Origin of the sequence: Falsiroseomonas ponticola (genome assembly GCF_016805305.1) — a bacterium.
GTDB classification, from domain to species: Bacteria; Pseudomonadota; Alphaproteobacteria; order Acetobacterales; family Acetobacteraceae; genus Falsiroseomonas; species Falsiroseomonas ponticola.
In genome coordinates, this window is record NZ_JAERQN010000016.1 from 1 (window position 1) to 56,121 (window position 56,121).

Genomic DNA, 56,121 nt, shown 5'->3' on the forward strand with positions numbered 1-56,121 from the left:
AGATCAGTCGACAACGCTCTCGTCATGGGCTGCTGGCCTCCGCCCAGCCAGCAGCTTGAATCAGAAATCAGCCCAAGCCGGAATCCCCAATCCGATTCCGTCTATGACGATCACGCTCTAGGCGCCGGACGCGGCCGATGCTGGTTGCATCGGCAAGTCCGGCAACGCCGCAGGGGAGGAAAAGACCCGCGGAACCGACCCGTCCGGTGTTTTCAAACGGTCTCTCACTCCTCGAAGAACTTCTCCAGCGGGTAGTGGCGTTTCACGAAGACGGATTTGATGACGACGTAGGAGAAGTATTTCTCGATGCCGATGTTGCGGGCCAGCAGGCTCTCGATGATCTCCTGGTAGTGCTGGATGCCGCGCGTGAGGAACTTCAGCATGTAGTCGTAGCCGCCGGAGACGAGGTGGCATTCCAGGATCTCGTCCACGCCGCGGATCGCGTTCTCGAAGCGGGAGAAGTCCTGCATGCGGTGGTCGGCCAGCGTCACCTCGGTAAAGATGGAGGTGGTCTCCCCCAGCTTGCGCAACTGTATGTCGGCGCCATAGCCGGTGATGTAGCCCGCCTTCTCCAGCCGCTTCACGCGCACCAGGCAGGGGCTGGCGGAAAGGCCCACGGCATCCGCCAGTTCAACATTGGTTACCCGCGCATTCTTCTGGAGGTGGACGAGAATGCGCAGGTCGATCCGGTCGAGCTTCGGGAGCCCGTTGTCCATCGTGTTGCCAGCCCCCTGTGTTGCGGCCACGGTAGATTCCACCGTGGGTGGATGACAAGCGGCAAGGGCCCTCAGTAGCCGCGGGCGCGGTCCACCAGGCCCAGCATAGGCTCCCCGCGCGCATGCCGGTCGATATTGTCGAGCACCGCGTCAACCGCGGTTTCCGGCTGGGTCATGCTGGCGACATGCGGCGTCAGCCAGAGGCGCGGATGGGTCCAGAACGGGTGTCCGGGCGGCAGGGGCTCGGGCTCCGCCACGTCCAGGATGGCGGCGGAGAGCTGCCCGGAATCGAGCGCCGCCAGCAGATCCTGCTGCACCAGGTGGCCGCCCCGGCCGGTGTTCACCAGGCAGGCGCCGCGCGGCAGCTGCGCGAGCAGGTCGCGGTCCAGGATTCCCCGCGTTTCCGCCGTCAGCGGCAGCAGGCAGACCAGGATGTCGCAGCCCGCGAGGAAGCCCGGCAGCGCCGCCGCGCCGGCATGGGTCTCCACGCCCGGGACCGCCCGCGCCGAGCGGCTCCAGGCGGAGAGCTGGAAGCCGAAGGGGGCGAGCGCCGCGAGCACCGCGCGCGACAATTCCCCGAGGCCGAGGATGCCGACACGGCGGCGCGATGCCGGATGGACGCGGATGGGCTGCCACCGCTCCGCCCGCTGCTGTCCCAGATAGGCCGGCATGTCCCGATGCAGCGCCAGGACGGCCATGGTGACGTATTCCACCATGCCGCCGATGATCCCGGGTTCCACCATGCGAACCAGGGGCAGATGCGGCGGCAGCGCCGAGAGGTCGAACTGGTCCACCCCCGCGCCGACGGAGAACACCACCTCCAGCTTCGGGAAACGCGTTGCGAGGTCAGGCGGCGGCAGCCAGGCCGCGAGGTAGCGGACCGCCTCGGGATCGCCGGTCTCCGGCCAGACATGGAAGGCGAGGCCGGGGCGCTTGCGCGCCAGGATGCGGCCCCATTCGGCGCCGCGGACCGGGTCCGCCTTGTAGACCAGCGCCATCAGCCCAGCGCCTGGCTGGCCAGGGCGAAGGAGCGTACCGCGGCGGGCGTGGATGGCGTGCCGCGGACCATGCGCGTCACCACATCCACCTCCGGCAGCCCGGCCGCCTGGAGCCAGGGGGAGAGGCCGCTGTCATCGGTCACGTCGATGCGGAGGAATTCGCCCTGCCGCTGGCCCAGCCAATGCGCGACCAGCAGCCGCGCCGCTTCCTCATCCGGCGCCACCACGGGGCCGATGACCTTGCCGCGGCCGAAGCGGCGCAGCATGGCGTAGCCGCAGGCCAGGCCGCCGCGGTCCAGCACGATGGCTTCCGCATCGCCCAGCAGCGCGGCCAGCATCGGCGCGCGCGCCATGCCGCAGGCGGCGGTGTCCAGCGCCGCGAGTACGGAGAGGTCCGCGCGCCCGGCGGGACGCAGGCGCTCGCCCGGGCGGGGCGCCTGGAAGCCGACGCTGAAGGCGGCGCCCTGGTGCTGGCGGATGGCGCCGGTGCGGGCGAAGCCCAGGCTGCGGTACAGCGGCTCCCCTTCCGGCGTCGCGTGCAGCTGGATGCTGCGCGGGCCGAGCTGCGCGATGCAGGCTTCCATCAGCCGCCGCCCCAGCCCCCGCCCCTGATGCGCCGGCGCCACGATGACCATGCCGAGCGTTCCCCATTCCCGGCCGAAGGACCAGGTGATGGCGGTGCCGACCAGCTGGCGCGCGGATTCCAGCGCGATGCCCTGGCCGATGCCGAGCGCGAAGTGCCAGTCCTCCGTCCGGTGCGGCCAGCGCACGGCGGCGGAAAGCGCTTGCGCGGCCTCCAGATCCGCTGGCAGCAGCGCGCGCATGATCGGCTGTGTATCGGCCTGCGCCTTCATCCTGACCCTCCATCCGCCACGGCAGGGTGGACCGGGGCGCGAAGCATGGGCTTCCGAAGTTCGGGCGCTTTCAGGCATTTTCCACTTCGCGATTCCCGCCACGCAGCGGCTGCCGCGCCCGCGCCGCGAAACAGCAGGATCTGCGCCGGGCCGCCCCGTGCAACACCTTCCCTGCGCCGTGACGGCGCCTAGCATGCAGGGCCACTCGATGCGGGAGCGCAGGCCATGACGAATCTCCGGCCGAAATACGTGACCTTCGACTGCTACGGCACCCTCACCTGGTTCCAGGTGGGAGAGGTGACGAAACGGCTGATGGCGGACCGCGTGCCGGAAGGGCTGATGCCGGCATTCCTGCGCGACTTCACCTGGTATCGCTTCGACCAGGTGCTGGGCGCCTGGGCGCCCTATGTCGATGTGCTGAAGGCGTCGCTGGAACGCACCTGCCGCAAGCATGGCATCAAGTTCCGGGAGGAGGATGGCCAGGCGCTGTACGAGGCGGTGCCGACATGGGGCCCGCATGCCGATGTGCCGGAGCCGCTGAAGCGCGTGGCGGCGAAGGTGCCGCTGGTGATCCTGTCCAACGCCTCCGACGACCAGATCATGTCGAACGTCGCGCTGCTGCAGGCGCCCTTCCACAAGGTCTTCACCGCGCAGCAGGCGCAGGCCTACAAGCCACGCATGCAGGCCTTCGAATACATGTTCGACATGCTGGGCTGCGGGCCGCAGGATGTGCTGCATGTCTCCGCCAGCTATCGCTACGACATCATCCCGGCCTATGGGCTGGGGGTGGCGAACACGCTCTTCGTCAATCGCGGCTATGAGCCGGAGATCCCCTATTACGGCGCCCACCAGGCGACGACGATCGAGGGCCTGGCCCAGCTGATCGGCGTGTGAGGGCGCGATGAAGCTTGCCTCCTACTGGCTGGATACCGCGAAGCCCTTCGCCGGCGCCGTGCCGGGGCCGGTGGAAGGGCGTGCCGACGTCGTCGTGGTGGGGGCGGGATTCACGGGGCTTTCCGCCGCGCTCGCGCTGGCGCGGCGCGGGGCTTCCGTCACCGTGCTGGAAGCCGGCAAGGTCGCGGCCGGTGCCTCCGGCCGCAATGGCGGGCATGTCAACAACGGCACGGCGCATGACTATGCGGGCCTGGCCGCAACGCTGGGGCCGGACCACGCCCGCGCGCTGTACCATGCCTTCGATGCGGCGGTGGACACGGTGGAGCGGATCGTGCGGGAGGAGCAGATCCAGTGCGACTTCCGCCGCGCCGGCAAGATCAAGCTGGCCGCCAAGCCCGCGCATTACGAGAAGCTGGCCCGCAGCTTCGAGATCCTGAACCGCGACTGCGATCCCGATACCGAACTGGTGCCGCGGGAGCGCATCCGCGACGAGATCGGATCCGATGCCTTCTTCGGCGGGCTGCTCTATCGCAAGAGCGCCATGATGCATATGGGCCGCTTCGGGGCGGGGCTGGCCGATGCGGCATCCCGCGCCGGCGCGCGCATCGTGGAGAATGCGCCCGTCACCGCGCTGACGCGCCTGCATGGCCATGCGCATCGCGTGGTGACGCCGAAGGGCACGATCGAGGCCGCGCAGGTGCTGGTGGCGACGGGGCCCAGCCGCGAGGGTCCCTTCGCCTGGTTCCGCCGCCGCCTTGTGCCGGTCGGTAGCTTCATCGTGGTGACGGAACCGCTTTCGCCGGCGGAGATCGACAGCATCATGCCGACGCGGCGCACGGCGACCACCAGCAAGTATATCGGCAACTACTTCCGCATCAGCCCCGACAGCCGGCTGATCTGGGGCGGCCGCGCGCGCTTCGCCATGTCCAACCCCACCGAGGATGCGAAGAGCGGCGACGTGCTGCGGGCGCAACTCGACGCCACCTTCCCGCAGATGCGCGGCGTCCGCCTGGATTATTGCTGGGGCGGGCTGGTGGACATGACGGAGGATCGCCTGCCCCGCGCGGGGGAGCATGAGGGGCTGTTCTACGCCATGGGCCTGTCGGGCCATGGCGCGCAGATGTCGGTGCATCTCGGCCAGCAGATGGCGCGCGTGATGGCGGGCGAGGCCGGTGCGAACCCGCTGGCGCGGCTGGACTGGAAGGCGATCCGCTTCAACTACGGCACGCCCTGGTTCCTGCCGCTCGTCGGCGCCTATTACGGGCTCAAGGACCGGCTGGAATAGCGGCCTGCATCAGCGCCGCCTCGTCGCGGTGGCAGAGGATCTCGGCCCCCTTGCCGAGGGCGCGGCGCGGCGGGGGCGTGACGTCGCAGAGGCCGGGCATCGCCAGGCCGCAGCGCGGGAAGAAGGCGCAGGCCGGCCGGGCGCCGATGGTCACGTCCGGCCCGCGCACGCTGCCGCGACGTTCCAGCCAGCCCTGGCGCAACTCCGGCACGGAGGAGATCAGCAGGTTGGTGTAGGGATGCCACGGCGCTTCCTGGATGGCGCGGCGGCTGCCGGCTTCCACCCTTTCGCCGGCATAGAGCACCATCACCTCGTCGCAGACGCTGCGGACCGTGTGCAGGTCGTGGCTGATGAACATGGTGGAGAGGCCGAGGTCGCGCCGCAGCCCATCCATCAGGTCGAGGATCGCGGCGCCGACGACGGTATCGAGCGCCGAGGTCACCTCGTCGCACAGGATGAGGTCGGGCTCCGCCGCCAGCGCGCGGGCCAGGTTCACGCGCTGCTTCTGGCCGCCTGACAATTCGCCGGGTTGCCGGCCGGCGACGGAAGCGGGCAGTTGCACCAGGTCCAGCAGCCGCTTCACCCGCGCATCGGCCGCCGCGCCCTTCACGCCGTGGAAGAAGGCGATCGGCCGGCCGAGAATGGCGGCGACGGAACTGCGCGGGTTCAGCGCGGTATCCGCGCTCTGGAACACCAGTTGGATGCGGCGCAGCTGCGCCGGCGTGCGGCGGGCCAGGGCCGGCGGCAGCGTTGTGCCATCCAGCACCACCGCGCCCCGCGCGGCGGGCAGCAGCCCGGCGATGACGCGCGCCAGGGTGGATTTGCCGCTGCCGCTTTCCCCGATGACGCCGAGGGAGGAGCCGCGGCGGATGGTGAAGTCGATGTCGCGCAGCACGGGCAGGGCGGGGACGCCGGCGGCATCCGCGCGGCCATAGCCGGCGGTCAGGCCCCGCACCTCCAGCAGGGGTGGCGCATCGGGCGCGGCGGCGGCGCCGCGGGGCGTGGGCGCGGCCGCGGCCGCGGCCAACAGGCTTTGCGTATAGGGATGCTTGGGCGCGGACAGGATCTCGCCCGTCGGCCCGATCTCCTGCATCTCCCCGTTGCGCAGCACCAGGATGCGGTCGGCCATCTGCGCGACCACGGCGAGGTCATGGGAGACATAGACGGCGCTGGTGCCGCTGCCCTTCACCACCTGCTTGAAGGCGCGCAGCACCTCGATCTGCGTCGTGACGTCGAGCGCGGTGGTGGGTTCATCCAGCACCACCAGCTCCGGCTCCGCGATCAGGGCCATGGCCGCCATCAGCCGCTGGAGCTGGCCGCCCGAGACCTGGTGCGGGTAGCGCGCGCCGATGCGGGTGGGATCGGGCAGGGCGAGCGCGCGGAACAGCGCGACGGCGCGCGCCTCGGCCGCCGCCGTGCTGCCGATGCCGTGCAGCATCGCCATCTCCGTCACCTGCGCCATGATGGTGAGCGACGGGTTGAAGGAGGCGGCGGCGGATTGCGCGACGTAGGAGACGCGGCGGCCGCGGAAGTCGCGCAGCGCCGACTTCGACAGGCCGAGGACATCCGTGCCGCCGAGCCGGATGCTGCCGCCGGCGATGTGGCAGCCGGGCTTGGCGTAGCCCAGAAGCGACAGGGCGATGGTTGTCTTGCCCGATCCGCTTTCCCCGATCAGGGCCAGGACCTCGCCCTTCGCCAGGGTGAAGGAGGCATCGCGGACGATCGGCACTTCCTGCCCCGCCGCGTTACGGGCGCGGACCTCGAGGTTGCGGACCTCCAGCAGGGGCGGGGTCAATGCCCGTCCCCTTCGCGCCGGCCGCCGCCGAGCACGTCGATCGCCAGGTTCACGCCGATGGTGAGGGAGGCGATGGCGAAGGCGGGCATCAGCACCGCGGGCGCGGCTTCATGCAGCCCGGCCATGTTCTCCCGCACCAGCGATCCCCAATCGGCGTTGGGCGGCTGCACGCCGAGGCCGAGGAAGCTCATCCCCGCCAGCAGCAGCACGATGTAGACGAAGCGCAGGCCGAAATCGGCCAGCACGGGACCGATGATGTTGGGCAGGATCTCCGCGCGCACGAGGTAGAGCGTGCCCTCGCCGCGTGCCCGCGCCACCGTCACGAAATCCTGCGCATTGACCGTGACGGCCAGCGACCGCGCGATGCGGTAGGCGCCGGGCGTGTAGATGATCCCGGCCATCAGGATCAGCACGGGCACGGAGGAGCCGAAGGCGGCGACGACGACGAGGGCGAACATCTTGCTCGGGATGGAGATCAGCGTATCCAGCGCCCGGCTGATGGCGCCATCCACCAGCCCGCCCCAGACGGCGGCGCACATGCCGAGCATGAGGCCGCTGCCGCTGGCGATCATCGCCGCGACCAGCGCGACGCCCACCGTGTAGCGCGTGCCATGCAGCACGCGGCTCAGCATGTCGCGGCCGAGATAGTCGGTGCCGAGCGGGAATTCCGCGCTGACGGGCAGGAAGACCTCCATGTCCACGATCTTGCCGGCGGGATGCGGCGCCACGGCCGCGCCGAAGACTGCCATGGCGACCCAGAAGGCGAGGATCAGCAGGCCGAGGATCCCGGCGAGGGAGAGGCGCCGCATCATTGGTGTCGCAGCCGAGGGTTGGACAGGATGGCGACGATGTCGGCCGTGGTGACAAGCACCAGGTAGGCGGCGCAGAACAGCATGGCGCAGGCCTGCACCACCGGCAGGTCGCGCTGCGCGACGCCATCCACCATCAGCTTGGCGACACCGGGGTAGTTGAAGATCGTCTCCACGATGATGACGCCGCCCAGCAGGTAGGAGAGGCTGAGCGCCACGGCGTTGGCGATGGGGCCGATGGCGTTCGGCAGGGCATGGCGCAGCACGACGCGCAGCGGGCTGACGCCCTTGAGGACCGCCATCTCCACATAGGGTGCGCGGAGCTGGTCGATGATGGCGGCGCGCGTCATGCGCACCATCTGCGCGACGATGACGCAGCACAGCGCGAAGACCGGCAGCGCGAAGACGCGGAAGAACTGCGCGACGGAGGTGATGTCCGCCGTGGTGGACAGCGCCGAGAGCCAGCGGAGCTGCACCGCGAAGACGATGACGGCTGCCGTGGCCACCAGGAACTCCGGCACGGAGACGACGGAGAGCGTCAACATCGACACCGCGCGGTCATAGGCGCTGCCACGATACATCGCGGCCGTGATGCCGATGGTGAGCGCGAGGGGCACGGAGACCGCCGCCGTCGCCGCCGCCAGCATCAGGGAATTGGGCAGGCGCGATCCGATCAGCTGCGCGACCGGCATGTTGCTGGCCAGCGAACGGCCGAAATCGCCGGTCGCCAGGCCCTGCAGCCAGGCGAGGTAGCGAAGATGGCCCGGCAGGTCGAGGCCGAGCCGCGCGCGCAGCCCGGCCACCGTCTCCCGCGTCGCGTACTGCCCCAGCAGTTCCTCCGCCGCGTCGCCCGGCAGCAGGCTCGTGATGGCGAAGATCGCCAGCGAGACCAGCAGCAGGGAGACGATGCCGAGGCCGAGCCGGGCGGCGACCAGCCTCAGCATGGGCACCGCCCCGCCATCTCAGCCCTCCAGCCAGACATGCTTGGCGAAGTCGAAGCCCATCAAGTTGCCGACCGGGATCGGCGACAGGCCCCGCAGCCGGCTGACATGGCCGTCCAGCATGGATTGGAAGACCGGGATGCCGATGCCCGACTCGTTGTGGATCATCACCTGCATGTCGGCATACATCTGGCGCCGCCGCGCCTCATCCGTCTCCGCCCGCGCGGCGGAGAGCAGCTGGTCGAATTGCGGGTTCTTCCAGCTGCTCTCGTTCCAGGCCGCGTCGGACTTGAAGAAGAGCGTCAGCAGGATGTCGGCGGAAGGCCGCGGGTTGATGGCGCCGAAGCCGAGCGGATGCTTGAACCAGTGGTTGGACCAGTAGCCATCCGCGGGCACGCGCCGCACCTCCAGGTTCATGCCGATGCGGGAGCCCGTCTGCTGCATGACCTGCGCCATGTCCACGGAATTCGGCGCGGCCGGCGAACAGACCAGCGGCAGCGAGGTGGAGCCGACGCCGGATCGCTGGAAGTGGAAGCGGGCGCGATCCAGGTCGAAGGGCCGCTGCGGCAGGCCGGCGAAGTGGAAGCGGTTGGTGGGGTCGATCGGCTGGTCGTTGCCGACCACGCCGTAGTTGCGCAGGATCGCGGTGCGCATCTGCTCCCGGTCGAACATGTGCTTCATGGCCAGCACGAAGTCCGGGTTGCTGGCGGGCGACATGTCGAGCCGCATGACGAGGTTGGTGTAGTAGCCCGACTTCGTCTCGAACACCCCATGCCCGGCGGCCTGGGTGATGCGGCGGACGGAGCGCGGATCGACGCCCGCGATCAGCTGCACGTCGCCCGACAGCAGCGCATTGACGCGCGCCTGCTCATCCGGGATGCCGATGAACTCGACCTCGTCCAGGTGCCCCTTGCCGGCCTGCCAGTAGTTCGGGTTGCGCTGCGCGATGGACCGCACGCCGGGCTGGAATTCGCGGCAGGTGAAGGCGCCAGTGCCGATGGCGGTGGAGAAATCCGTCGTGCCGGCCTTGATGATGTGGAAGTGGAAGGTCGCCAGCACCACGGGCAGGTCGGCATTCGGGCTGTCCAGCGTGATGCGGACCTCATCCGGCGCGGTCGCCACGATCTCCGTCATCGGCATGGCGAGCGAGCGGGCCCGCGAGGCCGTGGCGGGATCCTTGTGCCGGTTGAGGGAGAAGACGACGTCCTCCGCCGTCAGCGGCTTGCCGTCATGGAAGGTGACGCCGCGGCGCAGCTTGAAGGTCCAGACCTTCGCCCCTTCCTGCTGCCAGCTTTCCGCAAGCGCGGGCCGCGGCGTCAGGCTGCCGTCGAAGGTGGTGAGCCCGTCATAGAACATGTTGCAGCGGGCATAGTCGGTGGAGAGCGACTGCTTCGCCGGGTCCAGCGTATCGGCGGTGGAGGTGGAAGTGCCGGAGACGCGGATGCGCCCGCCGCGCCGCGGGGTCTGCGCCACGGCTTCCTTCGCCGCGCCGAAGATGCCGCCCGCGGTGGCCGCCGCCATGCCGCCGGCGCCGAGCATGCCGAGCAGGTCGCGCCGCGTGGCGCCCCGGCGCACGGCATCCAGCACGCGGGCCTGGTCGGCCTGTCCGAGAAGTTCCAGTTCGTTGCTTGCCATCCCTGCCTCCTTGGCCGGCCTTCGCCGGCGTTGTCGTCGATCTAGGTCTGTCGCGGTGTCGTCCTTGCCAGCGCGCGGTCGAGCAGGCCGAGGCCTTCGTCGAGCTGCGCGTCGGTTGTCACCAGCGGTGCGAGGAAGCGGATCACGTTGCGGTGGACCCCGCATTTGATGACCAGCAGCCCTTCGTCCCGCGCCGCATCGATGATGGCCTGGGCCATGGTGGCATCCGGCTTGCGGGATGCGCGGTCAGCCACGATCTCGATCGCCTGCATGAAGCCGAGGCCGCGGACATCGCCGATCACGGGGTAGCGCTGGGCCAGCGATTCCAGCCCCGCCTTCAGCCGTTCACCCAGCGCCGCGGACCGTTCCAGCAGCCCATCCTGCTCGAAGGCATCCAGCACGCCGAGCGCGGCCGCGCAGGCCAGCGCGTTGCCGCCATAGGTGCCGCCGAGGCCGCCTGGCGCGGGCGCATCCATGATGGCCGCGCGCCCGACGACGCCGGAGAGCGGCAGCCCGCCCGCCAGGCTCTTCGCCACCGTCACCAGGTCCGGCTTCAGCCCGGCCTGTTCATAGGCGAAGAGCGTGCCGGTGCGGCCGAAGCCCGACTGGATCTCATCCATGATGAGGAGGATGCCGTGGCGATGCGCGATTTCCTGCAGCGCCTGCAGGAAGGAAGACGAGGCCGCGAGGAAGCCGCCATCGCCCTGAACGGGCTCGATCAGGATCGCCGCCACGCGTTCGGGCGCCACATCGGTGGCGAAGACTTCGTCCAGGGCGGCCAACGCCGTCGCGTCATCGACGCCGCGATAGGGATTGGGGAAGGGCGTGTGGAACACTTCGGGTGCGAAGGGGCCGAAATTCTGGCGGTAGGGCGCGCTCATTCCCGTCAGCGTCGTGCCCAGCAGCGTGCGGCCGTGGAAGCCGCCGCGGAAGGCGATGATGGCGGGGCGATTGGTGTGGGCGCGGGCGATCTTCACCGCATTCTCCACCGCCTCCGCGCCCGAGGTGAAGAAGGCGGCCTTGTAGTCGTCACCCCCGCCGACCAGCGCGCAGAGCCGCCGGGCGAGATCGACATAGGGCGCATAGGCCGCGACCTGGAAGGCGGCATGGGTGATGCGGCCCAGCTGCGCCTGCACCGCGGCCACGACGCGGGGATGGTTGTGGCCGAGGTTCAGCACCCCGATGCCGCCGACGAAATCCAGGTAGCGGCGGCCATCGACATCCCAGACCTCGCTGCCCTCGGCGCGGTCCAGCACCAGCGGATGCGCTGTCAGCACGCCACGCGGCACGTGGCGCGTGCGATCCTCGATCACGGCGGCGGTCCTCTCGCGCGTCTCGGACATCGGGTCTTTCGTCCTGCCTGATATCGGAAGCCTAGGGTCGGGACGGCGGCGCGATACGCTTCAATTCGGGGCCGGACAGTGGAAGTGGCATGTCGCGCCACCCCCCTGCCGCAGAAGATTCTGCGGTGTTCAGTCCGCCGTGGCGCCGGAGGCCCGCACCAGCGGCCCCCACAGCGCCGTCTCCTCCCGGACATAGGCGGCGAAGCGATCGGGGCCGTAGCCCGGCATGGTGGGGGTGCCGAGTTCCGCCAGCCGCCCGGCGACCACGGGATCGGCCAGCGCATGCTGCACGGCGGCCGCCATCCTCTCCTGCACCGGGCGCGGGGTGGCGGCCGGGCCGAACAGGCCGAACCAGGAATAGGCGGGGTAGTGCGGCACGCCGGCTTCCCGCAGCGTCGGCACATCCGGCATGACGGGGGAGCGTTCGTCGGAGGTGACGAAAAGGCAGCGCACCGTGCCCGCCTGGTGGTGCGGCAGCAGCAGGCCGGTGATGTCGTGCATGAAGTGGATCTGGCCCGCGACCAGCGCCGTGATCGTCTCCGCCCCGCTGCGATAGGGCACATGCACGGCCCGCGCGCCGATGCGGGTGACGAAATTGGCGCTGGCCAGGTGGCCGGTGGCGCCGATGCCGTTGCTGCCATACTGGTAGCGATCGGGTGCGGCGCGCAGTGCCTCGATCAGCGCGGCGGGGGTGCGGGGTTCGAAATCCTTCGTCGTCACGGCCAGCACCAGCGGCACGAAGACCGTGGCCGCGATCGGCGCCAGGTCACGGATCGGGTCATAGGGCAGGCGGCGGTACAGCGCGGCCGCGATGCCGATGGAGGAGAGGGTCGCATGCACGAAGAGCGACCCGTCCGCGGGCCCCTTCGCCACCACATCCGTGCCGATGGTGCTGCCCGCGCCCGGCCGGTTCTCGATCACCAGGGGCTGGCCCAGGTATTCCGTCATCCGCGGCACCAGCATCCGCAGCGTGACGTCGGTGCCGCTGCCGGGGCCGAAGGGCACGATGATGCGGATGGGCGCGCCGGTCTGCGCCAGGGCGGGGCTGGCGAGCGCCAGGCTGGCCAGCAGATGGCGGCGGCGGAGCGGGGGCAGCGTCATGCGGGCGGTCCTTGGGCGAAGCGGCTGATGTGGAAGGGCTCGATGGGGATGCCGGCGCTGCCGGTCGCGATCAGCTCCGCCATGGTGGCGCCGACGCCGGGGCCGAGCTGGAAGCCATGGCCGCAGAAGCCGAAGGCGTAGAACAGGCCGGGGACCTTGCCGCTCGGCCCCATCACCGGGATGTCGTCCGCCATGTAGCCCTCCACCCCGCTCCAGGTCCGGATGATGGACAGCGCGCGGATCGGCGGCAGCAGCCGCGCGAGGTGCGGCAGCTGCGCCAGCGTGTTCAGCGGGTCCAGCCGCGCGCGCCTGGTGTCGAGCGAGGCTTCGCTTCGCGCGCCGCCGCCGAAGACGATGTTCCCGCGCTTCACCTGGCGGAGATAGACGCCTTCCTCCTTCACCGTGGTCGCGATGCCCATGACCGGGGCGATGCGGTAGGGCATGGGCTCCGTCACGCCCATCTGCGGCGCGGCCGGGGTGATCGGCACGGGCTCCCCGAAGGCGGCCGCCATCCGCCCGCCCCAGGCGCCGGCGGAGATCTGCAGCAGCGGCGCGCGGAAGGTGCCGATCGCCGTCTCCACGACGAAGTCCCCGGCGGATTTCGCGATGCCGAGCACCGCCGCGCCCTCATGCACCACCGCCCCCGCGCGCCGCGCCGCGCGGGCGAAGGCGGGGGCGGCCAGGCGCGGATTGGCGTGGCCATCCAGCGGCGAATGCGATGCCATCCGCGCCGCCGGGGAGAGGTAGGGAAAGCGGTCGCGCAGCGCGTTGCCGGTGATGAGGTCGAGATCGAGCCCCCATTCCCGCGCCGCCGCCGCATGCGCCACCAGCCTTGCCTCATCCTCCTCCCGGAAGGCGATGCGGAGATGGCCGGAGGGGAGGAATTCCGCATCCTCCCCGATGATGCCGGGCAGGTCGCCCCAGATGGCGCGCGACCGGTTGGCCAGCGGTAGTTGCGGCAGGAAGCGGCCCTGGCGGCGGACATTGCCGAAATTCGTGCCGCTGGCATGGCTGCCGACCAGGTCCCGTTCCAGCAGGATCACGGACAGGCCGCGCTGACGCAGGAAGAAGGCGGTGGCCGTGCCCATCAGCCCGCCACCCACGATGATGACGTCGGCCTGGTTCATGGCGCGGCCTCCGTCGCCAGGGGCAGCGGCTTGACCGGGGCGGCGCCGCGCAGCCGGCCGGCCTGCGCCACCGGGATCCCGCAGGCGGCGGCCAGCACCTCCGCCGCCGCGGGGCCGCACATGCGCCCCTGGCAGCGGCCCATGCCGGTGCGGCTGAAGGCCTTGGCGCGGTTCACCTCCGGCGCGCCGTATGCGCCGCCGGCCTGGCGCAGCGCGCCCGCGGTGATGGCCTCGCAGCGGCAGACCAGGGTTTCGTCGGGCAGGCCCGGGGCGAGATGCGCGGGATAGGGAAAGGCGCGCTCCAGGCCGCGGCGGAAGCGCGTCATCCCCGCCAGGCGCCGGCGCAGCGTGACCATCTCCAGTTCATCCACCGCCAGGCCGGCATCGCGCAGCGCGGCGCAGGCGGCGAGCCGCCCGGCCAGTTCCGCCGCATCGGCGCCGCGGATCTGCGCCCCGTCGCCTGCCAGGTACACGCCCGGCACGCTGGACCGCCCATCCCCATCCGTCACCGGCAGCCAGAGCCGGGCGCCGCGATCGAAGGCGAAGGCGCAACCGGCGAGGTCCGCCAGCTGCGTCTCCGGCCGCAGCCCGTAGCCCATGCCGATGCCGTCGCAGGCGGTGCGGTGCTCCATCCCCGCCCCGTCCCGCCAGCGCAGCGCCGCGACGCGACTCTCGCCTTCCACGCCCAGCGGCGTGATGCCGGTGGCGATGCGGACGCCGGCCCGTTGCAGCGCGACCGTATAGGCCAGCCCGCGCGCCAGCAGGCCGGGGCGGGCGGCCAGCCAGGGCGCCGCCAGCACGCGCTTCGCGAAGGCGCTGGTATCCAGCACCGCCCGCACCGCCACGCCCGCCTTCAGGTATTGCCAGGCCACGAGGTAGAGGAGGGGCCCGGTGCCGAGGAACACCGGTTCCCTTCCGATCACGCAGCCCTGCGCCTTCAGCGCGATCTGCGCGCCGCCGAGGCTCGTCACCCCCGGCAGGGTCCAGCCGGGCAGGGGCATGATGCGGTCGGTGGCGCCGGTGGCCAGGATGAGGTGCCGGAACGGCAGGGCTTCGTGCTGGCCGGCGCGGTTCACCAGCAGCGTGCCGTCCCGGATCGCCCAGACCAGCGTCCCCGGCCGCCAATCCACCCGGGCGTGCAAGGCCTGCGCGGCTTCGTGCAGCGCGCGGGCCTTGGGGGCTTCCGCGCCGTACAGCGCCTCCGGCGGGCGGCGGAAGCCTTCGGGCTGGCGGCGGTAGATCTGGCCGCCATCGCGGGCGGATTCCTCCACCACGGTCGGGCGGATGCCGGCGGCCACCAGCCGCTCCGCGGCGCGGATGCCGGCGGGCCCGGCGCCGACGATGACCACGCCGCCCCCCGTCACGGCCATGGCGCGGCACCGGTCAGGATGCGCATCCCCGCCTCCGCCGGGGTGGAGCAGGCGCGCAGTCTGGCACCGGCTTCCGTCCAGACCCAGCAATCCTGGCAGGCGCCCATCAGGCAGAAGCCGGCGCGGGGGCCATCGCCGAACTCGCTGTCCCGCAGCCGGGCGCCCGCCACCAGCAGCGCGGTCAGCAGCGTATCGCCGGCCAGCGCCGTGACTTCCCGCCCATCGACGGAAAGGCGGATCGGGGGGCGGTCGGCCTCCGCCACGCGGTGCAGCAATCCTGTCATGCCACCACGCTCGGCGCGGCCGCGCCCCGCTGTCCAATCGGCAATCGGCCCTGTTGCATAAGGCCGCCCTATGGGTGGACCATCACCCCATGAACGCCCGCCAGATCGAGGTCTTCCGCACCATCATGCGCCTCGGCACGCTGACCGGCGCGGCGCAGGCGCTCAACGTCTCCCAGCCCGCGCTCAGCCAGCTGCTGCTGCATGCCGAGGATCGCCTGGGCTACAAGCTGTTCCGCCGGCTGCGCGGGCGCCTGGTGCCGACGCCGGAGGCGCTGCAGCTCTACCCCGAGGCCGAGCGCCTGCACCGGGACATCGAGGGCTTCCGCCGCTTCGCGGAGGGGCTGCGCGACGGGGAGGCCGGCTCCGTCCGCCTCGTCGCCTCCGCCCCGCCGGCGCTGTCCTTCCTGCCGCGCGCGCTGCGCGACTTCCGCTCCGCGGTGCCGGGCGTGCGCGTCTCCGCCTCCGTCGTGCCGGTGAAGGTGGCGATGGAGATGATCGCCCGCGACGAAGCCGACCTCGGCGTGGCGATGAGCGACGTGCCGGCGCCGCTGGTGCAGGCGGAGACGGTGGGGCGGGCGGAGATGGTCTGCGTCCTGCCGGCCGGCCACCGCCTGGCGCGCCGCCGCACCATCGGCCCCGCCGAGCTGGCGGAGGAACCGCTGATCTCCTACCGCCCGGACAGCCTGCCGGGCCAGGTGCTGGCGCAGGCATTCGGCCGGGTGGGGCTGGCCTGGCGCACGGCGGTGGAGATCGACGTCTCCATCATCGCGCTGTCCTTCGTCCAGCAGGGGATGGGGGTGGCGGTGGTGGACGGGCTGATACCCTGGAGCAGCCATCCCGGCCTGGTGATGCGCCCGTTCCGCCCCGCCGCGAGCCTGCCTATCGCGGTGCTGACCGGCACGCGCCGCCCGCTGTCCCAGCAGCAGGAATTGCTGCGGCGCGGGCTGCGCGCGGCGGTGGCGGCGCATGCGGCGGATGCCGCATCCCGCGGGCTGATCACCCCCGCATAAGCCGCCCTTATCGGTCTTGGCCGAATTGCTCTTGGACACGCGGCGCCCGCGCGGGCGTGCTGGCGCGGTTCAGGAACGGGGGTTGCGGCGCATGGGCTGGCGCATCGGTGTCGATATCGGCGGCACCTTCATCGATTTCTGCGCGCTGGATGACGCGACCGGCGCCATGCACACGCTGAAGGTGCTGACCACGCCGGACGAGCCGGGGCGGGAGGTGCTGGAAGGCGTCGGCCTGCTGCAGTCCCGCCACGGGTTGGACCCCGCCGCCGTGACGGCCTTCGTGCATGGCACCACCGTCGGCATCAACACCGTCATCCAGCGCAAGGGCGCGCCGCTTGCCCTGGTGACCAATGCGGGGTTCGAGGATGTGGTGGAACTCGCCCGGCTGCGGATGCCGGAGATGTACAGCCTGTTCTGCGCGCGGCCGGACCCGCTGATCCCGCGCGACCGCATCTTCGGCGTCCCCGGCCGCATGCTGGCCGATGGGTCGGTGGCGGAGGCGCTGGACGAGGCCGCGCTGCGCGATGCCGCGGCGAAGGCGCGCGCGGCGGGGGCCTCGGGCCTCATCCTCTCATTCCTCCACAGCTACCGGGACCCGGCGCAGGAACGGGCGGCCAAGGCGATCATCCAGGCCGCGGAGCCCGGGCTCTTCGTGTTCTGCGGGGCGGAGATATGGCCGGTGATCCGCGAATACGAACGCACCACCACCGCCATCCTGAACGGCTATGTCCACCCCCGCGTGGACCGCTACCTCGCCTCGCTGGAAGCGGCGCTGGCGGCGCGCGGCGTGGCGGCGACGCCGATGATCACCAAGTCCAATGGCGGCATCATGCGCGCCGCGCTCGGCCGCAGCGCCTGCGTCTCCATGCTGCTGTCGGGCACCGCATCGGGCGTGATGGGCGCGGCCTTCCTGGCGCGGGCGGCCGGCGTGGGGCGCGCGCTCACGCTCGATATCGGCGGCACCAGCGCCGATGTGGCGCTGATCCTGGACGGGCAGCCGCAATTCGGCACGGGGGAGATGATCGGCGAGTTCCCGCTGCATGTGCCCTCCGTCTCCGTCTCCTCGATCGGGGAGGGGGGCGGGTCCATCGCCAGCGTCGATGGCTTCGGCATGCTGACGGTGGGGCCGGAAAGCGCGGGATCGACGCCCGGGCCCGCCTGCTACGGCCGCGGCGGCGACCGCGCCACCATCACCGATGCGCTGGCGGTCTGCGGGCTGCTCGGCCATGTGCCGCTGGCCTACAGCTCCGTCACCATGGATCGCGGCCGCGCCGCGGCGGTTGTCGGCCACCTCGCCACCAGGCTCGGCCGCACGGCGGAGGAGACGGCGGAGGCCATCGTCGATGTCGCCGTCTCCTCCATGTTCGCGGAGGTCAACAAGCTGGTCGCCCGCTACGGGGTGGATCTGCGGGACTTCACCCTGCTGCCCTTCGGCGGCGCCGGGCCCATGCTGGGCTGCCTGCTGGCGCGGGAGCTCGGCATCGCGCGCGTGATGATCCCGCGCCGGCCCGGCGTGGTCAGCGCGCTCGGCGGGCTGATCGCGGATGCCAAGACCGATGTGGTGCGCACCCTGTTCCTGGAGCTGGAGGCCGCCAACCTGCCCGCGCTGCGGGCGGCGCTGGCCGCGCTGCGGGCGGAGGGCGAGCGCTGGCTGCGGGATGACCAGCGCTACGAAGGGCCGGTCGCGCTGCGCCTGACGGCCGACATGCGCTATCGCGGCCAATCCTTCGAGATCGAGGCCCCGCTGGAGCCCGCCTGGATCGAGGCCGGCGATATCGCCGCGCTGCGCGGGGCCTTCGACCGCCAGCACCACGCCATCTACGACTTCCACGATGCGGAGGCCGCGATCCAGGTGGTGAATCTCCGCCTGGTCGTCATCGGCGCCACCGCGCCGCCGCTGATGCCGGAGGAACCGCCGGTCGAGGGCCCACCCGCGCCCGAGCGCCTGGTGCGCGCCTGGCTGGATGGCGCCTGGCGGGAGGTGCCGCTGTTCCTGCGCGCCACGCTCCGCCACGGCCACGCCTTCCACGGCCCGGCGATCGTCGCGCAGGAAGACAGCACCGCCATCATCCCCGCGGGCTTCGCGGCGCATGTCGATGCCCTCGGCAACCTCCACCTCTCGGCAGAGGCGTAAGGCGATGGACAAGGTCACGCTCCAGGTCTTCTCCAACCACGCGCGCGCGGCGGCGGAGAACATGGCCTACACGCTCTACCGCACCGCCCATTCGACCTTCGTGAAGGAGACGGAGGATTTCACCGTCCAGATCCTGGAACCCGGCGGGCAGGTCGCCGCCGTGCCGATGGATTTCGGCGCCACCTGGTATCCCGGCATCGACTACGGCGCGGCGATCGGCATGATCGATGGCTACGAGCCCGGCGATATCGGCTTCACCAACGACCCCTATAGCGGCTTCCTGGCGACCCATGTCCCCGACCTGCACATGTGGAAGCCGATCTTCGAGGATGGGGAGATCCTCGCCTGGGCCTGCGGCCATATCCACAACACCGACATGGGCGGCGCCGTGCCCGCCAGCCTGTCCCGCACGCTCACGGAAGTGCACCAGGAAGGCATCCGCTTCCCGCCGATGAAGATGGTGGCGCGGGGGGAGCTGAACGAGCAGGCGCTGCGCATCATGCTGCTGAACGTGCGCAAGCCCGAACAGAACCTCGGCGACCTCAAGGCCTTCCGCGGCGCGCTGGACACGGGCGAGCGCAAGCTGCGCGCGATGATCCGGAAATTCGGGCCGGAGGGCTTCCGCCGCAACATCGCGGGGCTGCTGGACTATGCCGAGCACCAGGCGAGGGAGGCGCTGCGCTCCATCCCCGATGGCGAATACCGCTTCGCCGATTACTGCGACGAGGATGGACCGGATGGCAACCCGGTGCGCCTGGCGCTGCGCCTGGTGATCAAGGGGGATGAGGCGGTGCTGGACTTCACCGGCACGGATCCGCAGCTGACTTCGGCATTGAATGTGCCGACAGGCAGCCATCCACGGCATACCCTGCTGCTGGTGGGGGTCTACTATGTCCTCTACACGCTGAACCCGAACCTGATGCTGAATGCCGGCCTGACGCGCCCCTTCACCTGCATCGTGCCCGAGGGCACGGCCCTGAACCCGGTCTTCCCCGCCGCGGTCGGCATGCGCAGCCTGACCTGCGCGCGGCTGCGCAGCCTGATCTTCGGCGCCTTCTCCCTCGCCATGCCGGAACGCATGCCGGCGGCGCCGGCGGGCAGTTCCTCGATCCTCAACGTCATGACGACGGACAACCGCACGCGGCGCAGCGTGCTGGCCGCCATCAACCCCATCGTCGGCGGCGGCGGCGGCATGCCGACCCGCGATGGCACGAACGGGTCGGGCGCCGACAGCGCCTACCTCAAGAACACACCCGTCGAGATCACGGAGACGGAGGTGCCGATCCGCATCCTCCGCTACGGGCTGATGCGGGACAGCGGGGGCGCGGGGCGCTGGCGGGGCGGGCTGGCGACGGCGCTGGATTTCACGGTCTTCGCGCCCAATTCGCGCGTCACCGCCCGCAACCGGGACCGCTGCCGGTTCCGGCCCTGGGGCACGCTGGGCGGCAAGGCGGGCGCGCCGTCCGACTTCGTGCTGAACCCGGGCACGCCCCGGCAGAAGGTGCTGGGCAACATCGACCTCGTCACCATGGATCCGGGGGATGTCCTGCATATCCACTCCCCCGGCGGCGGCGGGCGTGGCGACCCGCTGGCGCGGGAGCCCGCGCGGGTCGCGCAGGATGTGCGGCGCGGCTATGTCTCCGCGGAGGCGGCGGCGCGCGACTATGGCGTGGTGCTGCGGGACGGGGAGGTGGACGAGGCGGCGACGGCGGCGCTGCGCGCCCGCCTGCCGGCGCCATCGGGCGCCCATTTCGACCTGGGGCCGGAGCGGCTGGCGCATGAAGGCATCTGGACAGAGGAGGCCTATGGGCAAATGACGGCGATCATGCAGGACCTACCGACCCATTGGCGCTTCTTCGTGAAGGCCCGGCTGTTCGACCTGCTGCGGGAGCCCGCCGCGGATGGCGCCGCGGCGGTGCGCGCCGCCTTCGAGGCGCTGCGCCAGCGCTACCCCGGGCTTGCCGCCTGATGGTCGGCACCCGGTACCTCGACCCGGTCGAGAGCGATGCGACGCTGCCGGAGGCGGTGGACCTGGTCGTGATCGGCGCGGGCATGATCGGCGTCGCGGCGGCCTATGCGGCGGCCAAGGCGGGGCATTCGGTCGCGCTGCTGGAGAAGGGCGTCGTCGCCGGGGAGCAATCCAGCCGCAACTGGGGCTGGTGCCGCGTGCTGAACCGCGATGAGCGGGAGATCCCCCTCATGCAGCACAGCATGGCGCTGTGGGACAGCCTGCCGGCGGAGATCGGCGCCGATATGGGCTTCCGGCGGGCGGGCCTGACCTACGTCACCAAGGACCCCGCTCAGCTGGCGGGGTGGGAGGCCTGGCTGGAGAAGGCGCGGCCCTACCAGCCGACGGCGCGGATGATCGATGCGGCGGAGGCCAGGCGCCGCACGCCGGGGAATGAGCAGGATTGGATCGGCGGCGTCGTCTCCCCGCATGATGGCCGGGCGGAGCCCGCGAAGGCGGCGCCGACGCTGGCCCGCGCGGCGCGGGGGCTTGGCGTCTCGCTGCACCAGAACTGCGCGGTGCGCGGGCTGGACACGACGGGCGGGCGCATCAGCGGCGTCTTCACCGAGAAGGGGCGCATCCGCTGCCAGTCCGTGGTGCTGGCCGGCGGGGCCTGGGCGTCCATGTTCCTGCGCCGGCACGGCATCGACATGCCGCAATCCTCCGTCCACAGCACCGTCTTCGCCACCACGCCGGCGAAGGTCCAGGTCAGCCCCGGCCCGCTGCTGACGCCCGACTTCATCCTGACGCCGCTGCCCGATGGCGGCTACCTCGTCGCCGCCAAGGCGCGCGGAAGGCTGGAGCTGACGCCCGCCGGCATCCGCTACGCCCGCCAGTTCCTGCCGGCGCTGCGCGCCAACTGGAAGCTGGTGGAGCTGCGCTTCGGGCGATCCTTCTTCGAAGGGCCGGATGCCTGGCATGGCCGCTGGTCCTTCGACGCGCCGACGGTGTTCGAGCGCATGCGCGTGCTCGACCCCGCGCCCAAGATGTCGATCATCGAGCCCTCTCTGCGGGAGATCGTGGCGGCCTATCCGGAACTCGCGGGCATCCAGGCCGCGCGGATCTGGGCGGGCTGGATCGATTCGACGCCGGATGCGGTGCCGGTGATCAGCCCGGTGGAGGCGCTGCCGGGGCTGGTGGTCGCAGCCGGCTTCAGCGGCCATGGCTTCGGCATCGGGCCCGGGGCGGGGCGGCTGGCCGCCGACCTGGCGACGGGCGCGCCCTGCATCGTGGACCCCGCGCCCTTCACGCTGAAGCGCTTCGCGCCGGGCGCGCCGCGCGCGCAGGGCAGGGCGGGGATCTGACGGTCAGGGCGCGCCGATGCGCCCATTCGGCGAAGAGCGGGTCGGCCGCATCGGACATCGGAGGGACGGCGACGTCCCGCCGGGCGGGGTGTTGTCGTGGCCGGCGCGCCCCGCCTAGGCTGCGCGCCGGCAGGGCATGTCGGGCGCGCTGAATCGCCGCCGCATTTCTCATGACCCGTCGAACCCCGGCAGGGGGCGTTTGAGCGGGAGGGCAGGCATGCAGCTGGCGGACAAGGTCGTCCTGGTGACGGGCGCTTCGAAGGGCATCGGCGCGGAGATCGCGCGGAGACTCGGTGCGGAAGGGGCGACGGTCATCGCGCATTGCCATCGCGATGTTGCGGGTGCGCGCGCCGCGCTGGCGGGCCTGCCGCCCGGGCGCGCGCATGTGATCGCGGCCGACCAGGCCGATCCGCGCAACATGGATCGCCTCTGGCAGGACGCCCTGGCGGTGGCGCCGCGCATCGACTGCGTCGTGCTGAACGCCGCCATCTTCATGGGCTCGGGCGGCATCGAGGACGACATCGAGGCCTGGGAGCATGCCTGGGACACGCAATGGCGCGTCAATGTCGCCTCGCCGACACGCCTGATGAAGCATGCCGTCAACCACTTCGTGGAGCAGGGTGGCGGCGTGGTGATCACCATGTCGTCCTGGGTCGCGCAGCGCGGTTCCGGCAGCCAGTCGAGCATCGCCTATGCGGCCAGCAAGGCGGCGGTGAAGGCCGCGGCGCAGACCGTCGCGCGCCACTACGCCAGGGCGGGCGTGCTGTCCTACATCGTCGCGCCCGGCGTGGTGGGCACGCAGATGAGCATCGACGCGGCGGCACTCAGCGGCGGGGTGGAGAAGGTCACCGCCGGCCTCGCCATGGGGGAATGGGTGCCGCCGGCGGAGCTGGCGGAACTCGTGGCCTTCCTGGCCACGGGCCGGCTGCGCCACATGAATGGCGCGACCCTGGACGTCAACGGCGCGAGCTATATCCGGTAGCCGACATCGCCCGCGGCGACTGCGGCGCGGCCCCGAGAACGGGAAGGGCGCGGGCGCGCCAGGGCGGCCCGCGCCACGGCATCAGGCCTGGCTTTTCGCCGCGTTGATCCGATCGACCCAGCTGCGGCCATTCGGCGCCTCGGCCAGGATGGCGTCGTAGCTGCGCAGCGCGATCGCCTTGAAGGGGGCGAGGTCGGGCTCGGTCACCGCCACGCCGCGGGCGCGCACGGCGGCCAGGCCTTCGACATTCAAGCGGTCATGCGCGGCGAGGCCGAACTGGATCGCCTCCTTTGCCGCCGTGCGCAGGATGGCCTGCACATCGGCCGGCAGGGCGCGGAAGCGTGCCTGGCTCACGGCGAAGACCGTGGTGGACTGGTGGATCTTGGTCAGCGCGTAGTGCTGGATGACTTCCACGAAGCGGTCCGCCACGACGGCGTCGGAGGAAATCTCCAGCGCATCAACGACGCCGTTCTGGAGGGCCAGGAACACCTCGCCATAGGCCATCGGCGTGGCCTGGGTGCCGAGGACGCGGTACGCCTCCACGAAGCCCGGCGTCTGCAGCACGCGGATCTTCAGCCCCTGCAGATCCGCCGGCGTGCGGATCGGGCGGCGGGAGGCGATGTTGCGTTCGAAGATCGCGCCGAAGCCGAGACCCGTCATGCCGAGCGGCTCGAGCAGCGCGAGCATGTCCTCCCCGACCCGCCCCTGCAGGACGCGGTTCGCCTGCGGATGATCGTCGAAGGCGTAGGGCAGCGACAGCACGCGGAAATCGCGCACGACGGTTTCCAGCGAGGAGCCGCCGACGAAGGCGCCATCGATCACGCCGGTACGGAGCGACTGGATCAGGCGCCCCTCATTGCCGGCGGCGCCGCCGCCCTGGATGTTGACCGTGACGCGGCCGTTGGTGCGCTGCGCCGCCAGTTCCTTGAAGCGATCGAAGATCACCTGGTAGGCGCTGGTGGCGCTCAGCACATGGCCGAGGTTCATGGTGATGCCCTGGGCGCGCGCCACGCCCGGCGCGGCCAGTGCGATGGATGCGGTGGCGATGCCAAGGCCGCGGCGGGTCATGGTCGTCATGTCGTTGGTCTCCTCTCCCGGGGTTGTCCTACCGCACCAGCGCGAGGCTGAGCGCGGGCACGTAGGTGATGATCGCGAGGTTCAGCAGCAGCACGACGAGGAAGATGACCAGCGGGCGCATCAACTGCTCCATGCTGATCCGCGCGATTCCGCAAGCGACGAACAGGTTCACGCCAACCGGCGGCGTGACCATGCCGACCGCGAGGTTGACGATGACGATGAGGCCGAAATGCACGGGATCGATCCCGAAGGCGATCGCGACGGGCGCCAGGATGGGGGCGAGGATGATGATGGCCGCGAAGGTCTCCATGAACATGCCGACCACCAGCAGGAACAGGTTGACGACCAGCAGGAAGACGAGCGGGTTGGAGGAGACGTCGGAGAGCGCGGCCGCGATCTTCTGCGGCGCCTGCAGCAGCTGCAGCGCGTAGCCGAACATGGCGGCGAAGCCCACGATGATCATGACGACGGAGGCCGTCAGCGCCGAATCGGCGAAGATCCTCGGGATGTCGCTGACCTTGATCTCCCGGTACACGAAGAGGCCGAGGATGAGCGCATAGGCGACGGCGACGACGGCGGCTTCCGTCGGCGTGAAGATGCCGCCGTAGATGCCGCCCAGGATGATCACCGGCATCAGCAGCGAGAGGAAGGCGCGGCGGAAGGCCGCGGCCAGGTTGCCGGCGTATTCCGCCAGGCTGAGCCGCGCCCTTGCGCCATGCCCGGCCACCATCGCCACCAGGCTGGCCGTCAGCATCAGCGACAGGCCGATCATCACGCCGGGCAGGATGCCCGCCAGGAAGAGGTCGGTGATTGAGACGCCCGTCAGTACCGCGTAGATCACCATCGGCACGGATGGCGGGATGATGACGCCGAGTTCGCCGGAGGAGGCGACGACGGCCGCGGAGTAGGGGCGGGGATAGCGCTGGCGCTCCATCTCCGGGATCAGCACGCCGCCGATCGCGGCAGCGGTGGCGGCCGAGCTGCCGCTGATGGTGGCGAACAGCATCGAGGTGAGCACGACCGCGGCCGCGAGGCCGCCCGGCAGCACGCCGACGACCGCCACGGCGAAGCCCACCATGCGCTTCGCGATGCCGCCCACCTGCATCACGCGGCCCGCCAGCACGTAGAGCGGCAGCGCCATCAGCGCGAAGCTGTCCAGGCTTTCGAACACCACCTGCGGGATCGCGATCAGCGGGATGCCCGTGCCGATCAGGGTCGGCAGCGGCGCGATGCCGAGGGCGAGGGAGATCGGCAGGCCGCCTGCGAACAGGACCGCCAGCAGCAGAAGTGCGGCACCCATCGGCTATTCCACCCCTTCGACGGTGTCGCCGACCAGGCGGATGTCGCGGCGCCGCAGCAGCGTATCCGCCATCAGCACCGCGGTGTTGAGGATCATCAGGGATGCGCCCGCCGGCATCGCCGCATAGACCCAGGCCTTGGGCACCTGCATCACCGGGCTCGATTCCACCGCGCCCAGCTCCATGAAGGCGAGGCCGACCGAGACCAGCAGGCCGAAGAAGCCGATGCAGGCGAGCTGGCCGAGATACACCACCGCCTGTCCCGGCAGCGACGGCAGGGCGCGCACCACGAATTCCAGCGAGATCAGTTGCCGCCTTCGGCAGCCGATGCCGGCGCCGAGGAACACGACCCAGATGAGGACGTAGCGCGCGACCTCCTCGGTCCAGGCCGCCGAGATGTTGATGCCCATCGCCGTGAGCACGAAGCGGACCAGAACCTGGGTGAGCACGGCCACGCTCATGACGGCCAGGAGGAGGCCGATCAGGTAGGTCAGCGCAAGGTTCAGCCAATCCACCGCCACGACGATCGATCGCACGCTACCGCATCCCCCGCCACCCTTGTCGCGAGACTAGGCATGGCATCCCGGAGTTCGCAACAGGCATGAATGTTCGCGATACGAACGTGCGCGCTGGCGGTCCGCAGGCCTGGCGCCTAGGCTTCGGGATGGAGAGCGCCGGGCGAGAGGGAGAAGGCAGCATGGATGGCACAAGGCTTCCGTTCCGCGGGCATCCGGGGCGATGAGCGGCCTGCTCGCCGGCCGCGTCGCGGTGGTGACGGGCGGCGCGCGCGGCCTTGGTGCCGCCATCGCGTCGCGCTTTCGCACCGAGGGCGCCGGCCTCGTCACGCTGGATCTCGAGGATGCCGACGAGGCCTGCGACATCGCCGACGAGGCGCAGGTGCGCGCCGCCTTCGCCCGGATCGCGGAGCGGCACGGGCGCGTGGACATCCTGGTGGCGAATGCGGGCCTGGTGCCGCGGTGGCGCGAGCTGGGCGCCTTGGACATGGCGGAGTGGGACAGGGTCTTCGCCGTCAATGTCCGCGGCGTCGCGCTGTCGCTCAAGCATGCCGTGCCGCTCATGCCGCGGGGTGGCGCGGTGGTGGCGATGGGATCGATCATGTCGGAGAAGGGCGCGCCTGGGCAGGCGCTGTACACGGCGACGAAGCACGCGGTGCTGGGCATCGTTCGCGCGGCCGCGCAGGAACTCGGGCCGCGCGGCATCCGCGTGAATGCGCTGGGCCCCGGCCCCATCGCGACGGCGGCGCTGCGCGGGCGCGTCGCTTCGCGGGCCGAGGCCGGCATTGGCCCGGCGCCGGAGGTGGCCTTCGCCGCGCTGGATGCCGAAACGCCGCTGGGCAGGATCGCGACGGAGGCGGAGGTGGCGCAGGCTGCGCTGTTCCTGGCCAGTGACCTGTCCTCCGGCATCTCCGGGCGGCTGCTGCGCGTCGATGGCGGGCTCGCCTGATCAGGGGATGCCGGTCACCGCCCCTGGGCCTGCGCGCGGCGGCGCAGGTAGAAGGCGTAGGGCTGGGGCAGCACCGCCTCCGGATCCGCGACGCCGAGGGTGATGGCCGCGTGGTAGGCCCAGGCGGGATCGGCGATGAGCTCGCGCGCCAGGGCGACGCAATCGGCGCGCCCTTCCGCGACGATGCGATCCGCCAGCACGGCATCGGTGATCATGCCGACCGCCATGGTGGGCAGGTCCGCCTCCCGGCGCACCGCCTCCGCCAGCGGCACCTGGAAGCCATGCGGCACCTTCTGGGCCAGCAGCGAGACCGGCGCGGCGATGCCGCCCGCCGAGCAATCGACCAGGTCCACGCCGCGTGCCTTCAGCGCGCGCGCCAGGACGATGCTGTCCTCCAGCGTCAGGCCGCCCTCCACCGTGTCCGTCAGGGAGGCGCGCCACAGCAGGGGCATCTCCGGCGGGATGGCCGCGCGCACCGCTTCCGCCACCATCAGCGGCAGCCGCATCCGTCGGGCGAGGTCGCCGCCATAGGCATCATCCCGCCGGTTGGTGAGCGGCGAGAGGAAGGCGTGCAGCAGGTAGCCATGCGCGCCATGCAGTTCGACCAGGTCGAACCCCGCCCGCACCGCGCGACGGCTGGCGGCGACGAAGGCCGCCACGACATCCTCGATCTCCGCTTCGGTCGCCTGCCGCGGCGGGCGCCAGCCTGGCCGCATCGGCACGGCGGAAGGGCCGATGCACGCCCAGGCGGCCTCCGGCCCCTCCTCGGGCAGGGGGCCGGCACCCTCCCATGGCCGCGCCGTCGCGCCCTTGCCGCCGGCATGGTTCAACTGGATGCCGGTGACGACGCCGTGGTCGCGGTACAGCTGCGTGATGGCCGACCAGGGCGCGACCTGCGAATCCTCCCACAGCCCGGTGCAGCCATGGGTGATGCGCCCGTCGCGCGTGACGGCGGTGGCTTCCATGATCGACGCGCCGGGGCCGGACAGGGCGAAGCGCGCATGGTGCGCCATGTGCCAGGCGCCGGGCCGGCCTTCCTCGGCCAGGTACTGGCACATGGGCGAGACCACGATGCGGTTGCGCAGCGTGACGCCACGCAGCCGCAGGGGCTGGAACAGCGCCGGGCCCGGCGGCGGCGTGCCGCTCACGCCGCCTTGCCGGCCGAGTATTCGTCCATCATGCGGTCGAGCTTCTGCATGAGGGCGTGCAGCACCTTCACCTTCTCCCGCCCTTCCTCGCCGAGCGAGCGGAAGGTGGTGATCGGCGGGCGGACATCGCCCACGGGGTAGCCCGCCGCGGCGGCCAGCGCCTTCGAATAGCACTGGTGGCCATAGAGCGGATGGCCTTCCTTGATGATGTTCGTCATCTGGTCGAGGACATGCTGGATCGCGGTGGCTTCGCGCACGCGGCCGGCTTCCAGCAGCGGGAACAGCGCCGTGGAGGCGCGCGGCGCGTAGTTGCCGTAGGGGTCCACATAGCCGACGGCGCCGAGCTTGTAGGATTCCACCACGCGTTCACCGGCGAAGACGTTCATCACGCCGTCCGTCGCCTCGATGATGTCGAAGACGCGGCCGACATCCATGCTGGCTTCCTTGATGTAGCGGATGTTCGGCAGATGCTTCGTCAGCTTCGCCACCAGGTGCGGCTTGATGTCCACATGCGTGGTGTAGGGGTTGTTGTAGAGCATGATGGGCAGGGAGACGGCATCGCAGATCGCCGCGTAGTAGGCGAAGATCTCGTCCTCCGTGACGGTGTAGTAGTAGGGCGGCACGATCATCAGCCCGTCCGCGCCCAGCCGTTCCGCCATCTTCGCATAGCGCACGGCGGTCGGCGTATGGGCATTGGCCGTGCCCACCATGACCGTCATCTTGCCGCGGCAATGCGCCACGGTCTCCGCCACATACTGCTCGCGCTCCGCATCCGAGACCGTGAGGAATTCACCGGTGGTGCCGAGGATGATGACGCCCGGAACGCCGCAGGCGTGCTGCCAGTCCAGGAAGCGCTTCAGCGCCGGGATGTCCAGCGCGCTGCCATCCTCCGTGAAGGGGGTCACGGTCACGGTGTGGCAGCCGCGGAATTGGGTGGCCATTGCTGCGTTCTCCTCGGTTTGGTGGCTTGGTGGCCGGCCATGCGGGGCCGGGATTGGCGGGCGGGCGGCACGCGACCGATGGGTGATGGGCGCGGCGTTTCGTTGCGCGTGGCGGCGCCGGCGCTTGAGCACCGGGGCGCCGGGATGCGAAGAGGGATGCGGCGGGACCGGATCGGCGGCACGGCGTCCCCGCCCGTCGGCGCTTTCCGCCGGCGCAAGGGGAAACGGGCACGGCATGCGGACGGACTACGCGGTGATCGGCGGCGGCCTGGCGGGCATGGCGGTGGCCTACCACCTGGCGCGCGACGGTGGCGCCGATGTGGTGGTGCTGGAGCAGGGCGAGGTCAATGCCGCCGCGTCCGGCAACAATTCCGGCAGCTTCCACGCGCAGATTCCCGTGGAGCCCTTCCTGAACCAGGGGGAGGACTGGGCGCGTCGCTTCGCGCCGACATTGCGCCTGATGATGGCGGGCATCGCGCGCTGGCACGAGCTGCCGGGCGAACTCGATGCGCCCGGGATGGAGGTCACCGCCAAGGGCGGCATCATGGTGGCGCGGCATCCGGCCGAGCTCGACATGCTGCGCCGGAAGTCGGCGATCGAGCGGAGCGAGGGGCTGGATACGCGCCTGCTGGACCGCGATGAGCTGCGGAGCCTTGCCCCCTACCTCGCGGAGGATGCCATCGGCGGCGCCTTCTGCCCGATCGAGGGCAAGGCGAACCCGCTGACCGCGACCTTCGCCTTCGCCCGCGCCGCCGTCGCGCAGGGGGTGCGCATCCGCAGCCACATGGCGGCGACGGGCATGCAGCGCGATGGCGACGGATGGCTGGTCGCCACCGCCGGGGGCACGCTGCGTGCGCGGCGCGTCGTGAATTGTGCCGGCGCCTCGGCCGGGGAGGTCGCGGCCTGGGTTGGCGTGGACCTGCCGATCGAGGCTCATCCGATCCAGGTCACGGTGACGGAACGCGTGGCGCCGCTGATCCCGCACCTCGTCTATTCGGCGGCGGATCGCCTTTCGCTGAAGCAGACGCGGCAGGGCAGCATCATCATCGGCGGCGGCTGGCCGGCCCGCCTGCACCCCGCGAGCGGACGCCCCGTGGTGAGCATGGAGTCGCTGGTGCCGAACCTGCGCCTGGCCATGGCCGCCGTGCCGGCCGTGGCGCGGCTTCGCGTGGTGCGCAGCTGGGCCGCGATCGTGAACGGCACGCAGGATTGGCGCCCCATCCTGGGCGAGATCCCGGGCGCCGCGGGCGTGTTCCTCTGCTTCTTCCCCTGGATGGGCTTCACGGCAGGCCCGCATGTCGCGCGGCTCGTCGCGAAAGTCGCCCTTGGCCGCAGCCCGGAGGCGGCCCGCGAGATCGCGGCCTTCGCGCCGGGCGCCGCCTGACGGCGCCACATCGCCGCGCGCCTGGTTTGTCGCGGCCCAGGCGGGCACGGCATCCATCGCGGCGGGCGGGGGCGGGCGGAAGGGATGGTCCCGGTCCATGCGGGGCGTCAGCCAGGCGGGCGCGGCCCGCCTGTCCCACCCCCTCGCCGCTCCGGAAACGTCAGCCTTCACCGCACATCATTTCCCGTCGGGACCGCTCATGGAGGACCAGGCCGTTCCTCGAGGGTGCTGGGACGGAGTGAAGAGGATTGCATCCCTGTTAGCAAGTCCGCATCCGCATCGCGGACAGAAGGGCCATGTTGTTCGTATGGCGAACGGACGCCATGCAGGGGGCGCGCGCCGCTATGCCGTGATCTGCCGCCAGCGGATGCAGGCGACGGCGTGGCCTGGCGAGGCCTCCTCCAGGGACGGATCGGTGGTCGAACAGGCCTCCGCCGCTACGGGGCAGCGGGGGCGGAAGCGGCAGCCGGAGGGCAGCGCGACGGCGGAGGGCGGATCACCGGCCACCGCGGCCTCCGCCAGCGTTCCATCCGGGTCCAGCCGCGGCGCGGCGCGCAGCAGGGCCGCGGTATAGGGGTGGCGGGGGGTGGCGAAGAGCGTGTCGGCGGGCGCCGTCTCCACCACGCGGCCGAGATACATCACGGCGATCCGGTCGCACATCAGGCGGACCACCGACAGGTCGTGCGAGATGAAGATGTAGGTCAGGCCGAAGCGAGCCCTCAGATCCTGGAACAGCCGGAGCACCGTCGCCTGCACCGAGAGATCGAGGCCGGAGGTCGGTTCGTCGAAGATCACGATCTCCGGCCGCAGCACCAGCACGCGCGCCAGGCCGATGCGGCGCAACTGCCCGCCGGAGAGTTCGTGCGGATAGCGTGACAGCACGGAGGGATCGAGGCCCACCGCCGCGACCATCTCCTCGATCCGCGCATCGCGCTCACGCGCCTCCGCGACGCCGCCGATGCGCAGGGCCTCCCGCAGCGTGGCACCGATGCTCCACCAGGGATCAAGCGCGGCGCCAGGGTCCTGGTGGACATAGCCGATGGCGGCGCGCGCCTGGCGCGCGGCGCGGGGCGGCAGGCCGGAGACGAGGCGGCCGGCCAGCGTGATCTCGCCCGCCGTCTCCCGCTGCTGGCCGAGCAGCGTGCGGCCGAGCGTCGTCTTGCCGCATCCGGATTCGCCGACGAGGCCGAGGATCTCGCCCCGTTGCAGGTCGAGATCGACGCCATCGACGGCGCGTACCGGCGCCAGCGGCGCGGCAAGGGCACGGCGCCGGCCACCGAGCAGCACCCGCAGGCCGCGGGCGGTGAGCAGGGTGGTCACGCGTCCCACCGGATGCAGCCGACGCCGCGGCCATCCGCCTGCGGCGAAAGCCCGGGCGGGCGCGCGGCGCAGCGGTCCTCCGCCGCCTCGCAGCGCGGCCTGAAGCGGCACCCCGGCGGCGGCGACAGGGGGGAGGGGACAGCGCCGGGAATGCCCGCCAGGCGCTCCATCCGGTCCGGATGGCAGGCGATCAGCGCCCGCGTATAGGGGTGGCAGGGATCGCCGAGGACGAGGCGCTTGGCGCCGGCCTCCACCATCTGTCCGGCATACATCACCGCGACATCCGTGCAGAGCGCGCTGACCACGCCGAAATCATGCGTGACGAACAGGACGGAGAGGTCCATCTCCTGCGCCAGCGACCGGATCAGCAGCAGGATCTGCTGCTGCGTCGTCACGTCGAGGGCGGTGGTCGGCTCGTCCGCCACGACCAGCTCCGGCCGGCACAGCAGGGCGGCGGCGATCAGCACGCGCTGGCGCTGGCCCCCGCTGAACTGATGGGGATAGCGATCCAGCGCGGCCTCGGCATCCGGCAACTGCACGCGACGGAACAGCGCCAGGATGCGGGCGCGTGCCGTGGCGGTGCCGCGATCCTCTCCCTCCGGCGCGTGCCAGCGCCAGATCTCCGCCAGCTGGGTGCCGACGCGGAACATCGGGTTGAGGGCCAGCGCGGGGTCCTGCGGGATGAAGCCGATGCGGCGACCGCGGAAGCGCGCGGCCAAGTCGCGTTCCGGCAATGGAAGCAGGTCCGTGCCGTCGAAGATCACCTGCCCGTGCGTGGGGCGGGCATGGCGCGGCATGACGCCCAGCACCGTCTTCACCAGGGTCGATTTCCCGCAGCCACTCTCCCCGACCAGCCCCAGCACCGCGCCGCGGCGGAGCCGGAGCGACACGCGGTCGAGGATCCGTGCCTCGCCCTCCGGCGTGCGGATCGACAGGCTGAGGTCGCGGATATCGAGCAGCGTCGTCATCGGGACCGGCGAAGGCGCGGATCGGCGACATCGCGGATCGCATCGCCCACCAGGTTGAAGCCGAGCACGGCAAGCAGGATGGCGAGGCCGGGAAAGAGCGATTGCCACCAGCCCTCCGGCAGATCCTTGCGGCTTTCCGCCACCATCAGCCCCCATTCCGGCGTCGGCGGCGCCGCCCCCATGCCGAGGAAGCCGAGCGTCGCCGCCACCAGGATGGTGACCCCCATGCCGATGGTGGCGCGGACGATGATGGCGGGCGCGACATTCGGCAGCACATGCAGGAACAGGATGCGCGGCGTGCCGGCGCCCTGCGCCTGCAACGCATCGATGAATACGCCGGACTTCACGCGCCGCGTCTCGCCATAGACGATGCGGCAGAAGAAGGGCCAGTAGGTCAGCGTGAGCGCCAGCATGGCGGAGCCGATGGAAGGCCGCATCACCGCCGCGAAGGCAAGCGCGAGGACAAGCTGCGGCACGGCCTGGAACACATCGGTGACGCGCATCACCGCCTCCGCCAGCCAGCCGCCGCGATAGCCCGCGAGCAGGCCGAGCGGCACGCCGATGAGCATGGCGCCCGCCACGACGGACAGCGCGATCAGCAGCGCGACGCGCGCCCCCATGATGGTGCGGGAGAAGACGTCGCGGCCCAGGCCATCCGTGCCGAACCAGAACTCGGCGGAGGGCGGTTCCAGCCGCTGCCAGGGCTTGGCGTCGAAGGCATCGTCGGGGAAGGGGACCATGTGCTCGCCGAACAGGGCGCAGGCCAGCAGCGCGGCCAGGATGGTGGCGCCGAGCAGGGCGGCGGGGTCTGCCAGCAGGCGGCGCAGGGCGAGGGGCATCAACCCTGTTCCGCCACGCGCGGGTCGATCAGCGCCTGGGCGATATCCACGGCGATGTTCACCAGGGCGTAGATCACGCCGATGGTAAGGGTGGTGGCCAGCACCGGCTGGTAGTCGGAGATCAGGATGGCGTTGAACAGGTAGTCGCCCAGCCCCGGCCAGCCGAAGATCGCTTCCACCACGATGGAGCCCGACAGGAAGACGCCGAACAGCAGGCCGACCTGCGTGACGGTGGCGGAGAGCGAGTTGCGCAGCACGTAGCGCCACAGGATGACGCGCCCGGGATAGCCGACCGAGCGTTCCCAGGCCACGAAATCCTTCTGCAGCGTCTCGATGACGGAGGAGCGCGTGAAGCGCGCGATGGTCGCGGTGGCCGGCAGCGCGAGCGTCGTCGCCGGCAGGACGAGGTGCCACAGCGCATGGCCGACCATGCGAAGATCGCCGGCCAGCAGGTAGTCGATGGTGAAGATGCCGGTGACGACGGGCGGCGGGCGCAACCCCGTCGCGATGCGGCCGCGCAGCGGCAGAAGGTCCAGCCACATGCTGAAGACGAGTTGCAGCATGAGCGCCATCCAGAAGGAGGCGACGGCAAGGCCCGCGATGGTCATGATGCGGATCGCCTGGTCCACCAGGCCGTTGCGGTTCACCGCCGCGATGGTGCCGAGCGGCACGCCGAGCGCGATGGAGACGAGCATGGTGGCGAAGGCCAGCTCGATGGTGGCGGGAACGCGCTCCATCAGGTCCAGCACCACGGGCCGTTGGGTATAGAGGCTGGCGCCGAAATCGCCCTGCGCCACCTGCTTCACGTAGAACCAGAACTGGACGGCGATGGAGCGGTCGAGCCCGAGGCGCGTGCGCAGCTCCGCGATCTGCGCGCCCGTTGCCTGTTCGCCGGCGAGCATCGCCGCCGGATCGGCCGGGACCAGCCGCGTGAGGACGAAGACGAGCAGCAGAAGGCCGAAGAGCACCGGCACCATCAGCAGCAGGCGCCGCAGGATGAGCCGTGCCATCAGGCGTCGATCCACATCTCCCGCAGATCCACCCCATCCCCCACCGCCCCCGGGCGGAATCCCTTGATGCGCGTGCGGACGGCACGATAGGCCTTGCTGTTGTAGATCCAGACATCCGCCGCCGCATCGACGAGGCGCCGCGACGCGTCCTCATACAGGCGCTGCCGCTCCGCGCGGTCCAGCGTGCTGCGCGCGGCCTGGATCAGGCGCTCCGTCTCCTCGTCCCGGTACCAGGTGGAGCCGCGCTGGCTGCCCAGCGCGTCCTTGGAATAGAAGGTGCCGATCCAGTTGTCGGGATCGATGTAGTAGGTCGATCCCCAATGCGACCACAGTTCCGGCGACGTCTCCTCATTCTGCGTGAGCTGGATGACATTCGCCCAGACGGCCTTCGTGATCCGCAGCGTCACGCCGATGCGGCGGAGTTCCGATTGCAGGAGCTGGGCGGCCTGCTCCGTCTCATCGAAGCCGACCAAAGCGGTGAAGGTGATCTCCTTCGCCACATTGGCGCCAGCGCGGCGCGCGGCATCGAGGTGGCGGCGCGCCAGGTCGAGGTCATGGCGATAGCCCTGCAGGTCCCGCGGATGGCCCCAGAGGCTGACGGGCAGGGGCCCGGGGCTGCGTTCCGCCGTGCCGCGCAGCACCCGGTTGATGAAGAGGTCGTAGGGGAAGGCGTAGGAGAGCGCCTTGCGGTAATCGAGGTTGTTGAAGGGTTCCTTGCCGTTATGGACGCGCAGCTGGAAGGTGCGGAACTGCGGTTCCTCCACCAGGCGCAGGCCGTTGCCGCGGCGCACGCGGTCGTGCTGGTCCGGGCGGATGTAGGAATGGGTGGTGTCGATGTCGCCACGCTCCACCGCCAGCAGGCGGGTCGCGTCATCGGCGACGGGGCGGCAGAGCACGCTGCGGATCGGCTTCGGCTGCGGCCAGCCGCGCCAGTAGTCGGCGACCGCTTCCATGTCGAGCGTCTGCAAGGCCCGGAAGCTGCCGGGCACGATCCGGTAGGCGCCGCTGCCGGCATCGTTGCCCGCGATCCAGGCCTCGCCCCAGTCGTTGTTGACGGTGTTGGCCTGCATCAGCCGCTTGTTGAGGATCGCCACCATCGGCAGGCAGGACATGAAGGGCGCATAGGCGCGATCCAGCACCATGCGGACGGTGTTGGTGCCGGTGGCGCTGATGTTCTCCGGCTTCAGGAAACTCGTGAAGGCCGGCGCGACGCCGCGGCGCAAGGTCAGCATGCGCTGGAAGGAATAGACGATATCCTCCGCCGTCATCGGCGTGCCGTCATGGAACTTCACGTCGCCGCGCAGGGTGAAGTCGAAGGTGCGGCCATCGGCGCTGGCCCGCGTCTCCGTCGCCAGCAGCGGGCGAGGCTCCGGCGGCTCACCCGCATAGTCGTAGAGGCTGTCATAGAGGTTGCAGCGCGTGAAGGCGGAGGGCACGTCGAAGACCGTATGCGGATCCAGCGTGCGGGACAGGTTGCCGCCCCAGATCAGCGCCGGATTGCCCTGCGCCTGCGCGACATCCATGGGCGCCAGGCTGGACGCGGCCGCCGCGCCGATGGCGAAGAATTCGCGCCTCAACATCTCCGCTTCTCCCCGCTCGATTGCCCGACCATCGTCGTCCCGGCATGCTTTGCCGTGATTAGGCCGGGGCCTCGCCGGGGCTGTCAACGCGCATTGCGGGAGATCGAAGACGTGCCGGAACAGGATAGCTTCGCCGTGCTCGCGGGCTTCGACACGCCGACAATCTGCAACGCGCTGGACCTGCTGCGGCCGGGCCGACAGGGCGTGTCCTTCACCACGGGCCGCCTGGTTTGGGCGCGGGATGACGAGCCGGCGATGATCGGCATCGCCGTGACCGCGACGGTGCGCGCCGATGAGCCGCCCGTCTGGGATGCGGCGGAGGGTGCGGCGCGGCGGCTCGGCTACTGGCGCCATCTCGCGGCCTCGCCCCGGCCGGCGCTGCTGGTGGCCCAGGACGTCTCGGTTCGACGCGGCTTCGGCGGCATCTGGGGCGATGTGAATGCCGGCATCCACCAGGGGCTCGGCCTACGCGGCGTGGTCACCGATGGCGCGGTGCGGGACCTGCCGCTGCTGCCGCCGGGCTTCGGGCTGCTCGCGGGCATCGTGACGCCAAGCCATGGCCACGGCCATGTGGCGGGATGGGGGGAGCCGGTCGACATCCTGGGTATGCGCGTGGCGCCGGGCGATATCGTCCATGCCGATCGCCACGGCGCCGTCGCCTTCCCGCCCGCGCTGCTGCCCGACCTGCCCGCCGCCGCGCGGCGCGTCCAGGCGAAGGAGGCGCTGCTGCTCGCCGCGGCGCGGGATGGCGCGACGCCCGAGAGCCTCGCCGCCGCCTTCGCCGCCGCAGCCAGGATCTAGCTGGGCGCCGCCGCCTTGTTGCGGTTGAAGTAGTTGGCGTTCAGGAACTCGGTCAGGTAGTCGCCATAGGTCGTCGGCGCGTAGCGGGGCGGATTGTCCGGGCCCGAGCAACCGGGCAGGCATTCCAGCACGCGGTCGAGATGCGGGTCGAAGAAGAAGGCCATCGAATAGCGCTCTACGCCCGAGGTATTCAGCACGCGATGCGGCGTGGAGAGGAAGCGGTCATTGGTCCAGCGGCGCATGATGTCGCCGGAATTGACCAGGAAGCGGCCCGGCAGCACCGGCGCATTCAGCCAGACGCCGTCGGTGCGCCGGATCTGCAGGCCGCCCACGCCGTTCTGCACCAGCAGCGTCAGGAATCCGCCATCGGTATGCGCGCCGGTGCCGAACTGCTCGGGCTCCGCCTCGTCCCGCGGCGGATAGTGCAACATCCGCAGCGAGAACTGCGCGGGGTTGAAGAAGGGCACGAAATGGTCTCCCGGCAGGCCGAGCGCGCGCGCCACGACCGGCAGCAGCTTCATGCCGAGCTTTTCGGCTTCCACCGTGTAGGCCACGACATCCTCGCGGAATCCGGGCAGGTCGCGCGGCCACTGGTTGAGGCCGCGGAAGGGCTTGCCCGCGATCACATCGGGGTCATCCGGCGTGCGGTCCCGCTTGCAGAAGAAGGATGCGTTGTAGTTCGGCTTGCGGGCGGTCTCGACCTTGGAATGGCGCTGCATGCTGGCATTCACCGGCATGTAGCCGACATTGTTCATGTCGAGCGGGATCTCCTTCTTCCGCTCCAGCGGCAGTTCATGGAAGCGGCGGGATGCCGCGAAGGCGCGGTCCACCACGCGCTGATCCACGCCGTGGTTCTTGATGTAGAAGAATCCGATATTCTCGCAGACATGCCGCATGTCGGCGGCCAGCTTCTCGAGCGCACCCTTCTCTCCGGCGAGGTAGGGCCCGAGGTCGAGGCCGGGGATCATGTCCTCATCGGCATCGATGGCACCGGGCGTGGCGATGGCGTGCGACATCGGCTTCCTCCTGCTTCTCTGGCAGGCAGCCTAGACCTTCGACGGGCGACGGCAAGGGGCGAGGCGCGGTGATGGCGCAGCCGTACCTTGCTTTGTGCGTGCGGTTGCGTGGCGCGTGGCCGTATCACGGTGATCGACGGCAGGCTTGCGATCCTGGCATCGGCGCCGCGGCGCCTATGGCGGGGCGCTGTCCTCGGCCAGCGTCGAATGGCGCACGACGAGCCTGGCCGGGATGCGCAGGTTCTGCGGACCGTCGGAGGGGCGGGAGCCTGGCATGGCGCGTTGCACGGCTTCTTCGACGATCTGCTCCACGGGCTGCTGCACCGTGGTCAGGCGATATCGCGGCCAGGCGGCCATGGCCACGTCATCGAACCCCGCCACCTTGATGTCGCCGGGGATGCGGAGGCCGTGCCGGTCACGCAGGGCGTCCATGCCGCCCGTGGCGAGGATGTCGTTGGCGAAGAACACCGCTTCTGGCTTCCTCGACAGGCACAGCGCTTCCGCCGCCCGCCAGCCGGCGGTGTAGCTGTATTCGCCGGCGCTCGTCGCATCCGTGAGCGTCATCCCAAGCTCGGCGATGCGGGTGATGAAGGCATCTCGACGCTCGCGCGCGATGACGGTGTGTTCCAGCCCGCCGACATAGGCGACGCGGCGCACACCGATCTCGTGGAAGTGGTCGGCGATCTCCCGTGTGCCGGCGACGCTGTCGCAGCTGACCGATTGCAGGTCCGTCTCCGCGGCGACGCGGTTGACGAGCAGCATGCGGCGCCCCTCCGCGGCCCAAAGCAGGTCGCGCGCCGTCAGCACCGTGGCCGAGATGACGATGAGCGAGGAGATGTTGTGCAGGCGCAGCGCCGCCAGCTGCTGCTTCACATCCGCGCCCGGCGTGACGTTGAACAGCAGCGCCTGCAATCCGGCTTCCTGCAGGCGCCGCGTCAGCCGGTCCAGCAGTGTCGAGTAGAAGGGGTTGGCGAAGTCCGAGATGACGATGCCGACGACGTCACGCCGCTCTCCGGTGAGGTTTCGTGCGATCGGGTGGGGCGTGTAGCCGAGGCGCTTGGCCGCGGAGAGCACGCGGGCGCGCAGGTCCGGCGCAATGGAGGCGGAAGGGTTGAAGGCGCGGGAGACGGCCGACTGGCTCACGCCGATCAACCGGGCAAGGTCGCGGGAGGTCAGGGGGCGTTCATGCATGGGTGATCTGAACCATGATTGCATCAATGATGCAAGCCGCCGCTTCAGCCGAATTGAGGTTGATTGGCTAGTGTTGCTGGGTCAGAAAGAAGTAATATCAGTCGTTTATGGGATATAGCCGCATGGTCGTCCACCGGCCTTCACGGCTGTGCGGGGCGTGCGAGGCTGATGCGATACCCCGCTTGCAAGCGATTTCATCGTCGTCTAGCGTCGCTGGAAATCATCAGCGACCGGGGCAACCGGGCCGCATGGTGGAGGAAGTGGGAGCCAAGGAAATGCCGGACCATGCTCTGCATGGCCTGCGTGTGGTCGATGCGTCTGAATCGATTGCCGGCCAGTACTGTTCTCGTCTCTTCGCCGATTTCGGCGCCGACGTCGTGCTCGTGGAGCCGCCGGGCGGATCCGCCATCCGCCAGCGTCCGCCCTTCTCCACCCACGACCAGGGCTCGCTGACCTTCCTGCATCTCAATTCAGGCAAGCGATCCGTCGTGGCCGCGGCGCAGCCGCCGGCGGATCTCCTCGCCTCGGCCGATGTGGTGATCCTGCCGCCTGGCGGCCGGCCCGCGCTGCCTCCCTTGGCCGCGGCCACCGTCACGGTCGATGTGACGCCCTTCGGGCGGGAGGGGCCGCGTGCGGGCTGGAAGGGGCCGGAGATCGTCATCCAGGCGCTGTCCGGCATGATGTTCAACAACGGCACGGAGGGGCGGGAGCCGCTGTTCGGGTGTGGGGACCGCTCCTCCTACGCCGCGGGCCTTGCGGGCTATATCGGGGCGCTGGCGGCGCTGCGGGCGCGGGATGCGGGCGGCGCGGGGCAGCATGTGGACATCGCGGCGGCCGAGACGGCGGCGGCGATGTGCTTCCCCCACGCCTTCCAGCACATCTACAGCGGCACGCTTCGCACGCGGGCCGACCGCACCAACCCGTGCGGCCAGATCCTGTGCCGCGATGGCTGGGTCTGCATCTGGATCTACAATCACCGCTGGGTGCGCTTCTGCGAGACGGTCGGTCTCCAGCACCTGATCCGCGATGAACGCTTCGCCGATCCGGTCACGCGGCGGCAGAACTGGGTGGATCTGTTCGGCATCATCCAGGCGCATCTCGGCGATGAGGCAGCGGAAGCGCTGGTGGACCGGCTCCAGCGCGCCGATGTCATCGCCGCGAAGTCGTACCGGCTGACCGAATTGCCGTCGCAGCGGCATCTGGCGGAGCGCGGCTATTGGGAGCGGTTGCCGGATGGGCGCCGCATCCTCGGGCCGACCTTCAGGCTGTCTCGCACGCCCCGGCGCGTCCGCGGCGGACCGCCCGCGATCGGGCAGGCGCCGGCCATGGCGTCCGCCGGGAAAGACAGGGCGGTGCGGCCCGGCGCATCCGCCGCCGGTGGCCCGCTCGCGGGGTTGCGGGTGATGGAGCTGACGACCGCCTGGGCAGGGCCGATGGCGGGCCGCGTGCTGGGCTTCCTGGGTGCCGAGTGCATCCACATCGAATCGCCGAACCGCGTGAATTCCTGGCGGCTCAACAAGGAACGTCCGAACCCCGAGAACTTCCCGGCCGGCGATCCCGGGGCGCGGCCCTATGACCGGTCCTTCCTGTTCAACTCGCAGAACGTCAACAAGCTGTCCTGCATCCTGGACCTGAAGACGGAGGAAGGACGCGCCATCGCGCGTCGCCTGGCCGCGGCCTGCGACGTCGTCATCTGCAACTTCCGGCCCGGCACGCTGGCGAAGCTGGGGCTGGATTATGAGAGCCTGCGGGCGCTGCGGCCCGACATCATCGTGGCGGAACTGCCGGCCTTCGGCCTCACCGGCCCTCTCTCCAATCACGCGGCGCTTGGCCCGACCATGGAGATGGCGGCCGGCATGTCGAGCCTGGTCGGCTATCGCGATGGGCAGCCGGAGACGACCGGCCCGTCCTATCTCGACCCCATCGGCGGCTTCAACACCGCCGCCGCCATCCTGACCGCGCTGCACCATCGTCAGCGCACGGGTGAGGGCCAGCATGTCGAGGTGCCGCAGGTCGAGGCCGCGATGCATCTGATCGGGGGCGAGATCCTGGCAGCCGCGGAAACCGGGCAGGACCCGGTGCGCGATGGCAACCGCGTGGCGCATGCGGCGCCGCACGACGCCTTCCCCTGCGCCGGCGATGAATCGTGGGTGGTGATCGCCGTCCGCGATGACGCGGAATGGGCGGCGCTGTGCGGGGTGATGGGGCAGCCTGACCTGGCGGCCGATCCGCGCTTCGCCTCGCTGTCCGGGCGCAAGCGGCATGAGGATGAGGTGAGCGCGCTTGTGGCGGCCTGGACCGCGGGCCAGGACCGCCACGCGGTGGCGGAGCGCCTGCAGGCCGCCGGCGTGCCGGCGGCCGCGGTGCAGAAGCCGCGCGACGTGGCGCAGGACCGCCACCTGTCGCAGCGCGGCTTCTTCCATCGCCTGGCGCATCCCGATGCCGGGGAGCATCCGCATCCCGGCCTGCCCTTCCGCCTGAGCGTCACGCCCGGCAGCCAGCGCCGCGCCGCGCCCGCCTTCGGCCAGCATACGGAGGAGGTGCTGGGCCGCATCGCCGGCCTCAGCGCGCAGGAAATTCGCGAGGCCTGGGCGGCGAAGGCGACGGCCTCCGCACCCTTGCCGGGGGGCTGAGGGCAGCGCATGGCAATCGCCGTCACCGACCGCATCGCGCTGACCATCAGGCTGGACGCCAATCCGCGCTACCGCGGCAGCGTGCATGATGACGATGTGGCGCGCCGCCTGGGCTACCGCGCCGCGCTCGTTCCCGGAGCCTTCCTCTACGGGCATTTCAGCCGCATCGCCGTCGATCGATGGGGCATGGCCTGGATCGAGCGGGGGAGCATGGCGGCCAGCTTCCGGCGCCCCGTCTACAATGGCGACGCCGTCACCATCGCCGTCACGCCGGGCGATGGCGATGCGATCCACCTTTCCATGACCGGGCATGATGGCCAGGTCGCCGCCGAGGGCTGGATCGCGCCGCCCGCCGTGGCCGAGGCGCCGTCGCTGGGGGAGTGGCCCCTGCGGCCCCTGCCGCGGCCGGAGGACCGCCCCGCCGTGGCGCTGGGCGAGGCGATCACCGGTCGGCGCGGCGGCACGGCAGGGACGGTGGCGACGATGGCGGAGATCCTGGAATCCCGCGCCGCCTTCGACGAGACGCATCCGATCTACGAAGCGACGGGCGTCGCGCATCCCGGATTCCCGATGCGGCGCGCGATGTTCGAGGTGAATGGCAGCTATCGCTGGCCTGGCCCCATCGTTCTGACGGCGTGCGAGGCGCGGCATTTCGCGGCCGTGCGGCCCGGGCAGCGCCTGCAGGTTTCGAGCGTCATTGCCGAGACCTTTGTGCGGCGCGGCAAGCATTACGTGGTGACGGAGGAACTGATGCTGGCCGATGCGCGCCCGGTGGCGCGCTTCAGGCGGACGCAGCTCTACGGGCGGGACGAGGCATGATGGGCGAGATCGCCTCTTGCCAGGCGGACCGGACCTGTCGTCAGATCGAGGGAACGCCGCGACGCGGCTTCCGTGCGTGCACGGCAAGAAGTTTCGTGCATCGCACGGCAGAAGAACGAATTCGGGAAGGAAGCGCGGGGATCGGGCAACCGTAGCGACAGGCGGCAGGGCTCATGATCGGCCCTGCCGTGGTGCGCGGCTTCGCCCGACACTCCGCCAGGAAGGTGATTCCATGGCGCAAGCACGAACGACGATCAGAAGCGTCGAGCCGTTCCAGGTAGCGTGGTCCCCGGATGATCCGCCGGGCAGCCGCAGCGCCTTCGTCCGCATCACGACGGAGGACGGGATCGTCGGCTATGGGGAGGCCTCGCCCATGCAGGGCGGGCTCCACTCCCTCGGCATCATCGAACGCGATTTGGCGCCGGGCCTGATCGGCGCCGATGCCTTCGACCAGGCCGTGCTGCATGACCGGCTGTTCCACAAGAACATCAAGCTCGGTCCGGAAGGCGCGCTGACGGGCGCGCTGGCGGCGGTGGACATCGCGCTGTGGGACATCAAGGGCAAGGCCCTCGGCCTGCCCATCGCCAAGATGCTGGGCGGTGCCTGGCGCCGCGAGGTGCCCTTCTACGCCTCGGTCGGCGGCAATGCGCGCCGCACGGTGGATGAGGTGGTGAAGGTGGTGGAGGGTCGCTTCCTGCGGGAGAAGCCCTCCGCCATCAAGGTGCGGCGCGATGGCGACCGGTCGAAGCTCGACCTCGACATTCCCGGCGACATCGCCAAGGCGAAGGCCGTGCGCCGGCTGGTCGGCGATGACTTCCCGCTCGCCTGGGACGCCAACAACGGATACTCCGTCGGCGGCGCGATCAGGGTGGGCCGGGCGCTCGAGGAACTGGGCTATGTCTGGTTCGAGGAGCCCGTGCAGCACTACGATGTGCGCAACATGGGAGAGGTCGCGCAGCGCCTCGACATCACCGTCTCCGCCGCGGAACAGACCTATACGCTGCAGGCGCTGGTGGACATCATCAATGCGGGCGTGCGCATGGTTCAGCCCGACATCGTCAAGATGGGCGGCATCACCGGCCTGATGCAGTGCGCCTCCATCTGCTACGCGCATGGGGTGGAACTGGTGCCGCACCAGACGCAGCCCACCATCGGCCATGTCGCCAATCTGCATGTGCTCGGCGCCATCATGCATCTGACGAAGCCCGCTGAATACGCGGACGGATCGGGCCGCATGGACGCGGCCTTCCCCGACCTGCCGAAGCCGCGGGGCGGGCACTTCGCGATCCCGGATGGCCCCGGGCTCGGCATCCAGGTCAATGACGACGAACTCAGGCGGCGCACCGCCTGACAACGCTCGCGGAACAGGGAGGAAAGAACCATGAATCGTCGTGAAGTGCTCAAGCTCGGCAGCGCCGCCTTCGCGGCGAGCACCGCCGGCATCACGCCATCCCACGCGCAGGAAGCGGATGTGCTGCGCATCGGCATCGCGGCGGCGCGGCCGCGGCACAGCGACCCGAACCAGACCACGCAGGGCTCGGACAACTGGGCGACCGAGCAGATGTACGAACAGCTCGTGCGGCCGGAGGATGGCCGCTTCGCCGTGACGCCGGAGGAGAACATCCCGACCCTGGCGACGAGTTGGACGCAGTCCGAGGACGCGCTGACCTGGCGCTTCCGGCTGCGGGAGGGCGTGCAGTTCCACAAGGGCTATGGGGAGATGACGTCGGAGGATGTCGTCTTCTCCTATCAGCGCGCGATCACCGGCGGCACGAACACGACGATCCTGGCGAATGTCGCCGATGTGCAGCCGGATGGCCGCTACGGCGTCGTCATCCGGCTGAAGAGCCCGGATGCGAGCTTCCTCGGCTCCACCGTCTTCCTGAACAACACCTCCATCGTGTCGAAGAAGGCCGCGACGGAGATGGGCGACCGCTTCGCCACCGATGCGGTCGGCACCGGGCCCTACGAGCTGGTCCGCTTCGACACCAACGGCGCCATCATCATGAAGCGGCATGAGGGCTACTGGGGCACGAAGGCGCGGATCGGCAATGTCGAGTGCCTGTACATCGCCGATACGACGGCGCGGACGCTGGCGCTGCTGGCCGGCCGCATCGACATGATGGAGGCGGTGCGCGCGCCGGGCTGGGTGCAATCCATGCTCCAGCGTGACCGCACGCTGAAGATGGACATGACGGCGCCGGGTTCCTTCAACACGCTGCACGTGAACCTGACGCGGCAGCCCTTCGGCAACCTCAAGGTCCGCCAGGCGCTGATGCATGCGATCAACCGGCCCGCCGTTTCGCAGGCGCTGGCGCCGATGGGCGGCGTCATGGCCTGCCTGCAGCCGCCGGGCTTCCCCGCTGGCTTCACCACCGAACAGCTGCCGCCGGAACTGCGCTATCCCCATGATCCGCGCCGCGCCCGTGCGCTGCTGGCGGAAGCCGGCTTCCCGAATGGGATCAGCTTCTCCGCCAATTGCAGCCGGCGGGAGGACTATTCCTCCACCATGCTCATCGTGCAGGAACAGCTGCGCGCCGCCGGCTTCAACATGGACCTGAAGATCGGCGACCACACCGCGTATCATGCCGACAATCGCTCCGACAAGAACACGCTGGCGATGCATTCCTCGAGCTATCCGCCGATCCCGACGCAGCTCTACCAGCAGCAGCTGGCGGCAGCGTCGCAGGTGAAGGCGGATGGGTCGGGTGGCGGCAACTACAGCCACTACGGCGTCGCGATGCCGGGCATCGACGGGCTGCTCGACCGTGCGCTGAACACATCGAGCTTCAGGGACTACGAGAACATCTGCAAGCAGATCGAACTGCAGGTCCTGCGCGACCTGCCGCTGATCGGCCTGTCCAGCCTCTCCTTCACCGTGGCGCGCCGGGGCAATATCGACCTCGGCTACGAGGTGAAGGGCGGCTATGCCCGCTGGCGCTTCCACCGCGCCACCAAGCGGGCCTGAGCGGCGGGGGCGCGCAGCATGGGCCGTTTCCTCCTTCGACGCCTGTTCGATGCGGTGCCGACGGTCCTGCTGGTGCTGACCCTCGTCTTCGCCGCGATGCGCATCCTGCCTGGCGATCCGGCCCTGGCGGCGCTGGGCGACAATGCGCTGCCCGAACAGCTCGCGGCCTTCCGCGAGCAGTTCGGGCTGAACCAGCCGCTGTGGCGGCAGTATCTCGACTTCCTCGGCGGTGTGTTGACCTTCGATCTCGGCCGGTCGCTGCTGCACAGCCAGCCGGTGCTGCAGATGCTGGGCCACGCACTGCCCTACACCATCGAGCTGACGATCGTCGCCACCTTCCTCGGCGTCGCGATCGGCGTGCCGCTCGGCGTGCTGGCCGCCACGCGGCGCAACCAGCTGCCGGATTCGGGCGTGCGGCTGTTTTCCCTCGTCGGCTATGCGGTGCCTGATTTCTACCTCGGCGCGCTGCTGCTCATCACCTTCTCGCTCAACCTCGGGCTGTTCCCGATCAGCGGCGGCGGCGAGGGGTTCTGGGACCGCATGTACCATGTGCTGCTGCCCGCCATCACCCTGGCCTTCCTGAAGGCGGCCTTCATCGGCAAGCTGACGCGCACTTCCCTGCTGGAGGTCTTCGGCAAGGACTATGTCCGCACCGCCCGCGCCAAGGGCGCGCGTGAAGGCCGCGTGATCTACCGCCATGCGCTGCGCAACGCCCTGCTGCCGCTCACCACGGGTCTCGGCATCAGCCTGCTCGCCACCCTGTCGGGGTCGGTCGCGGTGGAGCTGGTGTTCAACCGCCCCGGCATCGGCACGCTGCTGATCGGTGCCATCAGCGAACGCGACTATGCCGTGATCCAGGGCGGCATCATCGTCTTCGCGCTACTCGTCGTCTTCGTGAACCTGCTGATCGACCTGCTCTACATCGCCGTCGATCCCAGGCTGAGGGTGCAGGCATGAGCGCCGTGACGGAACGCCTCGACCTGCTGGCGCCGGAGCCATCGCGCCTGGCCATCGTGCGGATGGTCATCCTCAACCGGCCGAGCACCATCGCCGCGGTCTGCCTGATCCTGGTCTTCGTCGTGATCGCGACAGCCGCGCCCCTGATCGCGCCCTATGATCCGCTGGCGCAGAGCTACATCAAGATCAACCAATCGCCGTCCTGGGAGCATTGGCTGGGTACCGACCAGTTCGGCCGCGACGTGCTGTCCCGGATGATCTACGGGTCCCGCAATTCGCTGATCATCGGCGTGCTGGCGCCGCTGGTGGCGGCGATCATCGGCACGACGCTGGGCGTGGTGGCGGGCTTCTTCGGCGGCATCATCGACCGCGTCATCTCCCGCGTGGTGGACCTTCTGATCTCCTTCCCGGAACTGCTGCTGGCCATCATCATCGCGGCCGCGCTCGGCGGCGGGTTCTGGAACATCGTCATCGTGCTGGCGGCGGCCTTCGTGCCGAATTTCGCTCGGGTGGCGCGGGCGCAGACCATGGCGGTGCGGGCGGAGCCCTATGTGGAAGCGGCCGTCGCTTCCGGCGTCACGCAGATCCGCATCATCCTGCGCCACATCATCCCGAACATCGCCGCCCCCATCGTGGTGCTGATGACGCTCTGGACTGCCTCCGCCATCCGGCTCGAGGCGTCGCTCAGCTTCCTTGGCCTCGGCACCCAGGCGCCCCAGCCGAGCTGGGGGAACATCATCCGCGACGGGCTCAACAACCTGTTCGGCTCGCCCTGGCCGGTGATTGGCGCGGGCCTTGCCATCACCAGCGTCGTGCTCGCCTTCAACCTGCTGGGCGACACGATCCGCGACGTGCTGGATCCGGAGACCTCCCCATGACCGCGCCGGCGGAGGGCCGCCCGCTGCTGCAGGTGGAGGGGCTGAGCGTGGAGTTCGGCAGCCCCGCCGCGCGGTTGCGCGTGGTGGATGAGGTGAGCTTCGACATCCATGCAGGGGAGACCGTCGGCCTCGTCGGCGAGTCCGGCTCGGGCAAGTCCATTACCGCGCTGTCCATCCTGCGCCTGGTGCCGGAACCACCCAGCCACCTCGCCGGTGGACGCGTGCTGCTGGATGGGGTGGACCTCACGACCCTGCCGCGTGACCGGCTGCCCGAGATCCGCGGCCGCGACATCGCGATGATCTTCCAGGAGCCGATGAGCAGCCTGAACCCGGTACAGCGCATCGGCGACCAGGTGGCGGAGGCGATCCTGCTGCACCAGCGCATGGATGCCGGGGCGCGCCGCGCGCGCGTGCTGGACCTGCTGCGCCTGGTCGGCATCCCCGATCCCGCCCGGCGCATCGACGCCTATCCGCACCAGTTCTCCGGCGGCATGCGCCAGCGCGTGATGATCGCCATGGCGCTTGCCTGCAACCCGCGCCTGCTGATCGCGGATGAGCCGACCACGGCGCTCGATGTCACCATCCAGGCGCAAGTGCTGGCGCTGCTGCGCGACCTCAAGACGGAGTTCGGCACGGCGATCCTGTTGATCACGCATGACCTCGGCGTCGTCGCGGAATCCTGCCAGCGCGTGGTGGTGATGTATGCCGGGCGCGTCGTCGAAAGCGGGCCGGTGCGGGCGATCTTCCGCAACCCGTCCCACCCCTATACGCGCGCCCTGCTGCAATCCATCCCGCGCCTGGATGAGGAGCGGCGGCGGCTGCACCAGATCCCCGGCAACGTGCCGCCGCCTGGCCCGCTGCGCGCTGGCTGCGCCTTCCACACACGCTGCGCGGAGCGTCTCTCGCGCTGCGCCACCGACCGGCCGCCTATGGTACAGTTGGGCGATGGCCACCAGGCCGCCTGCTGGCTGGCGGGGCCGATGGCGCAGGCGCGGGTGGCCCAGGCGGTGACGCCATGACGGGCCCGCTGCTCTCTGTCCGAGACCTTCGCAAGGTCTTCAGCGCGCAGGCCGGTTTCGGGCGACCGGTGACGAATGTCCGCGCCGTCGATGGCGTCTCCTTCGATGTCGAGCCCGGTGAGACGCTGGCGCTGGTGGGTGAATCCGGCTGCGGCAAGTCCACGCTCGGGCGGCTGATCCTGCAGCTCATCCCGGCCAGTGGCGGCCAGGTGATGTTCGAGGGGGTGGATCTCGTCCATCTCGGCACGCGTCCGCTGCGGGAGATGCGGCGCCGCATGCAGATGGTCTTCCAGGACCCCTTCGGATCGCTCAGCCCGCGGCGCAGCGTGGCCGACATCGTGGCCGAGCCCATCGATTCCTTCGGCCTGGCGCCGTCGCGCAAGGCGAGGCGCGAGATGGTGGCGGATCTGCTGCATCAGGTCGGGCTGCCCTCGGCGGTGATGGACCGTTATCCCCGCCAGTTCTCCGGCGGCCAGCGCCAGCGGATCGGCATCGCGCGCGCCATCGCGGCCGGGCCCTCCTTCATCGTGGCCGATGAACCGGTCTCGGCACTCGATGTCTCCGTGCAGGCGCAGGTCATCAACCTCATGCAGGACCTGCAGGAGAGCCGCGGGCTCACCTACCTCTTCATCGCGCATGACCTCGCGGTGGTACGGCACATCGCGACGCGCGTCGCGGTGATGTATCTCGGCCGCATCGTCGAGATCGGACCCAAGGCGCGAGTCTATGCCGCGCCGCACCATCCCTACACCCAGGCGCTGCTCTCGGCGGCGCCGAACCCGGACCCGGATGTTCCGAAGCGCCAGATCATCCTGACGGGCGACGTGCCGAGCCCGAGCAACGCACCGAGCGGCTGCGCCTTCCACACGCGCTGCCCGATCGCGCAACCGCGGTGCCTGACCGAAGCGCCCGAACTCCGCCCCGTCGGCGGGGGGCACCAGGCGGCCTGCCACTTCGCGGCGGACCACCCGATCCCGGCGGTGCCGTAGCGCCGCCGCGCGTCACTCCCGCGCGGCCCAGTTCATGCCGCGGCGCAGGATGGTGCGCATCGAAGGCACCTCCAGCTCCGCCGCGACATGGCCGAGGGAGGAGTAGAAGACGCGGCCCTTGCCGTGGCGGCGCTTCCAGACCACGGGCATGACATGGCCTGCGATCCAGTCCGCGTGCTCGCCGCTGAAGGTCGTCGTTGCCAGCACCTCGTTGTTCGGATCGACATGCATGTAGTACTGCTCCGACCGGTAGGGGAAATCGCTGATCCCCTGCATGATCGGATCATCGGGCTTCGTGATCTGCACGCTGTAGTCGATGATGTTGCCGGGATGCGCGACCCATTGGCCGCCGACCATGAACTGGTAGCGCACCTCGTTGCGGAAGCTGTCCGCCATCTGGCCGTGGAAGCCCGCGAGCCCCGTGCCGGCGCGAACCGCGTTGGACAGGCCCTCCACCTCCTCCTTCTCGATGGTGGACATGGTCACCATCGGCACGATGAGGTTGAACTCGCCGAGGGCGGGGTCGGTATAGGCTTCCCTGGTGTTTTCCAGCACCACGTCGAAGCCGTCCTCCTTCAGCATCGCGGCCACGATATCCGCGCATTCCTTGGGCTGGTGGCCGGGCCAGCCACCCCAGACGATTAGGGCCTGCTTCGTCATCGCTGCTTCCTCCGGTTCAGTCGAGATCGCCGAGCACGCTGCGCGCGGGCAGGGGGGCGGGCCGCTCACAGCGGCTGTCGATCGGGATGGTGCGGCCTTCGTCGCTGGAACGGCCGAAGGCCTCCATGATCTCCAGCACATGGTAGGCGACATCGCCGTTGCAGCGATGCGGGCGGCCGGTGCGGATGGCGCGCGCCATGTCCGCCAGGCCGAGGATGCGGAAATTGCCATCGGCGAAGCCGTGGGAGAGCGGCATGTCCGCCCAGGCCTCCCGCCGCTTCGCGAGCGAGACGGTGCCACCGAAGCGGTTGGGATCCGGCACGACGATCGTACCCTCCGTCCCGTAGATCTCCATGTTGCCATGGCGGTGCTGCCAGACATCAAAGCTGGTGGTCACCGCGATGACAGCGCCGTTTACGAAATGCAGCAGCCCGGTGACGTGGGTCGGCGTCTCCACCTTGATCACCTCGCCGGTCTTCGGCCCGCTGCCGACGATGCGCTCCGCGAAGCCGCTGGTGGTGGCGCCGGTGACGCGCGCGACGGGGCCCAGCAGGTTGATGAGGTTGGTCAGGTAGTAGGGCCCCATGTCGAACATCGGGCCGCCGCCCGGCGCGTAGTAGAAGGCGGGATCGGGATGCCAATGCTCATGCCCGTGGTTGAGCATGAAGGCGGTGCCCGAGAGCGGCGTGCCGATGGCGCCGTCATCGATCAGCTTGCGCGCGGTCTGGTGCGCGCCGCCGAGGAAGGTGTCCGGCGCGCTGCCGACGCGCAGCCCCGCCGCCGCGGCCGCCTGCAGCAGGGTGCGGCCCTCCGCCGTCGAGGTCGCGAGCGGCTTCTCGGTGTGCACATGCTTGCCCGCGCGGATGGCGGCGAGGCCGACGGGCACATGCGCCTGCGGCGTGGTGAGGTTCAGCACCACCTCGATCGCGGGATCCGCCAGCAGCGCCTCCACCGTCGTGGCGCGTAGGTTGAATTCCGTCGCGCGGCGCTCCGCCTGCTCGGCGTTCATGTCGGCGCAGCAGGTGATGCGCAGTTCGGGAAACTGCGCGGCGGCCCGCAGATAGGCAGCGCTGATATTGCCGCAGCCGATCAGGCCGACGGTGACCGGTTCCATGATTCTCTTCCTCCGTGCCCCGTCATGTCGTGGCGTTCCAGGGGGCTTCGTAGATGCGGCGGAGCATGATGGTGGCGGCGCCGCGCGCCCACATCTCGTCGCCCCAGCTGTGGAACAGGATCTCCGTCCCTTCCTTCAGCGTCGGCAGCATGTTCTCCGCCACCGCTTCCAGCAGCGGATCACGCAGCAGCGCGCCGGCGCGCAGGCCCTCTCCGGTCAGGATGACGCGCGGCGGGTTCAGCAGGTTCACCAGGTTGCTGACGGCGATGCCGATCGCCTGGCCGGCACCGCGGAACAACTCGGCCGCGGCCTCCTCGCCCGCCAGCGCGCGCTGGACCAGGCCCTCGATCCGGTCGGGCGCGTCGTCGCCCTGCGGCAGCAGGCCGGCCTCCTCCGCCATGCGCAGCAGGCCCCAGTCGGAGGCATAGGCATCCAGGCAGCCGCGCAGGCCGCAGCGGCAGGGCAGGCCGCCCGGGACGAGCCTGGTGTGGCCCAGCGCCGGCCCGATGCCATGGGCGCCGCGATAGAGCTTGCCATCGACGATCAGCCCGAGGCCGATCGTGTTCTCCACGGTCACGACGGCGAAGGCCGTGTGATCGCGACCCAGGCCGAACCAGTGTTCCGCGACGGCGACCAGGTTCGCGTCATTCTCCAGGAGCACGGGCACGCCGAGGCGCCGTGATACGGCAGCGGCGAAGGGTGCCGGTGTGCCGCCCAGCACGGGACTCCAGTGGGAGACACCGTCGATGCCGTCGATCACGCCGGGCAGACCCACGCCAACGCCGCTGATACGGTCCATCGCCAGCCCGGCATCGGCCACGCAGCGCCGCACGCCATCCTCCACCAGATCGGCCACCACCTCCGGCGATTGCCGCGCGACGCGGATGGGCAGCACAAGGCTGCTCAGGCTGCCGCCGCGGGCATCGGTGACGGCGATGCCGATGCGGAAGGCCGTGAGCTTGACGCCGACGACGGTGTAGGCGGCGAGATTGAGGCCGAGCAGCACGCGCGGCCGCCCGCGCACGGCATCCCCGCCGGGGGCGACATGGTGGATGTCGATCAGCCCTTCCTCCATCAGCTGCGCCGTGATGGCGGAGACGGAGGCGGGGCTGAGTTCGGTGCGGGCGGCGATCTCCACCCGCGCGATCGGGCCCTCGCGCCGGATGGTGTCGATCACGTGGTAGCGGTTGATCGCCCGCATGAGCTCCGGATCGGCCGTTTTCATGCGGACGTCGTGTTCTCCCAAGGCGGGGAGGATCGGGTGGGGCTGCCGCACAGGTCAAGGTGTTTAATCAGGCAGACAAAAAAAATGAGCGTCGAGATCGTCAGATTGCAGATCATGGTTGACGTGGCCGCTGGCCAATCGTCATCTTTCTACGGAGCCCGAAATAACCAAGCGCCCGAACGGCGCGATGGAGGAAACGATGCGTATGTGGCTGCGCTCGGCCGTCCTATGCACGGCGCTGATGGTCTCCTCGCTTCCCGCCCTCGCCCAGACCACCATCCGATGGTTCATCTCGGAAAGCACGCCCGAGACCACCGTCTGGCAGCGCGACGTGGCGCGACGCTACCAGGAAGCCAACCCGAATGTCCGCTTCAATATCGAGGTGATGTCGGGCGAGCCCTACAAGGCGAAGCTCACGACGTCCCTGCAATCCAACGACCGGCCGCATTTGATCTACACCTGGGGCGGCGGCGTGATGTTCGCGCAGGTCGAGGCCGGCCTGCTGCAGGACATCACGGACCGCATCCGCGGCCCCTGGGCGGACAGCTTGAACCAGGGCGCGGTGGAGGCGCTGAGCTATCGCGGCCGCGTCTATGGCGCGCCGTCGCACCAGACGATGGTGGCGCTGTTCTACAACCGCCGCCTGCTCGCCCAGGCGGGTGTGGAGCCCGAGAGCCTGCGGACCTGGGACGGGATGCTGGAGGCGGTGCGCAAGCTCCGCGCCGCGGGCATCCAGCCCTTCAGCGCCGGCGGGTCTGACAAATGGCCGCTGAACATGATCTGGGCCAGCCTGTCGCTGCGCGTCGGCGGCCGCCAGGCCTTCGAGGCCGCGCTAGCTCGCACCGGCCAGGGCTTCAACGGCCCCGACTTCCTGCGCGCCAGCGAGCTCTTCAAGCAACTGATCGACCTGCAACCCTTCCAGCGCGGCTTCCTCGGCGATACCGCGCCGCAGGCGGCCGGGCAGTTCGGCGATGGCCGCGTGGCGCTTCAGGTCATGGGCAACTGGTTCGTCAACACGCAGCGCACGCAGAGTGCGAACCAGCAGGGCGTGCCGGATGCCGATTTCGGCTGGCTGCCCTTCCCGGAAGTGCCCGGCGGCCGTGCCGCCAGCAACGACGTGGTCGGCGGCGTGAACGGCTTCCTGGTGACGCGCGGCGCGCCGCCGGAGGCGGTGGACTTCCTCCGCTTCTACACCAGCCCCGCCATCCAGCGTGAAGCGGCGGAACGCGGCTTCTTCATCCCGGCTTCCCGCGGCGCTGGCGAGGCGCTTCAGAACCGCACGCTGCGGGAGATCGCGGGCTACCTCTCCCGCGCCGCCTATGTGCAGAACTTCTACGACCAGATGCTTGGCCCGTCGGTCGGCCGCGTGGCCAACGACACCTCCGCCGACCTGGCCGTGGGTCGCATCACGCCGCGCCAGGTCGGCCGGCTGATCCAGGACGCCTGGGAACTGGAGCGGTAAGGAGGAGGCGGGACCGTGAGCGGCGCGAGCACCCTGCCGGCCGACGTCGCACTCGGCACCGCCGAGCGCCGGCGGGGAAGGCGGCGGGCGGCGCTGTCCCGCACCGCGACGGCGGGCGGCTTCCTGCTGCCCGCCACGCTTCTGTTCACCCTTTTCGTCGTGCTGCCGGTGGTGGAGGCGGCCTGGTACAGCTTCTACCGCTGGAACGGCTACGGCACGCCGACGAACTGGGTGGGCTGGCGGAACTACGAATTGCTGTTCAGCAACGCCGTCTTCGCCTCCGCCGCCACCAACACGATGATGGTGGTCGCGGTCTCCCTGTTGCTGCAACTGCCGCTGGCGCTGTGGCTGGCGATGCTGGTGGCGCGCGGCGGGCGCGGCAGCACGATCTTCCGCACCATCTTCTTCCTGCCCTATGTGCTGGGGGAGGTCGCGGCCGGCCTGATCTGGCGCTTCATCTTCGATGGCAATGTCGGGCTGATCGCCGCCGCCGCGCGCGCCCTGGGCTTCGAGCCGCCCTTCCTCCTCGCCGATCCCGACATGGCGATCTACACGATCCTTGCCGTCGTGGTCTGGAAGTACTTCGGCTTCCACATGATGATCTATGTCGCGGGGCTGCAGGACATCCCGCGGGAGTTGAAGGAAGCCGCGGCGATCGACGGTGCCTCGCGCTGGCAGTCCTTCCGCTACGTCATCCTGCCGATGCTGTGGCCGGCGATCCGCATCTCCATCTTCTTTTCCGTCGTCGGATCGCTGCAGCTCTTCGACGTGGTGATGCCGCTGACGGGCGGCGGGCCCTCCAACGCCACGCATACCGTGGTCAGCTTCCAATACACCTTCGGCATCACACGCATGAACATCGGCTTCGGCAGCGCGGTCGGCGTGGTGCTCTTCCTGGTCTGCGTCGGCTTCACGCTGCTCTACCGGCGCTTCGTGCTGCGGGAGCGTGATTGATGCGCGACGAATCGCCGCTGCTCCGCTACCTCTCTTTGCTGCTGGTCGCGGGCTTCGTGCTCGTGCCCCTCCTCACCGTCGCCATCGGCGGTTTCAAGACCATGGGCGAGCTGCGGGTGAACCCCTTCGGCCTGCCGGAATCCTGGTTCCCCGACAACTACCTCTCCTCCCTCTTCAGCCAGCGGCTTTGGCTCTCCCTCGGCAATTCGGTGCTGCTGGCGCTGGGGACGGTGGTGCTGACGCTCATCGTCTCCACCATGGCGGCCTTCGCCTTTGCGCAGATCCATTTCCTTGGAAAGAAGCTGCTCTTCTCCTATTTCCTGATGGGGCTGCTCTTCCCCGCCGCGACGGCCATCCTGCCGCTCTTTATCCGCGTGCGGAATCTCGGCCTGCTCGACACCTATTGGGGCGTCATCCTGCCGCAAACCGCCTTCGGACTCGGCATGGCCATCCTGCTGCTCTGGGGATTCTTCCGGCAATTGCCAGAGGCGCTGTGGGATGCCGCCACCATCGATGGCTGCGGCTATGCGCGCTTCCTCTGGCATGTGGTGCTGCCGCTATCGCGACCGATCCTGGCGACGGTCGCGGTCTTCTCCCTCGTGCATAGCTGGAACAGCTACCTGCTGCCGCTGACGCTGCTGAACTCGTCCCGCTCCTATCCCTGGACGCTCACCATCATGGATTTCGCCGGCGAATACTCCACCGACTGGCCGATGATCCTGGCCTTCATCACCTTGACGCTCGTCCCCGCCGTGGTCTTCTTCCTTGTCGCGCAGAAGCAGATCGTCGCCGGGCTCACGAGCGGTGCCGTGAAGGGCTGATGCCCGACCAAAAGACCGGAGGAAACAACGATATGCGGACCATCAAGGGCCCTGCCATCTTCCTCGCCCAGTTCGCGGGTGACGCCGACCCCTACAACAGCCTGGCCGGCATGGCGCGCTGGGCCGCCGGCCATGGCTACAAGGGCGTGCAGATCCCCTCCTGGGACGGGCGCCTCTTCGACCTCGCCAAGGCCGCGGAGAGCCGCGGCTATTGCGAGGAGGTGCTGGGCATCCTGGGCCAGCACGGCTTGGCGCTGACGGAGCTGTCCACCCATCTCCAGGGCCAGCTTGTCGCCGTGCATCCCGCCTATGACCTCGCCTTCGATGGCTTCGCGGCGCCGGAGGTGCGGGGCAAGCCGCAGGCGCGCCAGGCCTGGGCGGTGGAGCAGATGAAGCTGGCGGCGCGGGCTTCGCGCAACCTCGGCCTGACGGCGCATGCCACCTTCTCCGGCGCGCTCGCCTGGCCCTTCATCTATCCCTGGCCGCAGCGCCCGGCAGGCCTGGTGGAGGCGGCCTTCGACGAACTCGCCGCGCGCTGGCGCCCCATCCTCGATGCCTTCGACGAAGCCGGCGTCGATGTCTGCTACGAGATCCATCCGGGCGAGGACCTGCATGACGGTGCGAGCTTCGAGATGTTCCTCGAGCGCGTCGGCAACCACCCCCGCTGCAACATCCTCTTTGATCCCAGCCATTTCGTGCTGCAGCAGCTCGACTATCTCGACTACATCGACATCTACCACCAGCGCATCCGCGCCTTCCACGCGAAGGACGCTGAGTTCAATCCGACCGGGCGGCAGGGCGTCTATGGCGGCTTCCAGCCCTGGGTGAAGCGGGCGGGCCGCTTCCGGTCCCTGGGCGACGGGCAGGTCGATTTCGCGGCGATCTTCTCCAAGCTCTCGCAATACGGCTACGACGGCTGGGCGGTGCTGGAATGGGAATGCTGCATCAAGGACAGCGAACAGGGCGCCGCGGAAGGCGCGCCCTTCATCGCCAAC

Annotated in this window: 49 protein-coding genes (1 of these 49 only partly in view); 22 read left to right on the forward strand and 27 right to left on the reverse strand. The window is 70.2% G+C overall.

All coding sequences use genetic code 11. The features are described from left to right. Positions 1 to 224: 224 nt before the first annotated feature. From JJI54_RS29145 to JJI54_RS29155, 3 genes are all read right to left on the reverse strand, one after another. On the reverse strand, positions 225 to 716 hold the full coding sequence (locus tag JJI54_RS29145) for an Lrp/AsnC family transcriptional regulator (protein WP_203076951.1): 492 nt from the start codon (positions 714 to 716) through the stop codon (positions 225 to 227). Between the two features lie 71 nt (positions 717 to 787). Beyond that, positions 788 to 1,714 (reverse strand): 2-hydroxyacid dehydrogenase, encoded by a 927-nt coding sequence (locus tag JJI54_RS29150; protein WP_203076952.1) that lies wholly within the window; start codon positions 1,712 to 1,714, stop codon positions 788 to 790. After that, complete coding sequence (locus tag JJI54_RS29155) at positions 1,714 to 2,568, reverse strand: GNAT family N-acetyltransferase (RefSeq protein ID WP_203076953.1); 855 nt, start codon at positions 2,566 to 2,568, stop codon at positions 1,714 to 1,716. The genes JJI54_RS29150 and JJI54_RS29155 overlap by 1 nt, the downstream gene beginning before the upstream one ends. Positions 2,569 to 2,793: 225 nt before the next feature. On the opposite strand from JJI54_RS29155, the gene JJI54_RS29160 reads away from it, so the two are divergent. Together JJI54_RS29160 and JJI54_RS29165 are read left to right on the forward strand one after the other, a co-directional pair. Beyond that, a complete protein-coding gene (locus JJI54_RS29160; protein WP_203076954.1) occupies positions 2,794 to 3,462 on the forward strand; it encodes a haloacid dehalogenase type II in 669 nt (222 codons plus the stop codon). Positions 3,463 to 3,469: 7 nt separating this feature from the next. Then, the gene (locus JJI54_RS29165; RefSeq protein ID WP_203076955.1) at positions 3,470 to 4,747 is read left to right on the forward strand and encodes an NAD(P)/FAD-dependent oxidoreductase; all 1,278 of its coding nucleotides are present in this window, start codon (positions 3,470 to 3,472) and stop codon (positions 4,745 to 4,747) included. Here the strand turns inward: JJI54_RS29165 and JJI54_RS29170 are convergent. From JJI54_RS29170 to JJI54_RS29210, 9 genes are all read right to left on the reverse strand, one after another. Then, positions 4,728 to 6,542 (reverse strand): ABC transporter ATP-binding protein, encoded by a 1,815-nt coding sequence (locus JJI54_RS29170; protein ID WP_203076956.1) that lies wholly within the window; start codon positions 6,540 to 6,542, stop codon positions 4,728 to 4,730. The two genes, JJI54_RS29165 and JJI54_RS29170, sit on opposite strands and share 20 nt — an antisense overlap. Continuing rightward, positions 6,539 to 7,354 (reverse strand): ABC transporter permease, encoded by an 816-nt coding sequence (locus JJI54_RS29175; protein WP_203076957.1) that lies wholly within the window; start codon positions 7,352 to 7,354, stop codon positions 6,539 to 6,541. Before JJI54_RS29175 ends, JJI54_RS29170 begins: the two co-directional genes overlap by 4 nt. After that, positions 7,351 to 8,295, reverse strand: coding sequence for an ABC transporter permease (locus tag JJI54_RS29180; protein ID WP_203076958.1), 945 nt, complete (start codon positions 8,293 to 8,295; stop codon positions 7,351 to 7,353). The genes JJI54_RS29175 and JJI54_RS29180 overlap by 4 nt, the downstream gene beginning before the upstream one ends. An 18-nt stretch (positions 8,296 to 8,313) precedes the next feature. Next, positions 8,314 to 9,927 (reverse strand): ABC transporter substrate-binding protein, encoded by a 1,614-nt coding sequence (locus JJI54_RS29185; protein WP_203076959.1) that lies wholly within the window; start codon positions 9,925 to 9,927, stop codon positions 8,314 to 8,316. Between the two features lie 41 nt (positions 9,928 to 9,968). Continuing rightward, a complete protein-coding gene (gabT, locus tag JJI54_RS29190; protein WP_203076960.1) occupies positions 9,969 to 11,270 on the reverse strand; it encodes a 4-aminobutyrate--2-oxoglutarate transaminase in 1,302 nt (433 codons plus the stop codon). A 129-nt stretch (positions 11,271 to 11,399) separates the two neighbouring features. Further along, positions 11,400 to 12,371: a Bug family tripartite tricarboxylate transporter substrate binding protein gene (locus JJI54_RS29195; protein WP_203076961.1), complete on the reverse strand. Its 972-nt coding sequence runs from the start codon at positions 12,369 to 12,371 to the stop codon at positions 11,400 to 11,402. Further along, entirely contained in the window at positions 12,368 to 13,498 is a 1,131-nt protein-coding gene (locus JJI54_RS29200) for an NAD(P)/FAD-dependent oxidoreductase (RefSeq protein ID WP_203076962.1), read from the reverse strand. The genes JJI54_RS29195 and JJI54_RS29200 overlap by 4 nt, the downstream gene beginning before the upstream one ends. Continuing rightward, on the reverse strand, positions 13,495 to 14,868 hold the full coding sequence (locus JJI54_RS29205) for an FAD/NAD(P)-dependent oxidoreductase (RefSeq protein WP_203076963.1): 1,374 nt from the start codon (positions 14,866 to 14,868) through the stop codon (positions 13,495 to 13,497). The genes JJI54_RS29200 and JJI54_RS29205 overlap by 4 nt, the downstream gene beginning before the upstream one ends. Continuing rightward, a complete protein-coding gene (locus tag JJI54_RS29210) occupies positions 14,859 to 15,152 on the reverse strand; it encodes a (2Fe-2S)-binding protein (protein ID WP_203076964.1) in 294 nt (97 codons plus the stop codon). The genes JJI54_RS29205 and JJI54_RS29210 overlap by 10 nt, the downstream gene beginning before the upstream one ends. Positions 15,153 to 15,241: 89 nt before the next feature. Here JJI54_RS29210 and JJI54_RS29215 point away from each other — a divergent pair, with 89 nt between their 5' ends. From JJI54_RS29215 to JJI54_RS29235, 5 genes are all read left to right on the forward strand, one after another. Then, a complete protein-coding gene (locus JJI54_RS29215) occupies positions 15,242 to 16,162 on the forward strand; it encodes a LysR family transcriptional regulator (RefSeq protein WP_203076965.1) in 921 nt (306 codons plus the stop codon). 91 nt (positions 16,163 to 16,253) lie between these two features. Next, positions 16,254 to 18,296: a hydantoinase/oxoprolinase family protein gene (locus JJI54_RS29220; RefSeq protein ID WP_203076966.1), complete on the forward strand. Its 2,043-nt coding sequence runs from the start codon at positions 16,254 to 16,256 to the stop codon at positions 18,294 to 18,296. Between the two features lie 4 nt (positions 18,297 to 18,300). Then, entirely contained in the window at positions 18,301 to 20,265 is a 1,965-nt protein-coding gene (locus tag JJI54_RS29225) for a hydantoinase B/oxoprolinase family protein (protein ID WP_203076967.1), read from the forward strand. After that, the gene (locus JJI54_RS29230; protein WP_203076968.1) at positions 20,265 to 21,608 is read left to right on the forward strand and encodes an NAD(P)/FAD-dependent oxidoreductase; all 1,344 of its coding nucleotides are present in this window, start codon (positions 20,265 to 20,267) and stop codon (positions 21,606 to 21,608) included. Before JJI54_RS29225 ends, JJI54_RS29230 begins: the two co-directional genes overlap by 1 nt. Before the next feature lie 217 nt (positions 21,609 to 21,825). Beyond that, positions 21,826 to 22,590 (forward strand): SDR family NAD(P)-dependent oxidoreductase, encoded by a 765-nt coding sequence (locus tag JJI54_RS29235; protein ID WP_203076969.1) that lies wholly within the window; start codon positions 21,826 to 21,828, stop codon positions 22,588 to 22,590. 81 nt (positions 22,591 to 22,671) lie between these two features. On the opposite strand, the gene JJI54_RS29240 is transcribed toward JJI54_RS29235, so the two are convergent. Genes JJI54_RS29240 through JJI54_RS29250 form a run of 3 tightly spaced genes read right to left on the reverse strand, consistent with a single transcriptional unit; the run spans position 22,672 to position 25,501 of the window. Continuing rightward, positions 22,672 to 23,667: a TRAP transporter substrate-binding protein gene (locus JJI54_RS29240; protein ID WP_203076970.1), complete on the reverse strand. Its 996-nt coding sequence runs from the start codon at positions 23,665 to 23,667 to the stop codon at positions 22,672 to 22,674. Between the two features lie 28 nt (positions 23,668 to 23,695). Further along, positions 23,696 to 24,967, reverse strand: a complete 1,272-nt coding sequence (locus JJI54_RS29245) for a TRAP transporter large permease (RefSeq protein ID WP_203076971.1) — start codon at positions 24,965 to 24,967, stop codon at positions 23,696 to 23,698. Positions 24,968 to 24,970: 3 nt separating this feature from the next. Then, positions 24,971 to 25,501, reverse strand: a complete 531-nt coding sequence (locus JJI54_RS29250; protein WP_203076972.1) for a TRAP transporter small permease — start codon at positions 25,499 to 25,501, stop codon at positions 24,971 to 24,973. Between the two features lie 202 nt (positions 25,502 to 25,703). Here JJI54_RS29250 and JJI54_RS29255 point away from each other — a divergent pair, with 202 nt between their 5' ends. Further along, positions 25,704 to 26,429, forward strand: coding sequence for an SDR family NAD(P)-dependent oxidoreductase (locus tag JJI54_RS29255; protein WP_203076973.1), 726 nt, complete (start codon positions 25,704 to 25,706; stop codon positions 26,427 to 26,429). A gap of 14 nt (positions 26,430 to 26,443) precedes the next feature. Here JJI54_RS29255 and JJI54_RS29260 read toward each other — a convergent pair whose 3' ends face one another. Beyond that, a complete protein-coding gene (locus JJI54_RS29260) occupies positions 26,444 to 27,577 on the reverse strand; it encodes an NADH:flavin oxidoreductase/NADH oxidase (protein ID WP_318987608.1) in 1,134 nt (377 codons plus the stop codon). After that, the gene (locus tag JJI54_RS29265; RefSeq protein ID WP_203076974.1) at positions 27,574 to 28,518 is read right to left on the reverse strand and encodes a dihydrodipicolinate synthase family protein; all 945 of its coding nucleotides are present in this window, start codon (positions 28,516 to 28,518) and stop codon (positions 27,574 to 27,576) included. The genes JJI54_RS29260 and JJI54_RS29265 overlap by 4 nt, the downstream gene beginning before the upstream one ends. 235 nt (positions 28,519 to 28,753) lie before the next feature. Here JJI54_RS29265 and JJI54_RS29270 point away from each other — a divergent pair, with 235 nt between their 5' ends. Further along, positions 28,754 to 29,902, forward strand: coding sequence for an NAD(P)/FAD-dependent oxidoreductase (locus JJI54_RS29270; protein ID WP_203076975.1), 1,149 nt, complete (start codon positions 28,754 to 28,756; stop codon positions 29,900 to 29,902). 342 nt (positions 29,903 to 30,244) lie between these two features. On the opposite strand, the gene JJI54_RS29275 is transcribed toward JJI54_RS29270, so the two are convergent. Genes JJI54_RS29275 through JJI54_RS29295 form a run of 5 tightly spaced genes read right to left on the reverse strand, consistent with a single transcriptional unit; the run spans position 30,245 to position 35,619 of the window. After that, complete coding sequence (locus JJI54_RS29275; RefSeq protein WP_203076976.1) at positions 30,245 to 31,222, reverse strand: oligopeptide/dipeptide ABC transporter ATP-binding protein; 978 nt, start codon at positions 31,220 to 31,222, stop codon at positions 30,245 to 30,247. Continuing rightward, entirely contained in the window at positions 31,219 to 32,190 is a 972-nt protein-coding gene (locus JJI54_RS29280) for an ABC transporter ATP-binding protein (RefSeq protein WP_203076977.1), read from the reverse strand. Before JJI54_RS29280 ends, JJI54_RS29275 begins: the two co-directional genes overlap by 4 nt. Beyond that, positions 32,187 to 33,029 carry an ABC transporter permease gene (locus tag JJI54_RS29285; RefSeq protein WP_203076978.1) on the reverse strand — a complete coding sequence of 281 codons (843 nt, stop codon included), beginning with the start codon at positions 33,027 to 33,029 and terminating at the stop codon, positions 32,187 to 32,189. Before JJI54_RS29285 ends, JJI54_RS29280 begins: the two co-directional genes overlap by 4 nt. Continuing rightward, entirely contained in the window at positions 33,029 to 34,039 is a 1,011-nt protein-coding gene (locus JJI54_RS29290; protein WP_203076979.1) for an ABC transporter permease, read from the reverse strand. The genes JJI54_RS29285 and JJI54_RS29290 overlap by 1 nt, the downstream gene beginning before the upstream one ends. Beyond that, positions 34,039 to 35,619 (reverse strand): ABC transporter substrate-binding protein, encoded by a 1,581-nt coding sequence (locus JJI54_RS29295; protein WP_203076980.1) that lies wholly within the window; start codon positions 35,617 to 35,619, stop codon positions 34,039 to 34,041. The genes JJI54_RS29290 and JJI54_RS29295 overlap by 1 nt, the downstream gene beginning before the upstream one ends. A gap of 111 nt (positions 35,620 to 35,730) precedes the next feature. Between JJI54_RS29295 and JJI54_RS29300 the strand changes: the two genes are divergently transcribed. Further along, positions 35,731 to 36,420 (forward strand): RraA family protein, encoded by a 690-nt coding sequence (locus JJI54_RS29300; RefSeq protein ID WP_203076981.1) that lies wholly within the window; start codon positions 35,731 to 35,733, stop codon positions 36,418 to 36,420. On the opposite strand, the gene JJI54_RS29305 is transcribed toward JJI54_RS29300, so the two are convergent. Both JJI54_RS29305 and JJI54_RS29310 read right to left on the reverse strand, forming a co-directional pair. Next, entirely contained in the window at positions 36,417 to 37,436 is a 1,020-nt protein-coding gene (locus JJI54_RS29305; protein ID WP_203076982.1) for an isopenicillin N synthase family dioxygenase, read from the reverse strand. The two genes, JJI54_RS29300 and JJI54_RS29305, sit on opposite strands and share 4 nt — an antisense overlap. A 174-nt stretch (positions 37,437 to 37,610) precedes the next feature. Then, positions 37,611 to 38,627 carry a LacI family DNA-binding transcriptional regulator gene (locus JJI54_RS29310; protein WP_203076983.1) on the reverse strand — a complete coding sequence of 339 codons (1,017 nt, stop codon included), beginning with the start codon at positions 38,625 to 38,627 and terminating at the stop codon, positions 37,611 to 37,613. A 275-nt stretch (positions 38,628 to 38,902) separates the two neighbouring features. On the opposite strand from JJI54_RS29310, the gene JJI54_RS29315 reads away from it, so the two are divergent. The 8 genes from JJI54_RS29315 (at position 38,903) to JJI54_RS29350 (ending at position 48,890) form a co-directional block, all read left to right on the forward strand. Beyond that, positions 38,903 to 41,260: a CaiB/BaiF CoA-transferase family protein gene (locus JJI54_RS29315; RefSeq protein WP_203076984.1), complete on the forward strand. Its 2,358-nt coding sequence runs from the start codon at positions 38,903 to 38,905 to the stop codon at positions 41,258 to 41,260. A 9-nt stretch (positions 41,261 to 41,269) separates the two neighbouring features. Next, complete coding sequence (locus tag JJI54_RS29320) at positions 41,270 to 42,079, forward strand: hotdog family protein (RefSeq protein WP_203076985.1); 810 nt, start codon at positions 41,270 to 41,272, stop codon at positions 42,077 to 42,079. Between the two features lie 232 nt (positions 42,080 to 42,311). Continuing rightward, the gene (locus JJI54_RS29325; RefSeq protein WP_203076986.1) at positions 42,312 to 43,430 is read left to right on the forward strand and encodes a mandelate racemase/muconate lactonizing enzyme family protein; all 1,119 of its coding nucleotides are present in this window, start codon (positions 42,312 to 42,314) and stop codon (positions 43,428 to 43,430) included. 30 nt (positions 43,431 to 43,460) lie between these two features. Beyond that, positions 43,461 to 45,047 carry an ABC transporter substrate-binding protein gene (locus JJI54_RS29330; protein ID WP_203076987.1) on the forward strand — a complete coding sequence of 529 codons (1,587 nt, stop codon included), beginning with the start codon at positions 43,461 to 43,463 and terminating at the stop codon, positions 45,045 to 45,047. A gap of 18 nt (positions 45,048 to 45,065) precedes the next feature. Next, entirely contained in the window at positions 45,066 to 46,004 is a 939-nt protein-coding gene (locus JJI54_RS29335) for an ABC transporter permease (protein WP_203076988.1), read from the forward strand. Beyond that, on the forward strand, positions 46,001 to 46,882 hold the full coding sequence (locus JJI54_RS29340; RefSeq protein WP_203076989.1) for an ABC transporter permease: 882 nt from the start codon (positions 46,001 to 46,003) through the stop codon (positions 46,880 to 46,882). The genes JJI54_RS29335 and JJI54_RS29340 overlap by 4 nt, the downstream gene beginning before the upstream one ends. Further along, positions 46,879 to 47,901 (forward strand): ABC transporter ATP-binding protein, encoded by a 1,023-nt coding sequence (locus JJI54_RS29345; protein ID WP_203076990.1) that lies wholly within the window; start codon positions 46,879 to 46,881, stop codon positions 47,899 to 47,901. Before JJI54_RS29340 ends, JJI54_RS29345 begins: the two co-directional genes overlap by 4 nt. Further along, positions 47,898 to 48,890, forward strand: coding sequence for an ABC transporter ATP-binding protein (locus JJI54_RS29350; protein ID WP_203076991.1), 993 nt, complete (start codon positions 47,898 to 47,900; stop codon positions 48,888 to 48,890). Before JJI54_RS29345 ends, JJI54_RS29350 begins: the two co-directional genes overlap by 4 nt. 12 nt (positions 48,891 to 48,902) lie before the next feature. On the opposite strand, the gene JJI54_RS29355 is transcribed toward JJI54_RS29350, so the two are convergent. Genes JJI54_RS29355 through JJI54_RS29365 form a run of 3 tightly spaced genes read right to left on the reverse strand, consistent with a single transcriptional unit; the run spans position 48,903 to position 51,889 of the window. Next, entirely contained in the window at positions 48,903 to 49,550 is a 648-nt protein-coding gene (locus JJI54_RS29355) for a ThuA domain-containing protein (RefSeq protein WP_203076992.1), read from the reverse strand. A gap of 16 nt (positions 49,551 to 49,566) precedes the next feature. Beyond that, complete coding sequence (locus JJI54_RS29360) at positions 49,567 to 50,664, reverse strand: Gfo/Idh/MocA family protein (RefSeq protein ID WP_203076993.1); 1,098 nt, start codon at positions 50,662 to 50,664, stop codon at positions 49,567 to 49,569. 22 nt (positions 50,665 to 50,686) lie between these two features. Beyond that, a complete protein-coding gene (locus tag JJI54_RS29365; RefSeq protein WP_203076994.1) occupies positions 50,687 to 51,889 on the reverse strand; it encodes an ROK family transcriptional regulator in 1,203 nt (400 codons plus the stop codon). Positions 51,890 to 52,088: 199 nt separating this feature from the next. Here JJI54_RS29365 and JJI54_RS29370 point away from each other — a divergent pair, with 199 nt between their 5' ends. The 4 genes in view from JJI54_RS29370 to JJI54_RS29385 are tightly spaced (at most 32 nt apart) and all read left to right on the forward strand, a layout consistent with a single transcriptional unit that may run on beyond the window. After that, entirely contained in the window at positions 52,089 to 53,351 is a 1,263-nt protein-coding gene (locus tag JJI54_RS29370) for an ABC transporter substrate-binding protein (RefSeq protein ID WP_203076995.1), read from the forward strand. Between the two features lie 15 nt (positions 53,352 to 53,366). Beyond that, the gene (locus JJI54_RS29375) at positions 53,367 to 54,305 is read left to right on the forward strand and encodes a carbohydrate ABC transporter permease (RefSeq protein ID WP_203076996.1); all 939 of its coding nucleotides are present in this window, start codon (positions 53,367 to 53,369) and stop codon (positions 54,303 to 54,305) included. Beyond that, the gene (locus tag JJI54_RS29380) at positions 54,305 to 55,126 is read left to right on the forward strand and encodes a carbohydrate ABC transporter permease (RefSeq protein WP_203076997.1); all 822 of its coding nucleotides are present in this window, start codon (positions 54,305 to 54,307) and stop codon (positions 55,124 to 55,126) included. Before JJI54_RS29375 ends, JJI54_RS29380 begins: the two co-directional genes overlap by 1 nt. Positions 55,127 to 55,158: 32 nt before the next feature. Then, positions 55,159 to 56,121: the 5' portion of a sugar phosphate isomerase/epimerase family protein gene (locus JJI54_RS29385; protein WP_203076998.1), read on the forward strand. It continues 93 nt past the right edge of the window; 963 of the gene's 1,056 nt are visible here — the first part of the coding sequence; it begins with the start codon at positions 55,159 to 55,161; its stop codon lies beyond the right edge, outside the window.

What these genes read in the sequence shown, in the direction of transcription:
- JJI54_RS29145 (WP_203076951.1), bottom strand. Translation starts at nt 716, where the DNA reads ATGGACAACGGGCTCCCGAAGCTCGACCGGATCGACCTGCGCATTCTC.
- JJI54_RS29150 (WP_203076952.1), bottom strand. Translation starts at nt 1,714, where the DNA reads ATGGCGCTGGTCTACAAGGCGGACCCGGTCCGCGGCGCCGAATGGGGC.
- JJI54_RS29155 (WP_203076953.1), bottom strand. Translation starts at nt 2,568, where the DNA reads ATGAAGGCGCAGGCCGATACACAGCCGATCATGCGCGCGCTGCTGCCA.
- JJI54_RS29160 (WP_203076954.1), top strand. Translation starts at nt 2,794, where the DNA reads ATGACGAATCTCCGGCCGAAATACGTGACCTTCGACTGCTACGGCACC.
- JJI54_RS29165 (WP_203076955.1), top strand. Translation starts at nt 3,470, where the DNA reads ATGAAGCTTGCCTCCTACTGGCTGGATACCGCGAAGCCCTTCGCCGGC.
- JJI54_RS29175 (WP_203076957.1), bottom strand. Translation starts at nt 7,354, where the DNA reads ATGATGCGGCGCCTCTCCCTCGCCGGGATCCTCGGCCTGCTGATCCTC.
- JJI54_RS29180 (WP_203076958.1), bottom strand. Translation starts at nt 8,295, where the DNA reads ATGCTGAGGCTGGTCGCCGCCCGGCTCGGCCTCGGCATCGTCTCCCTG.
- JJI54_RS29185 (WP_203076959.1), bottom strand. Translation starts at nt 9,927, where the DNA reads ATGGCAAGCAACGAACTGGAACTTCTCGGACAGGCCGACCAGGCCCGC.
- gabT (WP_203076960.1), bottom strand. Translation starts at nt 11,270, where the DNA reads ATGTCCGAGACGCGCGAGAGGACCGCCGCCGTGATCGAGGATCGCACG.
- JJI54_RS29195 (WP_203076961.1), bottom strand. Translation starts at nt 12,371, where the DNA reads ATGACGCTGCCCCCGCTCCGCCGCCGCCATCTGCTGGCCAGCCTGGCG.
- JJI54_RS29200 (WP_203076962.1), bottom strand. Translation starts at nt 13,498, where the DNA reads ATGAACCAGGCCGACGTCATCATCGTGGGTGGCGGGCTGATGGGCACG.
- JJI54_RS29205 (WP_203076963.1), bottom strand. Translation starts at nt 14,868, where the DNA reads ATGGCCGTGACGGGGGGCGGCGTGGTCATCGTCGGCGCCGGGCCCGCC.
- JJI54_RS29210 (WP_203076964.1), bottom strand. Translation starts at nt 15,152, where the DNA reads ATGACAGGATTGCTGCACCGCGTGGCGGAGGCCGACCGCCCCCCGATC.
- JJI54_RS29215 (WP_203076965.1), top strand. Translation starts at nt 15,242, where the DNA reads ATGAACGCCCGCCAGATCGAGGTCTTCCGCACCATCATGCGCCTCGGC.
- JJI54_RS29220 (WP_203076966.1), top strand. Translation starts at nt 16,254, where the DNA reads ATGGGCTGGCGCATCGGTGTCGATATCGGCGGCACCTTCATCGATTTC.
- JJI54_RS29225 (WP_203076967.1), top strand. Translation starts at nt 18,301, where the DNA reads ATGGACAAGGTCACGCTCCAGGTCTTCTCCAACCACGCGCGCGCGGCG.
- JJI54_RS29230 (WP_203076968.1), top strand. Translation starts at nt 20,265, where the DNA reads ATGGTCGGCACCCGGTACCTCGACCCGGTCGAGAGCGATGCGACGCTG.
- JJI54_RS29235 (WP_203076969.1), top strand. Translation starts at nt 21,826, where the DNA reads ATGCAGCTGGCGGACAAGGTCGTCCTGGTGACGGGCGCTTCGAAGGGC.
- JJI54_RS29240 (WP_203076970.1), bottom strand. Translation starts at nt 23,667, where the DNA reads ATGACGACCATGACCCGCCGCGGCCTTGGCATCGCCACCGCATCCATC.
- JJI54_RS29245 (WP_203076971.1), bottom strand. Translation starts at nt 24,967, where the DNA reads ATGGGTGCCGCACTTCTGCTGCTGGCGGTCCTGTTCGCAGGCGGCCTG.
- JJI54_RS29255 (WP_203076973.1), top strand. Translation starts at nt 25,704, where the DNA reads ATGAGCGGCCTGCTCGCCGGCCGCGTCGCGGTGGTGACGGGCGGCGCG.
- JJI54_RS29265 (WP_203076974.1), bottom strand. Translation starts at nt 28,518, where the DNA reads ATGGCCACCCAATTCCGCGGCTGCCACACCGTGACCGTGACCCCCTTC.
- JJI54_RS29270 (WP_203076975.1), top strand. Translation starts at nt 28,754, where the DNA reads ATGCGGACGGACTACGCGGTGATCGGCGGCGGCCTGGCGGGCATGGCG.
- JJI54_RS29280 (WP_203076977.1), bottom strand. Translation starts at nt 32,190, where the DNA reads ATGACGACGCTGCTCGATATCCGCGACCTCAGCCTGTCGATCCGCACG.
- JJI54_RS29285 (WP_203076978.1), bottom strand. Translation starts at nt 33,029, where the DNA reads ATGCCCCTCGCCCTGCGCCGCCTGCTGGCAGACCCCGCCGCCCTGCTC.
- JJI54_RS29290 (WP_203076979.1), bottom strand. Translation starts at nt 34,039, where the DNA reads ATGGCACGGCTCATCCTGCGGCGCCTGCTGCTGATGGTGCCGGTGCTC.
- JJI54_RS29295 (WP_203076980.1), bottom strand. Translation starts at nt 35,619, where the DNA reads ATGTTGAGGCGCGAATTCTTCGCCATCGGCGCGGCGGCCGCGTCCAGC.
- JJI54_RS29305 (WP_203076982.1), bottom strand. Translation starts at nt 37,436, where the DNA reads ATGTCGCACGCCATCGCCACGCCCGGTGCCATCGATGCCGATGAGGAC.
- JJI54_RS29310 (WP_203076983.1), bottom strand. Translation starts at nt 38,627, where the DNA reads ATGCATGAACGCCCCCTGACCTCCCGCGACCTTGCCCGGTTGATCGGC.
- JJI54_RS29315 (WP_203076984.1), top strand. Translation starts at nt 38,903, where the DNA reads ATGCCGGACCATGCTCTGCATGGCCTGCGTGTGGTCGATGCGTCTGAA.
- JJI54_RS29320 (WP_203076985.1), top strand. Translation starts at nt 41,270, where the DNA reads ATGGCAATCGCCGTCACCGACCGCATCGCGCTGACCATCAGGCTGGAC.
- JJI54_RS29325 (WP_203076986.1), top strand. Translation starts at nt 42,312, where the DNA reads ATGGCGCAAGCACGAACGACGATCAGAAGCGTCGAGCCGTTCCAGGTA.
- JJI54_RS29330 (WP_203076987.1), top strand. Translation starts at nt 43,461, where the DNA reads ATGAATCGTCGTGAAGTGCTCAAGCTCGGCAGCGCCGCCTTCGCGGCG.
- JJI54_RS29335 (WP_203076988.1), top strand. Translation starts at nt 45,066, where the DNA reads ATGGGCCGTTTCCTCCTTCGACGCCTGTTCGATGCGGTGCCGACGGTC.
- JJI54_RS29340 (WP_203076989.1), top strand. Translation starts at nt 46,001, where the DNA reads ATGAGCGCCGTGACGGAACGCCTCGACCTGCTGGCGCCGGAGCCATCG.
- JJI54_RS29345 (WP_203076990.1), top strand. Translation starts at nt 46,879, where the DNA reads ATGACCGCGCCGGCGGAGGGCCGCCCGCTGCTGCAGGTGGAGGGGCTG.
- JJI54_RS29350 (WP_203076991.1), top strand. Translation starts at nt 47,898, where the DNA reads ATGACGGGCCCGCTGCTCTCTGTCCGAGACCTTCGCAAGGTCTTCAGC.
- JJI54_RS29355 (WP_203076992.1), bottom strand. Translation starts at nt 49,550, where the DNA reads ATGACGAAGCAGGCCCTAATCGTCTGGGGTGGCTGGCCCGGCCACCAG.
- JJI54_RS29360 (WP_203076993.1), bottom strand. Translation starts at nt 50,664, where the DNA reads ATGGAACCGGTCACCGTCGGCCTGATCGGCTGCGGCAATATCAGCGCT.
- JJI54_RS29365 (WP_203076994.1), bottom strand. Translation starts at nt 51,889, where the DNA reads ATGAAAACGGCCGATCCGGAGCTCATGCGGGCGATCAACCGCTACCAC.
- JJI54_RS29370 (WP_203076995.1), top strand. Translation starts at nt 52,089, where the DNA reads ATGCGTATGTGGCTGCGCTCGGCCGTCCTATGCACGGCGCTGATGGTC.
- JJI54_RS29380 (WP_203076997.1), top strand. Translation starts at nt 54,305, where the DNA reads ATGCGCGACGAATCGCCGCTGCTCCGCTACCTCTCTTTGCTGCTGGTC.